General features: G+C 34.6%; 39 protein-coding genes. 24 read left to right on the top strand and 15 right to left on the bottom strand.

Annotation, left to right across the window (positions count from 1 at the left end):
- On the bottom strand, positions 1 to 616 hold a 616-nt coding region (locus tag Q1J40_RS08880; RefSeq protein WP_301099817.1), incomplete at its 3' end, for a hypothetical protein.
- Positions 617 to 727: 111 nt separating this feature from the next.
- Positions 728 to 3670, bottom strand: a complete 2943-nt coding sequence (gene rne / locus Q1J40_RS08875; RefSeq protein WP_301099816.1) for a ribonuclease E — start codon at positions 3668 to 3670, stop codon at positions 728 to 730.
- A gap of 813 nt (positions 3671 to 4483) precedes the next feature.
- On the opposite strand from rne, the gene yidC reads away from it, so the two are divergent.
- On the top strand, positions 4484 to 6133 hold the full coding sequence (gene yidC, locus Q1J40_RS08870) for a membrane protein insertase YidC (protein WP_301099814.1): 1650 nt from the start codon (positions 4484 to 4486) through the stop codon (positions 6131 to 6133).
- Between the two features lie 70 nt (positions 6134 to 6203).
- Positions 6204 to 6671 (top strand): YchJ family protein, encoded by a 468-nt coding sequence (locus Q1J40_RS08865; protein ID WP_301099811.1) that lies wholly within the window; start codon positions 6204 to 6206, stop codon positions 6669 to 6671.
- A gap of 37 nt (positions 6672 to 6708) precedes the next feature.
- Here the strand turns inward: Q1J40_RS08865 and mscL are convergent, their stop codons facing one another.
- Together mscL and hemG are read right to left on the bottom strand one after the other, a co-directional pair.
- Positions 6709 to 7107, bottom strand: a complete 399-nt coding sequence (gene mscL, locus Q1J40_RS08860) for a large-conductance mechanosensitive channel protein MscL (RefSeq protein WP_301099809.1) — start codon at positions 7105 to 7107, stop codon at positions 6709 to 6711.
- 90 nt (positions 7108 to 7197) lie between these two features.
- Positions 7198 to 7728 (bottom strand): menaquinone-dependent protoporphyrinogen IX dehydrogenase, encoded by a 531-nt coding sequence (gene hemG, locus Q1J40_RS08855; RefSeq protein WP_301099808.1) that lies wholly within the window; start codon positions 7726 to 7728, stop codon positions 7198 to 7200.
- 115 nt (positions 7729 to 7843) lie between these two features.
- On the opposite strand from hemG, the gene ubiE reads away from it, so the two are divergent.
- From ubiE to cysE, 9 genes are all read left to right on the top strand, one after another.
- Complete coding sequence (ubiE, locus tag Q1J40_RS08850; protein ID WP_301099807.1) at positions 7844 to 8617, top strand: bifunctional demethylmenaquinone methyltransferase/2-methoxy-6-polyprenyl-1,4-benzoquinol methylase UbiE; 774 nt, start codon at positions 7844 to 7846, stop codon at positions 8615 to 8617.
- Between the two features lie 25 nt (positions 8618 to 8642).
- On the top strand, positions 8643 to 9275 hold the full coding sequence (locus Q1J40_RS08845) for a ubiquinone biosynthesis accessory factor UbiJ (protein WP_301099806.1): 633 nt from the start codon (positions 8643 to 8645) through the stop codon (positions 9273 to 9275).
- A 151-nt stretch (positions 9276 to 9426) separates the two neighbouring features.
- Positions 9427 to 10008, top strand: a complete 582-nt coding sequence (locus tag Q1J40_RS08840) for a porin family protein (RefSeq protein ID WP_301099805.1) — start codon at positions 9427 to 9429, stop codon at positions 10006 to 10008.
- A 75-nt stretch (positions 10009 to 10083) separates the two neighbouring features.
- Positions 10084 to 11103 (top strand): YeiH family protein, encoded by a 1020-nt coding sequence (locus Q1J40_RS08835; protein WP_301099804.1) that lies wholly within the window; start codon positions 10084 to 10086, stop codon positions 11101 to 11103.
- A gap of 169 nt (positions 11104 to 11272) precedes the next feature.
- Entirely contained in the window at positions 11273 to 12571 is a 1299-nt protein-coding gene (tig, locus tag Q1J40_RS08830) for a trigger factor (protein ID WP_301099803.1), read from the top strand.
- A gap of 95 nt (positions 12572 to 12666) precedes the next feature.
- A complete protein-coding gene (locus tag Q1J40_RS08825) occupies positions 12667 to 13119 on the top strand; it encodes a rhodanese-like domain-containing protein (RefSeq protein WP_301099802.1) in 453 nt (150 codons plus the stop codon).
- A 13-nt stretch (positions 13120 to 13132) separates the two neighbouring features.
- Positions 13133 to 13648 carry a protein-export chaperone SecB gene (secB, locus tag Q1J40_RS08820; protein WP_301099801.1) on the top strand — a complete coding sequence of 172 codons (516 nt, stop codon included), beginning with the start codon at positions 13133 to 13135 and terminating at the stop codon, positions 13646 to 13648.
- Positions 13649 to 13713: 65 nt separating this feature from the next.
- Complete coding sequence (gene gpsA / locus Q1J40_RS08815; RefSeq protein ID WP_301099800.1) at positions 13714 to 14724, top strand: NAD(P)H-dependent glycerol-3-phosphate dehydrogenase; 1011 nt, start codon at positions 13714 to 13716, stop codon at positions 14722 to 14724.
- A gap of 1 nt (position 14725) precedes the next feature.
- Positions 14726 to 15523 carry a serine O-acetyltransferase gene (gene cysE / locus Q1J40_RS08810; protein ID WP_301099799.1) on the top strand — a complete coding sequence of 266 codons (798 nt, stop codon included), beginning with the start codon at positions 14726 to 14728 and terminating at the stop codon, positions 15521 to 15523.
- Positions 15524 to 15616: 93 nt separating this feature from the next.
- Here cysE and rpe read toward each other — a convergent pair whose 3' ends face one another.
- Complete coding sequence (rpe, locus tag Q1J40_RS08805) at positions 15617 to 16291, bottom strand: ribulose-phosphate 3-epimerase (RefSeq protein ID WP_301099797.1); 675 nt, start codon at positions 16289 to 16291, stop codon at positions 15617 to 15619.
- Between the two features lie 222 nt (positions 16292 to 16513).
- Between rpe and Q1J40_RS08800 the strand changes: the two genes are divergently transcribed.
- From Q1J40_RS08800 to Q1J40_RS08760, 9 genes are all read left to right on the top strand, one after another.
- A complete protein-coding gene (locus Q1J40_RS08800; RefSeq protein ID WP_301099795.1) occupies positions 16514 to 16780 on the top strand; it encodes a type B 50S ribosomal protein L31 in 267 nt (88 codons plus the stop codon).
- 18 nt (positions 16781 to 16798) lie between these two features.
- Positions 16799 to 16924: a type B 50S ribosomal protein L36 gene (gene ykgO, locus Q1J40_RS08795; RefSeq protein ID WP_301099793.1), complete on the top strand. Its 126-nt coding sequence runs from the start codon at positions 16799 to 16801 to the stop codon at positions 16922 to 16924.
- 167 nt (positions 16925 to 17091) lie between these two features.
- Complete coding sequence (gene napF, locus Q1J40_RS08790; protein WP_301099790.1) at positions 17092 to 17622, top strand: ferredoxin-type protein NapF; 531 nt, start codon at positions 17092 to 17094, stop codon at positions 17620 to 17622.
- Positions 17619 to 17906 (top strand): chaperone NapD, encoded by a 288-nt coding sequence (locus tag Q1J40_RS08785; RefSeq protein ID WP_301099788.1) that lies wholly within the window; start codon positions 17619 to 17621, stop codon positions 17904 to 17906. Before napF ends, Q1J40_RS08785 begins: the two co-directional genes overlap by 4 nt.
- Before the next feature lie 43 nt (positions 17907 to 17949).
- Complete coding sequence (gene napA, locus Q1J40_RS08780; RefSeq protein ID WP_301099787.1) at positions 17950 to 20433, top strand: nitrate reductase catalytic subunit NapA; 2484 nt, start codon at positions 17950 to 17952, stop codon at positions 20431 to 20433.
- Between the two features lie 87 nt (positions 20434 to 20520).
- The gene (gene napG, locus Q1J40_RS08775; RefSeq protein WP_301099786.1) at positions 20521 to 21279 is read left to right on the top strand and encodes a ferredoxin-type protein NapG; all 759 of its coding nucleotides are present in this window, start codon (positions 20521 to 20523) and stop codon (positions 21277 to 21279) included.
- Positions 21279 to 22157, top strand: a complete 879-nt coding sequence (napH, locus tag Q1J40_RS08770; protein ID WP_301099784.1) for a quinol dehydrogenase ferredoxin subunit NapH — start codon at positions 21279 to 21281, stop codon at positions 22155 to 22157. The genes napG and napH overlap by 1 nt, the downstream gene beginning before the upstream one ends.
- A gap of 31 nt (positions 22158 to 22188) precedes the next feature.
- Positions 22189 to 22614 (top strand): nitrate reductase cytochrome c-type subunit, encoded by a 426-nt coding sequence (locus Q1J40_RS08765; protein ID WP_301099782.1) that lies wholly within the window; start codon positions 22189 to 22191, stop codon positions 22612 to 22614.
- Positions 22614 to 23213 carry a NapC/NirT family cytochrome c gene (locus tag Q1J40_RS08760; protein ID WP_301099781.1) on the top strand — a complete coding sequence of 200 codons (600 nt, stop codon included), beginning with the start codon at positions 22614 to 22616 and terminating at the stop codon, positions 23211 to 23213. The genes Q1J40_RS08765 and Q1J40_RS08760 overlap by 1 nt, the downstream gene beginning before the upstream one ends.
- Positions 23214 to 23522: 309 nt before the next feature.
- Here Q1J40_RS08760 and znuA read toward each other — a convergent pair whose 3' ends face one another.
- Positions 23523 to 24536 carry a zinc ABC transporter substrate-binding protein ZnuA gene (gene znuA, locus Q1J40_RS08755; protein ID WP_301099780.1) on the bottom strand — a complete coding sequence of 338 codons (1014 nt, stop codon included), beginning with the start codon at positions 24534 to 24536 and terminating at the stop codon, positions 23523 to 23525.
- Positions 24537 to 24696: 160 nt separating this feature from the next.
- Here znuA and ubiD point away from each other — a divergent pair, with 160 nt between their 5' ends.
- Positions 24697 to 26190 (top strand): 4-hydroxy-3-polyprenylbenzoate decarboxylase, encoded by a 1494-nt coding sequence (gene ubiD, locus Q1J40_RS08750; protein WP_301099779.1) that lies wholly within the window; start codon positions 24697 to 24699, stop codon positions 26188 to 26190.
- 211 nt (positions 26191 to 26401) lie between these two features.
- A complete protein-coding gene (locus tag Q1J40_RS08745) occupies positions 26402 to 27451 on the top strand; it encodes an extracellular solute-binding protein (RefSeq protein ID WP_301099778.1) in 1050 nt (349 codons plus the stop codon).
- 283 nt (positions 27452 to 27734) lie between these two features.
- Here the strand turns inward: Q1J40_RS08745 and ptrA are convergent, their stop codons facing one another.
- The 8 genes from ptrA to Q1J40_RS08705 all read right to left on the bottom strand — a co-directional run bounded on the left by ptrA (position 27735) and on the right by Q1J40_RS08705 (position 38712).
- The gene (ptrA, locus tag Q1J40_RS08740) at positions 27735 to 30683 is read right to left on the bottom strand and encodes a pitrilysin (protein ID WP_502306668.1); all 2949 of its coding nucleotides are present in this window, start codon (positions 30681 to 30683) and stop codon (positions 27735 to 27737) included.
- On the bottom strand, positions 30680 to 34105 hold the full coding sequence (gene recC, locus Q1J40_RS08735) for an exodeoxyribonuclease V subunit gamma (protein ID WP_301099775.1): 3426 nt from the start codon (positions 34103 to 34105) through the stop codon (positions 30680 to 30682). Before recC ends, ptrA begins: the two co-directional genes overlap by 4 nt.
- 54 nt (positions 34106 to 34159) lie before the next feature.
- Positions 34160 to 34492: a DUF5374 domain-containing protein gene (locus Q1J40_RS08730; protein WP_301099774.1), complete on the bottom strand. Its 333-nt coding sequence runs from the start codon at positions 34490 to 34492 to the stop codon at positions 34160 to 34162.
- The gene (locus tag Q1J40_RS08725) at positions 34482 to 35135 is read right to left on the bottom strand and encodes a DUF2572 family protein (protein WP_301099773.1); all 654 of its coding nucleotides are present in this window, start codon (positions 35133 to 35135) and stop codon (positions 34482 to 34484) included. Before Q1J40_RS08725 ends, Q1J40_RS08730 begins: the two co-directional genes overlap by 11 nt.
- Before the next feature lies 1 nt (position 35136).
- The gene (locus Q1J40_RS08720) at positions 35137 to 35844 is read right to left on the bottom strand and encodes a hypothetical protein (protein WP_301099772.1); all 708 of its coding nucleotides are present in this window, start codon (positions 35842 to 35844) and stop codon (positions 35137 to 35139) included.
- Positions 35807 to 36319 carry a pilus assembly FimT family protein gene (locus tag Q1J40_RS08715; protein ID WP_301099771.1) on the bottom strand — a complete coding sequence of 171 codons (513 nt, stop codon included), beginning with the start codon at positions 36317 to 36319 and terminating at the stop codon, positions 35807 to 35809. The genes Q1J40_RS08720 and Q1J40_RS08715 overlap by 38 nt, the downstream gene beginning before the upstream one ends.
- Positions 36320 to 36437: 118 nt before the next feature.
- A complete protein-coding gene (gene fabA, locus Q1J40_RS08710) occupies positions 36438 to 36968 on the bottom strand; it encodes a bifunctional 3-hydroxydecanoyl-ACP dehydratase/trans-2-decenoyl-ACP isomerase (protein WP_301099770.1) in 531 nt (176 codons plus the stop codon).
- A 100-nt stretch (positions 36969 to 37068) separates the two neighbouring features.
- Positions 37069 to 38712 (bottom strand): AAA family ATPase, encoded by a 1644-nt coding sequence (locus Q1J40_RS08705; protein ID WP_301099769.1) that lies wholly within the window; start codon positions 38710 to 38712, stop codon positions 37069 to 37071.
- A gap of 161 nt (positions 38713 to 38873) precedes the next feature.
- Here Q1J40_RS08705 and matP point away from each other — a divergent pair, with 161 nt between their 5' ends.
- The gene (gene matP / locus Q1J40_RS08700) at positions 38874 to 39320 is read left to right on the top strand and encodes a macrodomain Ter protein MatP (protein WP_301099768.1); all 447 of its coding nucleotides are present in this window, start codon (positions 38874 to 38876) and stop codon (positions 39318 to 39320) included.
- Between the two features lie 70 nt (positions 39321 to 39390).
- Here the strand turns inward: matP and ompA are convergent, their stop codons facing one another.
- The gene (ompA, locus tag Q1J40_RS08695; protein ID WP_301099767.1) at positions 39391 to 40497 is read right to left on the bottom strand and encodes a porin OmpA; all 1107 of its coding nucleotides are present in this window, start codon (positions 40495 to 40497) and stop codon (positions 39391 to 39393) included.
- Positions 40498 to 41097: 600 nt separating this feature from the next.
- Between ompA and Q1J40_RS08690 the strand changes: the two genes are divergently transcribed.
- Positions 41098 to 42347 (top strand): FAD-binding oxidoreductase (locus Q1J40_RS08690; protein WP_301099818.1); only part of this gene is annotated, 1250 nt, incomplete at its 3' end.

Here is a 42347-nt window from a genome sequence, read left to right as displayed (position 1 = left end):
CTGTCATTGCTTTTTTAGCATCTTCAGCTTTATTAGCTGCTGCATCTTTAGCATCTGTCATTGCTTTTTTAGCATCTTCAGCTTTATTAGCTGCTGCATCTTTAGCATCTGTCATTGCTTTTTTAGCATCTTCAGCTTTATTAGCTGCTGCATCTTTAGCATCTGTCATCGCTTTTTTAGCATCTTCAGCTTTATTAGCTGCTGCATCTTTTATTTCTGATGCTTTATTAACCACTGCATCTTTAGCATCTGTCATCGCTTTTTTGGCATCTTCAGCTTTATTAGCTGCTACATCTTTCATTTCTGATGCTTTATTAACCACTGTATCTTTAGCATCGATTATAGCTTTTTTAGCATCTCCAGCTTTATCAGCTGCTGCATCTTTCATTTCTGATGCTTTGTCAGCAACTGCATTTTTAGCATCTACTACTGCTTCTTTTGCGTCTGTCATTTTATCTGCCACTGCATCTTTAGCATCTGTAGCAACTGCTTTTGCTTCTTCAACAGTTGCTGCTGCTGCATCTTTTACATCTGCCGCAGTCTCTTTAGCTTGATCACAAGCTGCTAAAGTAAGTGATGTACCTAACACTAACAAAGTTAATAGTGATTTTTTCATAAAGCTTCCTTAAATCTTTCTTTAAATAATCGGGGTAATTCCCACTTGGTAAATAATATGATGATAAAGTTCAATAAAATCATACTACAATAGAGCAAGTAATAAATATGATTAACTTGCGACTCTAGCATCAGAATAAACATGGCTTACCGCACTACTATGTCCACCAGATCCTTTACCGTGGAAATAATACTTAGAATTTTGCCATTGTACAATAGGGAAGGGTTCACTATTTTCATCTACTGACTTAGCTTGACTCATTTTTACAGAAATATGTTTTACTCGAGAAAATGTGCCTAATACTCCATCAAATTTATACTCACTTCGATAAGTACTAACCTTACTACTCTCCATTTCTTCATTATTTTCTGTATATAAATCTGAATACTTACCATATTTTTCTTTTACTAAATCACGATCAGAATGTTGCGTTATTACATAACCAAAAGGTTGAGTAGAAGTAATGATTTCTTCTTGATCCGATTCAACTTTAGTAGCTTGTTTCTGTTCTTGATCTACTATAGATTTACTTGAATGTTTTTCTTTTACTAGATCTCTTTCCGTTTCTTGAACAACAACAGAACCAAATGGCATAACCAAAGAAGATTCATCCTTTGTCGTTACAAAAGATTCATCATCTTTTTGTTGTTGTAAAATCTCATCAACAGATAAGAAACTTGCTTTTTCCTCAGACTTTGTTGGCTTTTCGTCAAATTGAATCCAAATCTTACCGCTTGCAAGCTCAGGAGATGCAACTGCTGAAGTTAGAGGCATCGGTGATTTTACAATATCTTTACGCTCTCTACGACGTTGGTTACCTGCACGAAGATGACGTGGTAAGCGACGACGAGAGTTTTCACGATTTTCGTTTTTCTCTTCGCTAATATTATCTACATTATCTGGAGTTACATCATTTTCAGCTAAAACAACTTCTTCTTTTATTGTTGACACATTTTGTTTCTCTAATGAAGATGGTTTTAATGCTTCTATTTGATTCTCAACAGTAGATGGAACTACTTTTTGCTCAATCGTTTGTTCTCCTGAAGATTCAACACGTACTTTCTTGCGAAGTTCTCGACGCTGACGACGCTCTGCAATCTTAGCCGCTTCTCGTTGTTTTTTCTCTACTGGTGCTTTAGAAACTTGTACGACTTCGTCAACAGCCTCTTTACGTTTCTTTTGTTCAGTTTGTTGAACAACTTTTGTTTCTTGTGTTGTTGGAGTTGCTTTGCGTTCTTGTTTTTCTGAACGATTTGGTCTCTCTCTACGTTGATGTTGTCGACGATCACGTTGAGATTTTGATTTAGAGCGAGTTTTCTTAACCGGTGCTTTCTCTTCTTCCTTCTCAAATAGTCCTTTGAGTTTTTTCCATAAAATACTAAATAATGAAGGTTTAGCTGGTGTTACAGGCATTGGCGCTGGCTGTAAGTTTAATTCTGTACTTTGTAACACAGACTCAACAGTAATTACAGGCTCATTACGTGTAACCAAAGTTTCATTCGCATGCCCACAAGTTAGTGTATGTTCTTCTTCTTGTGCTTGATAACGTTTAGCTAAGTTATAGCTTAAAATTGGTTGAACCTCATTGTCACGTAAACGATACACATTAAAATGTGGAGTATGCATGCCTTCTGTTGGTACAACAACTACTTGAACGTTATGACGTCTTTCAATATCACTAATTGCTTTACGTTTTTCATTCAATAGATATGAAGCGATCTCAACTGGAACAACCGTATGAACTTGAGCACTATTTTCTTTAATCGCCTCTTCTTCAAGAAGACGTAAAATAGAGAGTGCAATCGAATCATTATCACGGATTTTCCCTGTACCTTGACAACGAGGGCAAACATGTGATGATGCTTCACTTAATGAAGGACTTAAGCGTTGGCGAGACATTTCAAGCAATCCAAAACGTGAAATACGCCCAAATTGAATACGCGCTCTATCTTGACGAGTTGCTTCTCTCATTCGATTTTCAACTTCACGTTGATGACGAACAGGGGTCATATCAATAAAGTCAATGACGATTAATCCACCTAAATCACGTAAACGTAATTGGCGAGCAATTTCATCAGCTGCTTCTAAATTAGTATTAAGTGCTGTTTCTTCAATATCTCCACCACGAGTAGATTTTGATGAGTTAATATCAATTGCAGTAAGTGCTTCTGTAACATCAATAACAATTGAACCACCTGATGGTAGACGAACCTCACGTTGAAATGCAGATTCAATTTGAGATTCAATTTGGTAATGACTAAACAATGGCACTTCACCGTCATACAAACGTACTCGATTAATAAAGTCAGGACGAACTAAGCGAATATGATTGCGTGCTTTATCAAAAATCTTTTTATTATCAATAAGAATTTCACCAATATCACGGCGGAGATAGTCACGAATAGCACGGACAATTACATCGCTTTCTTGATGAATTAGGAATGGTGCAGGGCGAGATTCTGCCGCTTTTTTAATAGCTTCCCAATGGTGTAGTAAAACGGTTAAATCCCACTGTAATTCTTCTGGAGATTTACCAACCCCAGCAGTACGAACAATCAAACCAACATTGTCAGGTACAGTTAATGCATCTAAAGCTTCTTTTAACTCTAAACGCTCATCGCCTTCAATTCTTCTTGAAATACCGCCAGCTCGTGGATTATTTGGCATTAAAACTAAATAACTACCAGCCAAAGAAATAAAAGTCGTTAATGCAGCACCTTTATTTCCTCGTTCTTCTTTACCCACTTGAACAATAACTTCTTGTCCTTCTTGGATAATATCTTTAATACTTGGACGTCCTTGGAAAACATATCCCTCAGGGAAATATTCTCGAGAAATTTCTTTTAAAGGTAAGAATCCGTGACGTTCTGCACCGTAGTCAACAAATGCAGCTTCTAAGCTTGGTTCGACACGTGTAATTTTTCCTTTGTAAATATTTGCCTTTTTCTGTTCATGTCCAGGGCTTTCAATATCTAAGTCGAATAGGCGCTGCCCATCAACAAGTGCAACTCGTAATTCTTCTTTCTGAGTTGCATTAATTAACATTCTTTTCATTGTGTTTTCTCATTATTTTTTGTGTTAGTTTTTTGCAATCCTCTTCTCTATTCTATTTTTTGCTTCAATTCGCATGACGTCAATCTCACGACTGTCCATTTATCTTTATGAAAAAGAAAGAGTTTTGCCTTGCATTGAATTACGTCTTATGTCCGAAAATTAACAGCGTAACGAAAATTCGTGCTTGTTCTTGTTTACTCCAAGCGGTCATTTCTTATCTATTTTTTGCAAAATTTTAGTATTGCTATTTTCGATAAAAAATCGGGATATTATGGCATTTAAAAGGGAAAATAGAAAGGTAAAACTCACTTATCTAGTGGATAAAAATCACTAACTAAACTTATTTAAGTACTGCATCATTTGTTAAAAATACATTGTCTTTCTTCATTATGTATTTAGAGAATTGGACTCTTCATATTCAATAATTCTATCACATTAATTATATAAATTATTTTATGCATATCATTGTGATAGCTAAAAATAGTAACAATATTTAATTTGCCTAGTTACCTTTCCATGAAACAAAACCTAGACTATTCAGCTAACTTAGTATTTAAAACTATCGCTACTACAATTTTTCAACATTCAGCAAGAGGTAATTAAGATATCTGAAAATTTTGAATTTTTAAACAATTCGAAAACTAATATTTATAGTTATTACAATAAATAAATCATCCTCTATCTGCTCTACTTTTCATTAGAATGGTGATTTATATGAAAAAGTCGTTTGGATCGTTGAGTAACCTATATTAGAATATGCTCTTTTCTATATATTGGGGCTTCCCAATTTAACTTAACCACAGAGAATGTAAAATGAATTCAAACCGTAGTTTATTGCTTATGGGCTTACTCCTTGTTTCATTTTTGATTTTTACGCAATGGAAGCAGGATTTTGATCCTGAAATTCAAGCGCAAAAACAAATGCAAGCACAAGAGCAAGTACAGCAAACATCCACACAGGGAACAGATCTTCCTACTTCATCGAATAATGCAATATCAGGCATTAACCAACAAACCACATCTAGCGGTAAGACAATCACCGTTGAAAGTGATGTGTTACGTTTGACTATTGATACCTTAGGTGGGGATGTTGTTGAGTCTGACTTACTTAAATTTAATGCTGAACTTAACTCAAATACACCTTTTGAATTATTAGAAAATAACGGACAAATCCAATATATTGCACAAAGTGGCTTAGTTGGTAAAAATGGAATTGATACCCCAACAGGTCGTGCTGAATATACAGTATCTAGAGATAGTTTCAAATTAGCTGATGGGCAAGATGAGCTTTCTGTTCCATTGGTTTTCGAAAAAGATGGCGTAACTTATACCAAAACATTTACATTAAAACGTGGTAGTTACGATATTGCGGTAGATTATACTATCAATAATACAACTGCGGAAACATTAGAAGTTCAGCCATACGGTCAAATCAAGCACACATTAACCGAAAATTCTGGTAATTTTGCAATGCCAACTTATACTGGTGGTGCTTATTCATCTGCTGAAGTTAATTATAAAAAATATAGCTTTGATGAGATGCAAAAAAGCAATTTATCCATTGATACAAAAGCGGGTTGGATTGCTATTTTACAACACTATTTCGTTTCTGCATGGATTCCTGATCAAGATCAAGATAATAGTCTTTACACTCGTACAGCTAACGGAGCTGGTACTATAGGTTATCGTGGCCCTTTAACTCAAATTGCACCAAATAGTGAAATCACTATTACAAGTAGCCTATGGACCGGCCCTAAAGATCAGGTTGCAATGGGGCAAGCGGCAAATAATTTTGATTTAACCGTCGATTATGGATGGGCCTGGTTTATTGCTAAACCATTATTCTGGTTACTTACTCATATTCAAAAATTAGTTGTAAACTGGGGATTAGCAATTATTTGTGTAACAATTATTGTTAAGTCTATTTTATATCCATTAACAAAAGCACAATATACATCAATGGCTAAAATGCGTATGTTGCAACCTCGTATCCAAGAAATGCGTGAGCGTTTTGGGGATGATCGCCAACGTATGAGCCAAGAAATGATGAAGTTGTATAAAGAAGAGAAAGTAAATCCAATGGGTGGATGTTTACCAATTGTTCTACAAATGCCAATCTTCATCGCATTATATTGGACATTTATGGAAGCCGTTGAGTTACGTCATGCACCATTCTTTGGTTGGATTCAAGATTTATCAGCTCAAGACCCATACTACATTTTGCCGGTGTTAATGGGAGCATCAATGTTTTTACTACAAAAAATGTCACCAACACCAGTTGCGGATCCAACACAACAAAAAGTGATGACATTTATGCCAGTCGTTTTCACTATATTCTTCCTTTGGTTCCCATCAGGATTAGTACTTTACTGGTTAACTTCTAACTTAATCACAATTACGCAACAATGGTTGATTTATCGTGGTTTAGAGAAGAAAGGCTTACATTCACGAGTGAAAAAATAAACGTTATTCGATAGCAAAAGCCTGCGTTATTCACGCAGGCTTTTTTATATATTATTTTGATGGTTAAATTATGAAAGATACCCTTCTATGCCCTTGTCAATCAGGTAAGTTATATTCAGATTGCTGTGAACCATTTCATTTAAGGAAACTACACCCAACTACAGCAGAACAATTAATGCGTTCTCGCTATACGGCTTATACGCAATTAAATATTGATTATATCGTGGCAACAACAGTACCAAATCAGCAGTTATCTCTTGATAGGAAAATGATGATGAAATGGAGCAAAACAACTCAATGGAAAGGATTGGAAATTGTTCAACATAATCCTAAATTTAGTAAAAATCATGCTACCGTTGAATTTAAGGCGTTATTTAAAACTGACAATGGGCAAGATATACATCATGAATTATCACTTTTTGTAAAGATTAATGATTGTTGGTTCTTTGTAGATCCAAACGTCACCATTCCCAAAAAACAACTTTGTTTTTGTGGTTCTGGAAAGAAATTTAAGCAGTGCTGTGGTATATTAATTTAGTAAAAAAAGCATCTTAACAAGATGCTTTTAAACTCAATTATTTTTTTAATAAATCACGAATTTCAGTCAGTAATTTTTCTTCTGCTGATGGTTCAGGATCTTTTACAGGTTCTGGTTTAGGGGCTTTTTTCAGATTATTAATCATTTTAACCATAACAAAGATAGCCATAGCCACGATTAAGAAATCAAGCACATTTTGTAAGAACGCACCATATTTGAGCATAACTGCTTCAGTTTCACCTTGTGCTTCCTGCAGAACAATTGCCAAATCTTTAAAATCCATTCCACCGACTAATAAGCCAATAGGAGGCATAATGATATCATTAACTAATGATGATACAATTTTACCGAATGCACCACCAATAATGACACCAACAGCTAAATCAATAACATTCCCTTTTACAGCAAACTCGCGGAATTCTTTTAATATACTCATTTTATTACCTTAATTAATTACATTAAAAAAACCTACCGGCTAGGGTAGGAAGATAAATTATAAGTGAATTAAAAAAAATGAATAATATTTTTAACTTAATTTACGAATCTCTATCGCAAATTCAGAAACTTGTTGCCAGTTGGTGTATTCGTATTCCTTGCTTGTATCGATATCGCCACCAGTCATTTTCATAATAAAACGGATCATAATACGATCAAACCAACGATAGCGAGGATAATATAATGCTCCAGCAATCACTTCTACGAGATCAGGTTGCCATTTAATTTTAGCTAATAGCTTGCGAGTGTATACATTCGTTTCTGGGGTATTACGATTTGCTTTGCGAGCGGTTAGATTCACACTAAAAAATGCAGATTTTTTACTATTCAAAAGAGCATGATGTTGGTGGATAAATTTTTCCAAAAGAGGATTAAAATGCCCATAACGAATAGAGGCGCCAATCACAATGGTATCAAAAGATTGTAGTTTTTCTGTGGGTATATCGATGTGTTCTTTCAATGAAAGTACCTCCGAAGTATCTTCTGAGAAGTTCATAGCAAGATGTTCGGCGATCTTTTTGGTTTGTCCATCTCTTGTTAAGTAGAGAATTAATATTTTCATAATTTTGATTCCATAAATTATTTATCCTCATCTTACCAGATTTTGCAAAATATTGAGGAAATCTAACCGCTTTTTTGATATTGTATTACCAATCTTCCTTTCAAATTTTTCGATTATGAACGAATTACAAAATACTCAAGAATCTCAACAAGAAACAACTCACTTTGGTTTTAAAACAGTAGCCAAAGAGGAAAAACAACAATTAGTTGCTAATGTTTTCCATAGTGTTGCAGATAAATATGATTTGATGAATGATTTACTCTCTTTCGGTATTCATCGTGTGTGGAAGCGTTTTACCATCGATTGCAGCGGTGTGCGTAAAGGGCAAAAAGTATTAGATTTAGCGGGTGGCACAGGCGATTTTACTGCAAAATTTTCTCGTATTGTAGGTGAAACAGGTGAAGTCGTATTAGCGGACATCAATAGTTCAATGCTCGAAGTTGGGCGTGATAAATTACGTAATCTTGGTATTGTGGGCAATGTAGATTATGTCCAAGCTAATGCTGAAGCATTACCTTTTGCTGATAATACGTTTGATTGTATCGTGATTAGCTTTGGTCTGCGTAATGTAACCGATAAAGATAAAGCACTTCGCTCAATGTATCGAGTCTTAAAGCCAGGTGGCCGTTTATTAGTGCTTGAATTTTCTAAGCCAATTATTGATCCGCTTAGCCAAGTTTATAATTTTTATTCGTTTAATATTCTTCCTAAAATCGGTGAAGTTGTTGTTAAAGATGGAGATAGTTACCGTTATTTAGCTGAGTCTATTCGTATGCATCCTAAACAAGATGAATTAAAATCAATGATGGAAGAGGCCGGTTTTGAAAGCGTTTCCTACTATAACTTAAGTGCAGGCATTGTTGCTTTACACCGCGGTTATAAATTTTAATGAAAGTTTTTAGGGGGAATTTCTGATGAATAAAGTATCAGGTTTATTTGCACAATTGATGCTCCCACAGATTGCAATGGGCGGATTGGAAACAACATTTAATGCGTTAATTGCACGTTCTCCACATACAATTTCTATTTTACGTAAGTTAGTTGGTAAGAATTTACATATTCATCTTAATCATCCTACTATACAATTTGTGATGATTTTCAGTGAAAAGCGAGTTGATTTTTTATCTAATTATGAAGGTGAAAACGATTGTACTGTCACATTAGAAGCGACAGCTTTACCCAAATTAGCAGACAAAGCTCAATTGACTAATTTATTGAATAATAAGAGTTTAGTGTTAGAGGGCGATATTCAAGTCTTACAACATTTTTCTAGCTTACTGGATGAATTAGAAAAAGATCCCGCAGAACTATTATCCCCATTCGTTGGCGATGTCGTTGCACAGGCTTCAACAGATTTTGTAAAACAAATTATCTCTAAAGTGAACAAACAATTTACTACGTTAAATCAAGATATCGTTGATAATTTAATGGTAGAGCGTCCAGTACTTGTTCATCGACTACAAGCTGTGTATTTTTATGATCAAGTTGAGGAATTAGAAAAACAAGCGGTTAGTTTAGAACAGAAATTTGCAAAATTAGGTATTTAATGAGAAGTAAAAGTAGAGTGATGATAATTAATATCTAAAAGTTAAACTATGACCTTAATAATATTATTTACTTTTACTAAGATCTAACTTGTATTAGTTGGATGTTATTAGTACACTCCATTTGAATTTTATCCATTTTAGGAGATTTACAATGAAAAAATTAGGTTTAACACTACTTGCAGGTTTGATTTCAACATCTGCATTTGCTGCACCAGTTGGTAGCACTTTTACTGGTTTTGGGGTTGGTTTAGATTTAACCACAACAAAATATAAAATGGATGATGAAAATACTAAAAGAGCTACTGGTATCGGTATTGTTGGAGATTATGGTTTCGATTTTGGTAATAACCTTGTTGGTTTAGTTGAAGGGAAGATCAAATTCAATAACTCTAATATAGTTAATGATCATGACGGTATTGACGATGACGTAAATACTGATGAAAAATGGCGAGCAAGTTTAAGCTATTTACAGGGGTACCGCGTATTGCCTGATTTACTTCCTTATGTAAAAGTAAGTTATCTCGTAACAAAAATTGAAGGCGACTTAAGAGAAGATAATTATTTCGAACATTCAGAACATACAGGAAGTGGTGTAGGAATTGGCTTAGGCGTTAAATATGCAGTTTCATCTAATTTTGAGGTTGGTGCTGAATATCTAAGAAGTCGTTCAAAATTCTATGATGAACACGTCAATGCTAATACATTTGGTGCAAATGCAACTTACCGTTTCTGATTAAATGTAGTTAATCTATACTCGAATTTAAGGCATAATAGATCATTCTATTATGCCTTCTTTTTTGAGATCTTTATGTTGACTAAAAATACTATATTGGGGCTAATTATCGTAGGTTTAATTACTACTATTTCTTTTGTTGCCTCAAACAGTTCACTTGCGATAAATTTACATTTAAGTGCTTTAACGATCGCGATTTTATTTGGGATGCTACTAGGAAATACAGTTTATCCTAAAATCGAATCCCAAACTATTCAAGGAATTAACCTTTCTAAAACTTTTCTGTTACGAGCAGGTATTGTGTTATACGGTTTTCGTATTACATTACAAGATATTAGCTCTGTCGGTATCAATGCTATTCTTACTGATGCGATTATGCTAACAGCAACCTTCTTCATTACTTGTTGGGTGGGGATTCGTTGGTTAAAAATAGACAAACAAATTGTACAGCTTACTGCTGCTGGATGTAGTATCTGTGGTGCAGCTGCAATTATGGCCACTTCCCCAGTATTAAAATCAGAATCTCATAAGGTTTCTGTGGCTATCGCTCTTATTGTGATATTTGGTACCATTAGTATGTTCTTATATCCAATAATGTACCCTTTCCTTAATCATTACCTTTCTGATCATCAATTTGGTATTTATATTGGCTCTTCTGTACATGAAGTTGCTCAAGTTTATGCAGCGGGAAGTAATATTAATTCTACTGTGGCAGATACATCGGTGATTACCAAGATGATTCGTGTAATGATGCTTGCACCTTTCCTTATTCTATTATCTTATTCATTACAAAAAACACAGAATCAAGAGAGCCATCAAACACAAAAAATTAATATTCCATGGTTTGCTGTATGGTTTATTGTGGTAGCTATTTTTAATTCGTTCTCATTATTACCACAAATGATTGTCGAATTTTTAGTGAATGTTGATACCATATTCTTAATGATGGCAATGGCAGGACTTGGTCTAACAACTCGTTTTAATGCAATAAAACAAGCTGGATTTAAACCATTTTTACTAGGTGGGATTATTTGTATTTGGCTCGTTGTAGGCGGTTTTTTTATTAACCTTAGCTTAGAAAATATTATAAGTTAATTGCAAAACTTATATATAAAGTTACCGCTTGTTATAAATTCAACAATAAATCGTTCTCAATATTATGCTTATCTCTCGACATATTATTGATAGAACGTTACAATTTCGGTCTATATTTTTTATCTGTATATTATATACCGAACTCTTTTAACTTATTTGAGGTTTAAGAATGTCTTTTTCTATTGAAACAACTCAAGGCTTAGAACGCCGCGCAACAATTACTGTATCTGCTGATAAAGTTGAAGGTACATACCGTGAACAATTAAAAGGTTATGCAAAAAATGCACGTATCGACGGTTTCCGTAAAGGTAAAGTGCCTCACAGCATTATTGAACAACGTTTTGGATTATCAGCTCGTCAAGATGCACTTTCAGAAGAAATGCAACGTGGTTTCTTTGATGTTGTTATTAGTGAAAAGTTAAACCTTGCTGGTCGCCCTACATTTACTCCAGAAAATTATCAACCAGGTCAAGATTTTAAATTTACTGCAGTATTTGAAGTATTCCCAGAAGTAGAATTAAAAGGGCTAGAAAATATTGAAGTAGAAAAACCAGTTGTTGAAATTACAGAAGCTGATTTAGATAAAATGGTCGATGTATTACGTAAACAACAAGCGACATGGTCTGAGTCACAAGAAGCTGCAAAAGCTGATGATCGTGTAACTATTGATTTTGTTGGTACAGTAGATGGTGAAGAGTTTGAAGGCGGTAAAGCGTCTGATTTCATCTTGTTAATGGGCCAAGGTCGTATGATCCCGGGTTTTGAAGATGGAATCACTGGTCACAAAGCAGGTGAACAATTTGATATTGATGTTACTTTCCCAGAAGATTACCAATCAGAAACTTTAAAAGGTAAAGCTGCAAAATTTGCGATTACCTTGAAGAAAGTTGAAAACATGGTATTACCTGAATTAACAGAAGATTTTGTTAAGAAATTTGGTGCAGGTAAAGATATTGCAACATTGCGTGCTGAAATTAAGAAAAATATGCAACGTGAATTAAAAAATGCAGTAACTGCACGCATTAAAAATCAAGTAATCAATGGATTAATTGCTGAAAATGATATTGAAGTTCCAACATCTGCAGTGACTGAAGAAGTTGAAGTGCTACGTCAACAAGCGATTCAACGTTTTGGTGGTAAACCTGAAATGGCAGCACAATTACCAGCAGAATTATTTGAAGGTGAAGCAAAACGTCGTGTTCAAGTAGGTTTATTACTTTCAGCAGTGATTTCATCTAATGAACTTAAAGTTGATGAAGATAGAGTAAAAGAAACTATTACTGAATTAGCTTCAGCATATGAACAACCGGAAGAAGTTGTTGCATACTACACTAAAAATCCTAAATTAACAGATAATATTCGTAACGTAGTATTAGAAGAACAAGCTGTTGATGCGGTATTAGCAAAAGCTAAAGTAACAGAAAAACCTTCATCTTTTGATGAAATTATGGCTACTCAACAAGCTTAATTTAGAGTAAAGAATAGGGTAAGTTTTGCTTACCCTGTGTTTTAACGTAAGGTATTTTTCTACCTATTTTGTTTCTGCTTTACTAGGATTATATTATGGAAGAGCTAGCGTTTATTCAACAAGTACAACAATTTGCTACAAATCATGTTGTGATGGTTGTTGCTTGGGTTGCTTTATTCATTGCAGTAATTTTTAATTTTTATAAAAGTGCAACGAATAAAATTAAAGTTGTTAATAATGTGCAGATTACTCAACTTATCAATAAAGAAGATGCTGTTGTCGTAGATGTTCGTTCTGAAGATGAATTCAAGACGGGTCATATTATTGAAAGTGTACATTTGTTTCCAAGCGATATTAAACAAAATAAAACCCACACTATCGATAAATATAAAGATGCTCCCCTTGTGGTTGTCGATGGAAATGGTATGACAGCTCAATCTATCGCAAATGTATTGGCTAAACAAGGTTTTAATAAAGTTTATGCCTTAAAAGAAGGCATTGCAGGCTGGCGTTCTGCAAATTTGCCATTAGTTAGAAAGCACAAATAATTAAGGATTTATTATGGCTGACGAAGAAAATAAAGTTGAAGTACCAGCGGAAGAGCAAGTTCCCTTTGAAATACAAATTCAACGTATTTATGTTAAAGATGTTTCATTTGAAGCACCAAACTTACCAACTATTTTTACTCAAGAATGGAAACCAAAATTAGGTTTTGAGTTGGATACTCAAACAATACAAGTAAATGATGATACCTATGAAGTCATTTTGCATATTAATGTTGAAACAACAATGGAAGACAGTAAAGATGTCGCATTTATTTGTGAAATAAAGCAAGCTGGCGTGTTTACTATTAAAGGATTAGATAACATGCAATTAGCTCACTGTTTAGCATCAAAATGCCCAGAGATATTATTCCCTTATGCTAGAGAGTTAATTTCAAGTTTAGTTAATCATGGCACTTTCCCTGCATTAAATCTTTCTCCAGTAAATTTTGATGCATTATTCTTTGATTATTTAGAACGTCAACAAAAGGCAGAAGCAGACAAAGAACAATCTTCATCATCTCTTGCAAACTAATATAGTGTAGTGTGAAATAGGTATGCAATTGCATACCTATTTTTTTCAATAGATAAGGAATAATAATGAAGAGTATTTATACCGCACCAATTTCTATTTTAGGTGCAGGTTCTTATGGAACCTCTTTAGCAATTGCGCTTTCTCGTAATGGATATAAAACTTATCTATGGGGGCATAATCCCCAGAAAATGACTATCTTAAAAGAGCAAAGAAAGAATCAAGAATTTCTTCCTGATATTAAATTTCCTGAATCCTTAGAAATTAAACACAAACTAAATGAAACAATAGATTGTGCAAGAGATCTGTTAATTGCCGTACCAAGCCATGTTTTTACCGAAGTACTACATAATATTAAACCTTATCTAACTTCAGAACATCGTATTATATGGGCAACAAAAGGGCTTGAACGAGATACTGGACGTTTACTTCAAGAAGTAGTATTGCAAATCTTAGGTGATAACTACCCACTTGCAGTACTTTCAGGCCCCACTTTTGCACAAGAATTAGCGAAAGGAATGCCAACGGCAATTTCGCTTGCTTCGGATAATCCCCAATTTGCAGATGAAATGCAACAAAGAATCCACTGTGATAAAGCTTTTCGTGTGTACTTAAATTCGGACATGATTGGTGTACAGCTAGGTGGAGCTATCAAAAATGTCATTGCTATAGGAGCAGGTATTTCTGATGGTATGGGTTTTGGTGCTAATGCTAGAACTGCATTGATTACTCGAGGATTAGCTGAAATTAGTCGTTTAGGTGTAACGATGGGAGCAAATCCAACAACATTTATGGGAATGGCAGGGCTTGGAGATCTTGTTTTAACTTGTACTGATAATCAATCCCGTAATCGTCGATTTGGTTTAATGTTAGGACAAGGAAAAACAGCAGAACAAGCAATGACAGAAATAGGACAAGTAGTTGAAGGATTTTATAATACTAAAGAAGCTTATTTATTAGCCCAACAGCAAGATGTAGAAATGCCTATTGTCGAACAGATCTATCAGATGTTGTTTTGTGGTAAGCAAGCAAGCGATGTTGTTAAAGACTTGTTGGGACGTGAACGAAAAGGAGAATAGCATGAGTGAACAAACCCCTTTAAATATTTGGGAACTGATCCGTAAAGAAGCTGAATTATTAGTAGAACATGAACCCATGCTTGCAAGTTTTTTTCATGCAACAATATTAAAACATCATAATTTAGGTGAAGCTTTGAGTTATATCCTAGCTAATAAATTAGCAAATCCTATTATGCCTGCGATTGCTTTGAAAGAAATTATTGAAGAAGCGTATAATACTGATGAGCAAATTATCCAAAGTGCCGCTTGTGACATTGAAGCTGTTCGAACTCGAGATCCTGCAGTAGATAAATGGAGTACACCACTACTCTATTTAAAAGGCTTTCACGCATTACAAAGTTATCGAGTCACTCATTATTTATGGAATCGTGGTAGACGGGATCTTGCAATTTATTTACAGAATGAAATTTCAGTTGCCTTTGATGTTGATATCCATCCTGCAGCTAAAATTGGTTGTGCCATTATGCTCGACCATGCAACAGGGATTGTTGTGGGAGAAACCTCAGTTATCGAGAATGATGTATCAATTCTTCAAGGTGTAACATTAGGTGGTACAGGGAAAGAAAATGGCGATCGTCATCCAAAAATTAGAGAAGGTGTTATGATCGGTTCTGGAGCAAAAATTTTAGGTAATATTGAAATAGGTCGTTATTCAAAAATTGGTGCAAATTCAGTTGTTTTGCATCCTGTTCCTGAATACGCAACAGCAGCAGGTATACCAGCTAAAATTATTGGTAAATCAGAAAATCAAAAACCTGCTTTTGAAATGAATCAATATTTTGATCATATAAATATATAGCAAATAAAGATTCCCTAATGTTAGCTAATTAGTCTAACTTTAGGGAATAGTTAAAATATTAGCCGATGTAACTGCTTATAAAAATATCTATTTTTATATAGAAGCAAGTTCAGCCCGCATTTGATCAATTACTATTTTATAATCAGGTTGCCCAAAAATAGCGGAACCTGCAACAAACATATCTGCCCCAGCCTTAGCAATTTCTGCAATATTGTTTACTTTAACTCCACCATCTACTTCTAAGCGAATGTTATACCCGCTTTCATCAATACGACGACGAGCCTCTTGTAATTTAGTTAATGTTGAAGGTAAAAATGATTGGCCACCAAAACCAGGGTTAACAGACATAAGTAAAACCACATCAATTTTATCCATCACATAATCAAGGTAACTTAATGGTGTAGCTGGATTAAACACCAATCCACACTTACATCCATGCTCTCGTATTAGTTGTAATGAGCGATCAATATGCTCAGTTGCTTCTGGATGAAAAGTGATGACGCTAGCGCCAGCTTTAGCGAAATCAGGAATAATTCGATCAACCGGTTTTACCATAAGATGTACATCAATGGGAGCTGTAATGCCATAATTCCGCAATGCCTGGCAGACCTCGGGACCAAAAGTGAGGTTAGGTACATAATGATTATCCATTACATCAAAATGAATAACATCAGCTCCATCTGAAATCACTTGCTGTACATCATCACCAAGTCTTGCAAGATCTGCAGAAAGAATAGAAGGTGCAATTAAAAAAGGTTGTTGAGCCATAATATTTTTCTCATCGTTAGGTATCTAATTACGTAAGATTACCACATTTTACTCATAACAATATCGATTAAAATAAGTCATTTTTTCTATTAGAGAGTTTTTTTGCTCAAAAACGAAACAAAGACCATAAAAAAAATATAGAAATTAAATTAATTATCAGGCAGAATATAATCCGCTTTTAATTTATGGTTATTGGAACGGAATTATTTAATCGGAGGACTTATGAAAAAGGGAATTCACCCTGAAAATTATCGTGAAATTTTATTCTATGACAGCAGTGTGCAACAGGGTTGGGTTATTCGTTCTTGTGCAAATACTACAAAAACTATGGTGTGGGAAGATGGTAAAGAATACCCCTTATTTCCATTAGATACCTCATCAGCTTCACATCCTGTATATACTGGTAAACGTCGTGAAACAAATAACGAAGGTCGTGCAAGTAAATTTAATGAACGCTTTAAGGGTATGTCTATTAAAGCTAAAAAATAATAGTAAGTAGAGGAAAAAATGAAAATTTTAAATTCGTTAAAAACAGCTAAAGCTCGTCATCCTGATTGCAAAATTGTACGTCGTAAAGGGAAATTATACGTAATCTGCAAATCAAATCCTCGTTTTAAAGCACGCCAACGTTAATTTCTAGATAAAATTTCAAAAAAATCAAGCGGTTAAAATTTACTATAGCCGCTTTTTTTTGATTTCTATCAAATACTGCCTAATTAAATTGACTTAGTACTATATATATTCCTTTATTGAATTGTTACAATAGTACATTAAATAACCTACTGTTTTACTAAACTATTTTGATAAATAAGCCAGAATACTCATTACCACGCCGAAATTTTTTACGTGGGCAATTTTTAAATTCATTAAAAACTGAAGATGTAAAAAAACAGGGGTATGCAGTTATTAGACCACCTTGGGCAAATCCTGATAAATTTTTAGATAAATGTACCGCTTGTGGTAATTGTATTACACATTGTGAAGCTCAAATTTTAGTGAGAGATCAAGATGGGTACCCTTATGTTGATTTTTCACAAGGGAAACAGGAGTGTTTATTTTGTAAAGCTTGTGTAACAAGCTGTAAAGTGAATTTATTTCGTTCAACTGATGAAATAGCATGGCAGCATAAGGTTGAAATTCAAACAAATTGTTTGGCAAACAAGCTGATTGAATGTCGTAGCTGTGAGGATAGTTGTGAGCAACGTGCTATCCGTTTTAAACGAGAAATCGGAAAAGTTGCAAAACCGTTATTAAATTTGGAGCTATGTAATGGCTGTGGGGCTTGTTTATCAAGTTGTCCAACTCAAGCGATTACCATTTTATATCTATGAGAAATGTATCAGATAAACTCAATCATTCAAAAATAGCAGGGAATTGGTATTTGTGTAGCTTGGTTGTACAAGCTAAACCAGCAAAATTGGACAGTGTGAAAAAAACATTGTTGTCGATGCCAAATACTGAAATTCATGGAGAGAAACCAGAAGAAGGAAAATTGATTGTCGTCATTGAATCAGACTTTCAACCTCTATTGGTAGAACAAATGGAAAGTATTAAAGATATTGATGGTGTTATTGTCGTTTCTTTAATTTATAGCCACCAAGACGAAGAACAGTAATTATTTTTATTTTTTTATTTACCTATTATTAGTGGGGAACATTATGAAACTAAGCCGCCGAGAGTTTATGAAGGCGAATGCGGTCGCTGCGGCTGCCGCTGCTGCAGGTATGAGCATTCCTATCAAAAATGCTTATGCTAATGAGAATACAATTAAATGGGATAAAGCACCGTGTCGATTTTGTGGAACAGGATGTAGTGTTCTTGTGGGTACACAAAATGGACGAGTTGTTGCCTCACAAGGTGATCCTGATGCAGAAGTTAATCGTGGATTAAACTGTATTAAAGGGTATTTCTTACCTAAAATAATGTATGGTAAAGACCGTTTGACTTCGCCAATGTTACGTATGAAAGATGGTAAATATGATAAGAATGGTGATTTTACACCAATTTCTTGGGATCAAGCTTTCACTATTATGGCTGAAAAGTTTAAGAAAGCGATTAAGGAACAAGGTCCAAATGGTGTTGGAATGTTCACTTCTGGACAATCAACTATCTTTGAAGGTATTGCTAAATCTAAATTATTTAAAGCAGGGTTACGTTCAAATAATATCGATCCAAATGCTCGCCATTGTATGGCATCAGCTGCAGTAGCATTATTGCGTACTTTCGGTATTGACGAGCCAATGGGTTGTTATAACGATATTGAAAATGCTGATACTTTTGTACTTTGGGGTTCAAATATGGCAGAAATGCATCCAATTTTATGGTCACGTATTTCTGATCGTCGTTTATCTAAACAAGATTCAAAAGTTGCAGTACTATCAACTTATGAACATCGCTCATTTGAATTAGCAGATTTAGGTATTTTGTTTAAGCCACAATCTGATCTTGCTATCTTAAATTACATCGCTAATTATCTTATTCAAAATAATGCAATCAACCATGATTTCATCCAGAAACATACAAACTTTAAACGTGGTGAAACAGATATTGGTTATGGTTTACGTGATAATCATCCACTAGAACAAGCGGCTCAGAACGCAAAATCTGCAGGTAAAATGTATGATAGTGATTTTGAAGAGTTTAAGAAATTAGTTGCACCTTATACATTAGAAAAAACACATGAAATCTCAGGTGTACCAGTTGATCAGCTTGAAGCATTAGCAAAAATGTATGCAGATCCAAAACTCAAAATCGTATCATTCTGGACAATGGGATTCAACCAACATACTCGTGGAGTGTGGGCGAATCATCTTATCTACAATATTCACTTACTAACTGGCAAAATTTCTCAACCGGGTTGTGGACCATTCTCTTTAACAGGACAACCTTCTGCTTGTGGTACTGCCCGTGAAGTAGGAACTTTTGCTCACCGTTTACCTGCTGACTTAGTGGTAACTAATCCAAAACATGTGGAAACGGCAGAAAAATTGTGGAAATTACCACATGGTGTGATTCAAACTAAAGTAGGACTTCATGCCGTAGCTCAAGACAGGGCATTAAAAGATGGAACCCTCAATGCTTATTGGATTATGTGTAATAACAATATGCAAGCAGGCCCAAATATTAACCAAGAACGTTTGCCAGGTTGGAGAGATGAACGTAACTTTATTGTTGTTTCTGATCCATATCCAACGGTTTCAGCTTTAACTGCTGATTTAATTCTACCAACTGCTATGTGGGTAGAAAAAGAAGGAGCTTACGGTAATGCAGAGCGTCGTACTCAGTTCTGGTATCAACAAGTTAAAGCACCTGGCGAAGCAAAATCAGATTTGTGGCAACTAGTTGAATTTTCTAAATATTTTACAACAGATGAAATGTGGCCAGCAGAAGTGTTAGCAGCGAATCCTGAATATAAAGGTAAAACTTTATACGATGTGTTATATCGCAATGGTCAAGTAGATCAATTCCAAGTACCAACAGATAAAACAGGCTATATTAATGATGAAGCTGAACATTTTGGTTTCTATATCCAAAAAGGTTTATTTGAAGAATATGCTTCATTTGGTCGTGGACACGGACATGATTTAGCTGATTTCGAATCCTATCATAAAGCCAGAGGTTTACGTTGGCCAGTTGTTGATAACAAAGAAACGTTATGGCGTTATCGTGAAGGATATGATCCTTACGTTAAAGCAGGTGAAGAAGTGGCTTTTTACGGTAAACCAGACAAAAAAGCAATTATTCTCGCAGTACCTTATGAAGCGCCAGCTGAATCACCTGATAAAGAATATGATTTATGGTTATCAACAGGTCGTGTGCTAGAACATTGGCATACAGGTTCAATGACTCGTCGTGTTCCAGAGCTGCATCGTTCATTCCCAAATAATTTGGTATGGATGCATCCAACTGATGCTAAAAAACGTGGTTTACGTCATGGTGATAAAGTCAAGGTATCAAGCCGTCGTGGAGAAATGATCTCTCACATTGATACTCGTGGGCGTAATAAAGTCCCAGAAGGTTTAATCTTTACGACTTTCTTTGATGCTGGACAGTTAACCAATAAATTAACGTTAGATGCGACCGATCCAATTTCTAAAGAAACAGATTTCAAGAAATGTGCAGTTAAGGTTGAGAAGGCTTAGTTCAGTTTCATGTAGCAAATTCTTTTGCTACATAACTAACAAGCGGTCAGATTCCCGAATAATTTTGTAATGTAAAAAGGAAAACGATTGAAGCTCGATCCAAACCGTCGCCAATTTTTGAAAAATGCAACAAGGACAGCGGGAGGAGTTTGTGGTATAGGGATTATTTTAGCCTTACAACAGCATCAAACGCTTGCACGACAAGGTGTTGCATTACGTCCACCTGGAGCATTAGTAGATGATAAAGAATTTACCTCTGCTTGTGTTCGGTGTGGGCAGTGTGTACAAGCTTGCCCTTACGATATGTTGTATTTGGCATCGTTACTTTCTCCAATGGAAGCAGGGACACCCTATTTTATTGCACGAGATAAACCTTGTGAAATGTGCCCCGATATCCCTTGTGTAAAAGCGTGCCCAAGTGGTGCTTTAGATCCTAATTTAACTAATATTGATAATGCAAGAATGGGACTTGCTGTTCTGCTTGATCACGAAACCTGTTTGAATTGGCAAGGACTAAGATGTGATGTTTGTTATCGTGTTTGCCCATTGATCGATAAGGCGATTACCCTTGAGTTGCAACATAATGAACTTTCTGGAAAACACGCTAAGTTTATTCCAACTGTTCATTCAGATGCTTGTACCGGTTGTGGCAAATGTGAAGAAGCCTGTGTACTGGAAGAAGCTGCAATTAAAGTGTTACCAGTGGACTTGGCAAAAGGTATGTTAGGTAAGCATTATCGTTTTGGTTGGCAAGAAAAAGAGAAAGAAGGGCATTCGTTACTCGATGAGTCAAACCCTGATGGTATTTTGACTTTGCCAACACGTTTACCTGAGGGGTTGCGATAATGGCTAACTCTCCTAAATATGCAGGTCTCGAAGCAAGAGAAAAATTAGGTTGGTGGCGAGCTTACCGATTCCTAATTTTGCGTAGATTTTGCCAATTAAGCATTATCTTAATGTTTCTATCTGGACCAATGTGGAATATTTGGATCTTAAAAGGAAATTACAGTTCAAGTTTATTGTTTGATCTTATTCCATTAAGTGATCCATTGATTACCGCAGAAAGCCTAGCAACAGGGTACTTACCTGAATGGAAAACATTATTGGGTGCGGGAATTATTGGGCTAACTTATGCGTTATTAGCGAGTAAAGCTTTTTGTGGTTGGGTTTGCCCAGTCAATATGATTACCGATTGTGCAGCCTGGCTTCGTCGTAAATTAGGCATCCGTCAGTCTGCAAAATTACCGCGTAATTTACGTTATGGTGTATTGTTGATGGTTCTCGTAGGAAGTGCAATATCTGGTACCTTATTGTGGGAATGGATCAATCCAGTTGCAGCTGTTGGACGTATTTTTGTTTTTGGAATGGGTGCAACCTTATGGTTAGTCCTTGCTATTTTCTTGTTTGACTTATTGATTGTTGAGCACGGATGGTGTGGACATTTATGCCCAATTGGTGCGACCTATGCAGTTATTGGATCCAAAAGTATTGTAAAAGTAGGTGTGGTTGATCGTAAGTTGTGTGATCGTTGTATGGATTGTTTCCATGTTTGTCCTGAGCCTCAAGTATTACGTTTACCTTTAAATGGAAAACCAGAAGATAGCCAGTTAGTGTTATCAAAAGATTGTATTAATTGCGGACGTTGTATTGATGTCTGTGCAGAAAATGTTTTTAGTTTTACAACAAGATTTAAGAAAGAAATTCCTGTTGTAAACAAATCATAATTTTTAAGTTAAAAATTGAGTGGAGTGAAAAATGAAAAAATATATCGCCCTATTATTGGTTGCGGTTTCAAGCGTCGTCTTTGCTAGTACGGAAGTACCTTCAAATCTTAAAGATAGTGTAGAAGCGGTAGCACCAGCTTTCCACAATATGCCGAAAGATAATGAAAGAATCGGTTTAAATTATGTAAACCAGCCTCCTATGGTTCCACATAGTGTTAGAGGGTATCAAGTCACCAAAAATACCAATCAATGTCTAAATTGTCACGGTGTTGAAAATTATCGTGTTACTGGTGCACCTCGTATTAGCCCAACACACTTTACCGATCGTGATGGCAATGTTTCAGCTGATATCGCTCCACGTCGTTATTTCTGCTTACAATGCCACGTTCCACAAGCAGATGTTGCTCCAATCATTGAAAATGAATTTGAACCAACGAAGTCATTCGGAGGTAAATAATGTTAGGGTTAATTAAAGGTTTTTGGACATGGTTTAAAAAACCAAGTCGCATAGGCATTGGTTTTCTTATCTTAATTTCAGCGATTGGAGGAATTCTATTCTGGAGTGGATTTAATGTAGCTTTAGAACAAACAAATACTGAAGAATTCTGTTCAAGCTGTCATATGAATGATGTAGTACCTGAATATCGAGCCTCTGTACATTTTTCTAATCGTAGTGGTGTGAAAGCGATTTGTTCAGATTGTCATGTTCCACATGAATTTTTACCAAAGTGGAAACGTAAATTGCAAGCCTCAACAGAAGTACTTGCTCACTTTACAGGGAAAGTCGACACCAAAGCAAAATTTGAAGAACATCGTTTAGAAATGGCTAAACGCGAATGGGAAAGAATGCAAGCTAACAATTCTCAAGAGTGCCGTAACTGTCATAATTTTGCCGATATGGACTTCACCCAACAAAAAGGTGTTGCAGCTAAAATGCACGCTATGGCTGAACAAGAAAACAAAACTTGTATAGATTGCCATAAAGGTATCGCTCACAATCTTCCTCATATGGAAGGGATTCCTTCAGGTTTCCAGCCTAAAAAACAAGAAGAATAGCTGAAACTATTAGTTAAATAAGCGGTTAGATCATGCAATTATTTTACATAATCTAGCCGTTTTCTATCTACAATAATGTGTCCATCGGCTTCATTTAATTAATAATCTATTTTCTAAGTTTAACTAAATACAACTCTTATAAATTATTTTATTAATCCCTAAAATCCGATTTATTTTCACATATTAGAACTTATTTAACGACTATTAATAAGAAATTCTACAATTCTGTAGTTATTCTGAAAGGCAATCATAGAAAAAAATAGTAAGTTATTATATAAAATTAGTAACCTACTATTTTTCATCCAAATCTTAGTTAGTCAAGCATTGACTAAATTCATCAGCCATTACTTGTAAAAATTGAGGGTAAGAATCTTTTCCTAATTCAACTTTTGCTCCAAGTGGATCTAATTGTCCAACTTTAGTTGCAGTACCTTTACTTAGTGTTTCGATTACTTTTGGTGTAAATTGTGGTTCAGCAAATAAGCATTGAGCTTTATTTGATGCAATATCAGCCTTAATTGCTGTTAGTGTTTTCACACCGGGAGCAACTGTTGGGTTGATTGTGAATGAACCTAATGAAGTTAAGCCATAAGCATCTTCAAAATAGCCATACGCATCGTGGAATGTATAGTATCCTTTACCAGACACACCTGAAAGTTGTTTCACAATTTCAGCATTTTTTGCAGTTAATTTTGTTTTGAATTCAGCTAAGTTAGCTTCAATTTTTGCTTTTTGATTAGGCATTTTTTCAATTAAACGATCAGCAATTGCTTGAGCGATATCTGTACTTGCTGATGGTGAAAGCCAAACGTGCCAGTTTTCATCGTGGTGGTGACCGTGAATATCATCGCCATCTACAAAATCATGATCGTGATCATGATGGTGATGTTCGTGGTGGTGATTGTGATGATCGTGGTCATGGTCATGATCGTGGTCATGATCGTGGTCATGATCGTGGTCATCATGATCGTGGTCATGGTGAGCTTTACTTGAACCTTCTACAAGTTCTTCAATAGCATGAACATCTTCTAAAGTTAAAACGTTCTCTTCTGGTAATTGTTCGATACTTTTTTCGAGGAATGCTTCCATTTCATCACCGACCCACACAACAAGATCAGCAGATTTTAATTTTTCTACATCAGAGGGTTTAAGACTATAGTCATGTGGGGATGCAGTTACAGGTAAAAGGACTTGTGTATTTGTAACGCCATCAGTAATTGCACTAGCGATAAAACCAAGTGGTTTGATTGATGTTAATACATCAGCATGAGATAAAGCTGTTGCACCGAGTAAAGCAACACTTAAGGCTGTTCTTTTAAACATTTTTATAGTCTCCTATGTTTGATTAGTGGCGTGATCTTAGCAGAATCACATTAAATTACTACAATTTTTTTATGGTTATTTTATTACAAAATTTTCACAATAAATAACCGCTTGTAATGATTAAGATTTGTTATACTGCTCTCAATTGAGGAGTCACAATATGAAATATAAGAATCTACGAGAATTTCTAGATTTGCTTGAGCAAAAGGGCGAATTAAAACGGATCACCCAAGAAATTGATCCCTATTTAGAGATGACAGAAATTTCTGACCGTACCTTACGCAAAGGTGGTCCTGCATTGTTATTTGAAAATCCTAAAGGATTTGATATACCAGTTTTATGTAATCTATTTGGTACGCCTGAGCGTGTAGCAATGGGAATGGGACAATCAGACACAAAAGCATTGCGTGAGTTAGGCAAATTATTAGCTTTTTTGAAAGAGCCTGAACCACCAAAAGGAGTTAAAGAATTAATCGGGCAAATTCCGCAATGGAAACAAGTGTTAAATATGTCAAGCAAGGTGCTAAGTAAAGCAGAGTGCCAACAAGTTGTTCTTTCTGGTGATGATGTCGATTTGTATAAATTGCCAATTATGCATTGCTGGGGAGGCGATGTTGCACCTCTCATTACTTGGGGATTAACTATTACCCAAGGACCCTATAAAAAACGCTTAAATTTAGGTATCTATCGCCAGCAATTAATTGGAAAAAATAAGTTGATTATGCGTTGGTTATCTCATCGTGGTGGTGCTTTAGATTTCCAAGAATGGAAAGAGGCTAATCCAGATAAACCTTTCCCTGTGTCCGTCGCATTAGGGGCAGATCCTGCCACAATTTTAGCTGCGGTAACACCGATTCCTGATACGTTATCTGAATACGCCTTTGCAGGCTTATTACGAGGGCATAAAACCGAAGTGGTTAAATCTATCAGTAATGATTTGGAAGTGCCTGCGAGTGCTGAAATTGTATTGGAAGGTTATATTGACCTCGAAGAAACCGCCTTAGAAGGCCCTTATGGCGATCATACAGGCTACTATAATGAACAAGAGTATTTCCCTGTATTCACCGTTACGCATATCACAATGCGAAAAGATGCTATCTATCATTCTACCTATACAGGACGTCCACCTGATGAACCAGCAGTGTTAGGTGAGGCTTTAAACGAAGTTTTTATCCCAATCTTACAAAAACAATTCCCTGAGATTGTTGATTTTTATCTTCCTCCTGAAGGGTGTTCCTATCGCTTGGCAGTAGTAACGATGAAAAAGCAATATGCTGGTCATGCTAAACGAGTAATGATGGGCGTGTGGTCTTTCTTACGCCAATTTATGTACACAAAGTATGTAATTGTATGTGATGATGATGTCAATGCGAGGGATTGGAAAGATGTTATTTGGGCAATTACCACACGTTGTGATCCAGCTCGTGATACGACTCTCATTGAAAATACACCGATCGATTATCTTGATTTTGCCTCGCCAATTGCAGGATTAGGTTCAAAAATGGGGATTGATGCTACAAACAAATGGCAAGGGGAAACACAACGAGAATGGGGAATCCCAATTCATCATGATCCTAAAGTAGTAGAACGTATTGATGCGATTTGGGATTCTCTAGGTATTGATGATGAAAAGTTATCTCAAACAGATTTGTAAATGCATCCGTCTAGGCATTTGCAAAACTTAGGAAAAACTGACTGCTTATTCGATTTTTGATAGAAAAAATCTTAAAAATCTTTATAATTCACCGCCCTTACTTATCAAAAAGTAAGGGTAATTTGCAATATAAGCAGTAAAAATTATTAAACAAAATTTATAAACATTATATTTTTCATCATATTATCTTTACTAAGAGAGGATCAGACCATTGATTAAATTCGGGCAAACATTTTTAAAAAAACTCACAGCAATTACCATCGCATTTTCAGCTATGTCAGCACAAGCAACAGAACAGCTATATGTATATAACTGGACCGAATACGTTCCTTCATCATTACTAGAACAATTTAGTGATGAAACAGGTATCGAAGTTATTTATTCAACTTTTGAAAGTAACGAAGAAATGTATTCCAAACTTAAGCTTGCTGATAATGCAGGCTACGATATCGTATTTCCTTCCAGTTATTATGTAGGGAAAATGGCAAAAGAAGGAATGTTAGCACCTATAGATAAAACTAAATTGAAAAATTTGAAGTATGTGAGTAAAGAATTAATGGGTAAATCATTCGACCCTGAAAATAAATATTCACTACCCTATGTTTATGGTTTAACGGGTATCGGAGTGAATGCAGACAATATTGATCCGAAATCACTCACGAGCTGGGGTGATTTTTGGAAGCCAGAATTTAAAGGTAAATTATTGCTAATGAATGATGCACGTGAAGTATTTCATATTGCATTATTATTAAATGGTAAATCACCAAACACAACAAACCCAGATGAAATCAAAGCCGCTTACGAACGTTTAACAACTTTAGTACCAAATGTTTTAGTTTTTAATTCAGACTCACCTGAAATGCCTTACTTACAAGGTGAAGTTGATGTCGGAATGCAATGGACTGGTTCGGCATATAGAGCAAAAGCAGAAAACCCAGCTTTACAATTTGTTTTCCCAAAAGAGGGAGCGGTTATTTGGATGGATAATTATGCAATTCCTAAAAATGCCAAAAATAAGGATGCTGCACATAAATTTATTGATTTCTTGTTGCGTCCTGAAAGTGCAAAAGAGGTGATTGAGAAAATGGGATTCTCTATGCCAAACGAAGGAGTAAAATCATTGCTTTCTCCTGAAATCGTACAAGATCCTTTAATTTTTCCACCAAAAGAAGAAATAGAAAAAGGTGTTTTACAAGGTGATGTGGGTGATGCCGTAGAAATCTATGAAAAATACTGGAATATGCTTAGAACAAGTAATTAAGAAAATTATTATCTAATGTTACTAAGGGCTGAAAATTCAGCCCTTAATTTTTATAATTTCACAATATATTTAATGCTCTTTTTCCCATTCTAACTTTTGATCATCAATATACTGCTTTTTCATCATCTGATTCTGTCCCTAAGCCTAAAGCGTACATTCGCACAATATCATAATAGATTTATTCATACATTGATCAAAAGATATATTAGCCAAACTACGTACAGCAAAATAACACCTAAACCCCTCTAATTTTGCAAAATTTTGAGGGGATCTTACCGCTTGTTTAATAGAACTTGATCTCAAACTCTTTTTGCAATGCTTCAATATCATTGACCTCATCAAACCCATCAAATTTTGCTGGTTGGTTGATTTTCTCATTTTTGCCAATGGCTTGGCTGGCAAAAACTAAACCAGTTTGATTGATCACTGCATCTTGATAAAAATCGATAATATTTTGTTTTGTCATCTTTTTCACTAATGCAATAACCCGATCTTTGCGATCAAACTTCTCGTTATCTCGTGCAAAATCTGAGGCAAGTTGGCTAAATTCTTGTGAAAGTGATTCAGGTTTAAATTGTAAAACTTCTAATAAACTACTGCGATATTTCTCAAACTCTTCATCTGACATTGCGTTAAGTTTTATAAGAGTATCACCAAAGAATCGTTGATTATGTTCCATTACATCAGCGGTTGAAACTGTTGGTGTCTGCACTAAAAATTGTAGCCCAGATGTTTTACCTATTTGAGTATTGGTAGCTTGTACCACATAGCCTAGCTGTTTATCTGTTCTTAAATCGTCAAAATACCAACGAGAGATAATATCTTTTAATAATAACGCTCGACTTAGTCCGTCTAATTCTTCATAGCCTTTTGGAAAATAAGCAATGCTTAGCGCATTATCTTCGTGAGGAATTGATTTGATGTAACTTAATTTACGTGTGCTTTGGTTAACATCGAGGTATCGACCCAGATCTAATTTTGAATGATCATTTTTTATGATTTCTTCGGCAGAATGGATAATCCCTTTTACTTGATCATCGGATAAATTTCCTACAGATAAAGCACTAACACCTGTCGTTTTAGTTAATAATCTTTCACGTAATTGTGCGATATCTTGCAATGTGATTGTTTCAAGCATTGCTCGTTGTTTATCGATATTGAAATAAGGGTAATTTGCAAAATTGCGTAATGATCTGACCGCTTGATTTAATGCACCTTGTGCATCTAATCCATCTAAAGCCTCTAAATAACGCTGTTTTGCTTGGCGTAAATTATTCTCTGTTAAATCAAATTGACTAAATTGTTGCAAGGCATCACTGACTAATTTTGCTAAATGTTGTGTGTAGCCACTGGCGCTGATATTGAGTCCATTTTCACTTGTGGAAACACTGGCACTCATTCCCGCCACCGACGCTTGGAAGTCTAATTTATTTTGTGATAAATCATTCATATAACCGAGTAAAACTGCACTAATACTTTGTTTTAAGTCATCAACTTCAGGTGAAATATTAAATGCCATAGACATAATTGCCTTTGGTTCATTAGCAAAATATTGGCTTGGCATTGCATAAATCACTTCGCCTTTATTACGCTCAATCGCTTTTGGAATATTGCGGGATTCCATATCTTTATTGACTGAAAAATCCGTTGCAAAATAAGGGTTCAATTCAGGCAGTTGCAAACTTGGATTGTGCGAAAAATCTAGCCATTGTTGTTTTTGTGCATCACTAATTTTACTTACTGCATAAGGGGCTTCAAAATAGCGAGTTTTCTTATCTGTTTTTGCCTTATCGTCGATTAGCATAATTCGTACGTTATCAACGGTCATAAGATTGAGTTTATCCTGAATGGCTTTAACATCCATATCCTCAGCTAAATAGGCTTGATCGATAATATCAGCGAGTGGATAACTCAACATTTGTGAGGTTAATTGTGCAACATATTGCCCACTTTTCTCAACTTGTAAATGTTCAAACGCTTGTTTTAAGCTTTCTTTGACCTCACCAAAATAACTTTGCTGAATACCATCTTTTTTGATTTTTTCAATTTGTTGAAAGACTAACGAAATAACTTTGTCTTTTTCCGCCAAACCTTTGTCTGTTAATTCAATATAGAAGGAAAAATCCCCACGATTTCGGCTCACATCAGCGGAAGAATCTGCTTGCACACCGCTATCGGAAAGCCCCTGTTTAATTAAATAATCAGACAGCGTACCTTCTGTATTATTTCCTAAAACATAAGCTAAATATTCACCTGTTTTATGTTTAAATTCCGCTTTATCTTCTGGCATATCAAAAGACATAATCAGCATTTTTTGTGGACGAACAGGTTTGTATTGCACCAAAATACTTTTATCTTGTTCCCTGAAAAATGGCATATCCATTTTAGGCTTTGGTAAATGTTTATTTTTTACTTTACCTAAATGCTCACTGGCTAACTGAGCGAGTTTTTCAATCGGCTGATTTGAATACAGTACTGCCTTCATCAGATTTGATGAGTAATTGTGTTGATAGAATGAAACCAGTTCATCTTGCAATTTACTACCTTCTTTATCGGATAGTGTTTCTTTATTACCGACAGCAAATTTAGTGATTGGGTGGTTAGGGTTGGCAGTGGCTAAATTCACATCGTGAATCAAAAATCCATCATTGGATTTTGCTCGAACCATTTCTGCATTGACCGCATTGATCTCTTTTTTTGCATTATTTTCCGACAACAAAGGTTCTGCAAAGGTATCGGCAAAGCGATCAACCGCTTCATCAAAAGCGTTATTATTCACTTCAAGATAGAAAATGGTACGATCAGATGCGGTGTAAGCATTGTTATAGCCACCATTTTTATTGAGAAAAATATCTAGACTATTGGTTTCTGGGAATTTTTTTGATCCCATTAAAATCATATGTTCTAGGTAGTGAGCTAACCCTTGTTGCTTGACAGGATCTTCCATCGAACCGATACCAATCCCCACTGACATTAAGGACTTATTGGCTTTTTCATCGGAAATCAGCAACACGTCCATCCCATTATCGAGTTTAATACCTTGATAAATGGCATTATCCGTCGGGCTTTTTTTAATTTCAGTTTGAATAACACTAAAACCTAAATTTTGCTTGATTGCTTGAGTTTCCGTTGTCTTTACTGAGCTTGTTTCTTCTGCATAAGCGAACGTAGAAGAAATTACACTCAATACGAGAGTGGCAGATAAAGAATAGCCAAAAAATTTATGCATTATTTATTGTCCTTTATTTTAGTTAGCATCAGTTCAAACCAATCTTGAGTGCGCTGATGAATGTCAGCATAATTAATATCACTGGATTGGAATAATACTCGCTGAATATAAATGTCCGTTGAAGATCGTAGTTTGTTTCGACAATCTTCAGCCGTTGAGGTTTCATTCTTTTTCGGGTTCGGTTTGATATAGTCAACACCTTCCGTTATAGCCCATCTCAATTGACTAAAACTCGCCAGATAATCAATAAGATAGGTCTGTAATTGTTCGACAGCTTCTGCTTGTGAGACCTCATTGAAAGATAAACAACCTGCCTGATCGCCCTCTCTGAAATAAAATTTGAAATCAATCTCTTGCTTGCCTGTGGCACAAAGCAATAAATAATAGACCCAAGCTTGAATGGTATCTTTATCTCTTAATCCACCCACTCGCCATTGTACAATTTCATTGCCAAATAAATTCGGAATATGCCCCACTAGACGATACTCCTTCTGCTCAATATTCATAGAAAAATCGATTTCTAATAATTGATTTTCTTGTCCAATATAATGGCTGAGAGAGTGTTTTAATTGGGTAATATTCGCCACCAATTTATTTTTAGCTAAATCAGCGAAATGACAAGCAGGTAGATTACCTTTGAGTTTCTCATTTTCAAAGAATTTTGCTACCTCATCTTCATTTACATTGATCAAATCGTCCAATAATAAATATTCCTCTAAATAGGACAATTCAAAATGTTCCGATTCTGGAATGACATCACCTTGCTCTTCAAATCTCACACCGAGATGATATTGGAAGAAAAATTTAATGGGTGATTGTAGGTAAGCAATCAAATCCCTAATTTCAATTTCATCAGGTAAATCATCCTTCTCCCTCGCTAATGTATTTAGGAAAAGAGCGGACTTTTTATCCTCTTTTTGATATTTTGCATCAATCCATTCTTTGTTATAAGACACATTGTTTTCAGTGAAGTTTTTCGGGCTAAACACCGTCATAGGATGCTCAAAAATTTTGAAAGCATCTCTATCTCGTAAATTCTGTTCAATAAACTCTTGCAATTGAGAAACTAAAATTGATGGTGGTTTTTTATCGCCACCAGTGAGCGATTGCCCAATATAGCTGATATAGAGAATTTGTTCTGTTGAAAGTAATGCTTCAAGGAATAAGTAACGATCATCATCTCTTTTTGCACGGTCACCTTTTTGAGGAGCATATTGCATCAAATCAAAACTATTCAATGTTTGCTGGCGAGGAAATTCACCTTCATTCATTCCCAATAAGCACACCACTTTAAATGGAATTGCTCGCATTGGTAACATTGTACAGAAATTCACTTTCCCCACTAAAAATTGAATATGGCTACGGGTTTCATTCAAGCTTTGTTCAAAAACTTGATATAAAACATCAATATCAATATCTTTGGTAAATCGTGTTTGTTTAATTTGATCGGTAATGGTTTCTACAGTTTGACTTAATAACAACAGTGATTCGGTATTTTCCACATCATCAGCATAAAAAGATTGTAATAAGTGATTGAGCTTGTCTTTCCAGCTATCAATAGATTGCGGACTTTGTAGCACTTCAACCCAAGCGGTCAGATCTTCAATAAATTTTGCAAGCGATCCAACAAGTTCTGCACCTAATCCATAGCTTTCATCAAATGGCAAAATAGATTGCCAAGCATTATGCTCTGATTTTAAACTAACACCGAGTAGTAAGCGATTAAGTCCATTTTCCCACGAATTATAATTTTCCCATTCTGGATGATCTTTCTCTAAACCTGCTCGGATCCCTACTCGAATAACCCAATCACGTAAGGTCGCAATATCTTCTTCGCTAAAGTTGAATTTTTCTCTTATGACTTGGATATCGAGAAAATCTAAAACTTCTTCTGCTGTGAATTTTCTATCTTTAATCGATAGTAGATTTAAAAAACTTTCAACAATTGGATTAATGTGACTGATTTTTTGATCAGAAATAGAAAATGGAATAAAACGAGGATCTGGCAGGTTTTTCTTACTATCAAATTTGTAATGAGAAAACACAGCGGTAATATAAGGTGCATAGCTATCAATATCGGGCGACATCACCACAATATCAGTCGGGGACAATTCTGGATTTTCTTCAAAAATTTGTAATAAACGATTGTGTAAGACTTCAACTTCTCGCATTTTACTGTGGCAAGAATGAATTTGAATTGAATGATCATTGTCTAACAATTCAAATTTAAGATCCTGTTCCGATTTGGTAATAGAGTGTTGCTTTCGATTTAAATTGTGTTCCAGTTCTGCAATAGATTGTTGCTTTCGATTTAAATTGTGTTCCAGTTTTGCAATAGATTGTTGCACCCGGTTTAATAAGTTAACTTGGTCTTTTTCTTTTGTTTCATCTGTTTCATCTGTTTCATCTGTTTCATCTGTTTCATCTGTTTCATCGTAGAAAAAATCATAGCCTTGAATATCTTGTTCAAGTAATAAGTTTAAAAACTCTTTGCCTTGCTTGCCCCAAGTCGTTAATAACGGATTGCCTTGATAATCTAATAAATCGAGTTTTTTTAATTCAGGCAAATGTGATTTTAGTGCCAATTTTTCCACGACACGATCTTCAATCACATCTCCCCAAAATTTATTGGTGGGCATGGTAAAAAAGAGATGTATTCGGCAATGCTCACTTAATTTTTCTAAGACTGCAAGTTGAGAGGGCGGTAATGAAGAAATCCCAAAAATGAAAATACGTTTAGGTAATTTATTTTTTTCTGCTTGAGTGAGATTATCGAGCTTTTCAAAATAGCGTTGTTGCAAGTAAGCACGATGCGAGGTTGAAAAAACAGCTTCATCTGTTTCTTGTTTGAGTTCGTCCACGACTGCATTCCACAGAATGCTTTGCCATTGAATATTGACCCAAATGTCTTCTTCATAGTTTTCTCTACTTGATGTACGCTGCTTGATTTCATTGAAGACCGATTCTAAGTCTCCTTCTTCCCAATGGATCAACCAGTGAGAACGATAAACTAAGTATTGGTCAAAGAGTGCAGCAATTTTTATCGCCAGTTGATAAAGTTTTAGTTGATCTTGTTGCTGTAAATATCGTTGAAGAGGTAGGAACTCTGGTTTATCAATAAATTCAGGGATTAATGCCATCAATCGCCAAACTAAAATACGAGGAGCAAAGATATTCTCTTTAGGTAAATCTGGAAACAATAAGCGGTACTGTTGCCAAAGGAAACTGGTAGGGTAAGGAAATTCAATATTTCCAGCAATACTCAATTCATTAGCAATTTGTAACTGTAACCATTGCGACATTCCAACACTTTGCACCAAAATTATCTCAGGTTCAAATGGATTGGGATTGGGATCATTCTTTAATATTTGAATTAAAATATCTTTTTGGTGAGTAAGTTTGTTTGAATAATAGACGTTAAGCATTGTAGCACCCTCTTGTAGTGAAATTATTTTATCCATTTCACTAGCAAGAATCTATTAATTAGTCTGAATTATTACCTCTCCCAAAGGAAAATTAACTTTGATTTTTTGAGGAGAGCAAATGATAGTAAAAGAAACATCATTTTGATTAATATTTTGCTCACACTCTCTGCCCGACATTAACCTACTGATTTGGTTTTCTGCAATTTGTAAGGCTTGCTGTTTTTGAAATACCAACATCGTTTTTTGGTTATATAACGACTCCCAGTGCATATAACCTAACGTTAAGATAACGAATACATTTATTGCGATAAGAATACTCAAGCTACTTTGTGCTGTTATTCTACTGTGTATTTTTAGTTTACTTTGTGTTTTTATTTTACTCTTCATTGGATAAAATATTTTTGGATTGAGATAAATAATACCAAGTAGATAATTTTTGTTCGATATTATCGACAACTTTCCTTTTATAACTTAAGTTACGCTCTTTTCTTGCATTATCATAAGAAGAATAAATTACTCCATATATTTTCTTGCCTGTAATATCAAAAAAGTACTCTGTAATAATGATGCCATAAAAATTCTTTGTAAGTTTTTCATCTATTTCATTTGTTGCAATAGCTATTTGTGGATTGGTTATTGAGCTATTAGGTAGTTCCGATAATGAAGAAAAATAATATATATGCTCTTGATAGGTTGTTAGATCTAACCACTCGTTGATATTATTTGTCTGAATATATTTACTTTTTGTGGGTTTAGGTTTAATAAATATACTTTTAAAAGTACAGTTAAATTCATATTTAATATAATCAAATTCAATATGATTTTTAGGTTGTTTAGATGAGCGACACATCACATCATAATCATCTGCTATTATCATTAATAAATTAATCTTATCATTTAGATAATGATGATAATCGGCTAATCTTTTTCTATCTTTGATTAAGAATGAATCATAGGATAAAAATATAAATAGCATAATTCCCATTATCATAAACAATGAAATAAACAGCACATTTGCTCTGTATTGCATATTATGGATTGATATGATTAAAAATATAGCTATATATTACCGCACTATATCTAATGTTTTTATATTTTTTAGACTGTATTGCAAGTTCTGTTTTCATTAATTTTCCTTCATCTACCCAATTAAAAGCTAATTTTTCTACAGCATAATCAGATAAAGCAGTCAATTTACGCCATTTTCCTTTATGACAGTTAGCAAGTAATTGCTTACATTTATCTTTTCTACAATTTTTCATAGAATCGTCTTCAAAAATGTAGATTGATTTTGCCTTTAATTTGAAACCAAAGATCTCTTTGCTGATATCCTTAGTTTTATTCTTTACTTTTGTTGTACAACTCCTCTTCTTATATCTATGCCCAATACAACCATCACCATCTAAATCATATAAAAATATTAGACAATCTGGTGAATTTAAGGAGTAAGGCTTACCATTGTCTGTAAATAGAGAATAATTACTCTTCTCTCTAAATAGCCCTTGATAGCCAATATGTTGTAAGTGTTGTTGAAAATAATCAAGTAATTGATGAGTTTGCTTTTGAATATTTAATAACTCATTCTTTTTTAAATATTGAATATAAATATTACTATAAAATTTTGATAAAGAAAAAATTAATAATGTACCAATAGCCAAAGAAATAAGTATTTCCACCATACTAAAAGCAGGTTTATCTATATTAACTACATTGACTACGCTTCTTTTTTTGAATAACATTAATTAACCCATTCTGATCAAATTGCAAAATTTTATCATTATTATTTTTTTGTATTCCTAAACATTTAGATTCTAATTTACCTGATTTTCCATCAATGCTAAGAAATGGTTTTGGATATATTCCATTACTTTTTAGTGCGATATTATCCGATATATTATGATAAATAAAATATTCAGATTGAATATTACAAGAGTTAATTGAAAAACAGTTACATTTATTAAACTTTCTATCTGTTTTCTGAATAGCAATAATACAAAAATCATGTTGATTTTGTTTAATACTCACTGAGTAATTTTGTTTGGTATATCTTGCTTTAGATTGAATCTGATAAAAGAAAGATCTTATATTTTCTATCTCACTAGATAAAATAATCTGATCTTGTAAACGATAAATAATGGGGGAAAGGAAATAAATAGAGATAAAAGTGATCGAGAGTACTGTCAATAGCTCAATCAGCGTAAAAGCACGATACATATATCTTCCCCGTTATTTATTGGGGAAAATATTAAACTGAACAGTATTTTTGTAAATATAAAACAAACAATTCTACGATACGTATCGCAAAATAAAATACACTTTTAGAAAACTGTACTTAGAATGCAGTCGTATCTTGAAATAATCCAACTTTCAGATCCGTAGCGGTATAAATAATACGACCATCTACTTCAACTTCGCCATCTGCAACACCCATTACAAGCTTGCGATTAATAACTCGCTTCATATTAATACGATAAATTACTTTTTTAGAAGTAGGTAGAATCTGACCCGTAAATTTAACTTCACCTACACCTAATGCACGTCCTTTACCTTTGCCACCAATCCAGCCAAGGAAAAAGCCAACAAGCTGCCACATAGCATCTAATCCTAAACATCCCGGCATTACTGGATCACCAATAAAATGACAACCAAAGAACGGTAAATCAGCATGAACATCTAATTCTGCTTCAATATAGCCTTTTTTAAATAATCCTTCTGTATCATTAATTTTGGTAATTCTATCTATCATTAACATTGATGGTGCTGGTAATTGAGGTCCTTCAGCGCCAAAAAGTTCTCCTCGGCCAGAGGCTAGAAGATCTTGATAATCATAACTTGATTTAATATTTGGTTTACAACTGTTCATGTTTTTTTCCTATAAAAATAGCTGAAATATGCTGTATCTAGCAATTTGTTTAGTACATATAATAACAGATTTTTTAAAAAGCGAACAGTTGTAAGCTGACTTATCGGATCAGTTTACTGTAAAATTTGCAAAACTTAGTAAGAAAAGAACCGCTTGTTTCTGATGTATTGGAATGTTCATCAAATTTTTCATGAATCAGGCTAAATATAGATGATTCCTTACTGTTTTCTGGTAGATCTTTATCATAGAAATGCTGTTGCAATAAAATCTCTACAGCCTCAAAAACATCTGAAACAGCCCAAATAAAAAATTGCTGGCTTTTTATTGCAGTTAATACTTCAGACTTTAAACTCAAGTGTTTAATACATACATCTGGGATAACAACCCCTTGTTTTCCTGTTAAACCTCGTACTTGGCAAATCTTGAAAAACCCTTCAATTTTTTGATTGACTCCTCCAACACTTAACACATTACCAAACTGATCGATAGCACCAGTGACTGCAATTGATTGAGGTAAAGGCAAGTCTGATAATGCACTAATTAACGCACAGAAAATGGCTAAGGATGAGCTATCCCCATCAATCTCTCCATAGGACTGCTCAAAGGCCAAAGATGCCGAAAAAGGGAGTTGAGTGGGTAATTCCAATAGGTGTGCTAAACAGGATTGAGCAAGTAAAATCCCTTTTGAATGAATATTACCACCAAGTTCTACTTTTCGCTCAATATCGTGAATTTCACCTTCACCATATTGCACATTACAGCTAATTCTTAATGGTTCCCCAAAAGCAAAAGGCACGCCTTCAAACTCAACTACAGATAGTCCATTGATTTGTCCAACAGCTTCGCCTTCTGTTTCGATACGTAGTTGATGATTCAAAATATCTTGAGTGGTAAATTCATTAAAAGAAGCAGCCTGCTCTTCTAAATACTCAAAATAAGGAGTAACTTCATCAAACTCTGTTTGATTATAAAAAAATTGAGCTAGTCCAACGAGATATTTATTCAGTAATGTGGGAGAAATCGAAACAAGCTCTTGGCTTTCACTTTCACGCATATAATAGCTTAAAAGTTGATTAAGCCCTTTTGATGAAAAGGACTTGCCAATTAAAGATTTTGTTACAGATTGAACATAATCACCCCACTGTTGAGTATTATCATGATTAAGTCGAAGATAAGTGTCTATTTCCGCATATTGAGCAAATTGATAAAGCGTTTCATCATAAGTTGCTAATGTTGCAATATCTTCTCGACTACCGACTAATACCAATTTAAACTGGGATTGAATCATTGATTGAGAGATCGGCAAAGCATTGGCTGAAATAGGTTCGTAAAAGCCAAATAATAACGCTTGTTTTAATTTATCCCATTGAGCAACATCTAATAATAATGTATGAATATCAAGAATAAGAACCCCTTCATTCGCTTGTTGTAGCGCTCCTTCAATGTTTTCTATCTTATTATCTTTTTCCAAGAAAACGCTATACCCAAATACACTATTACGATTAAAATCTGTTTTTAAAATTGTTTTACTGGTTGTTTGCGATAGTTTCGCTTGAATCTCTAATAAAAACTCAGGTAATGTTTCTGTTTTTAGTACCAATAAAGAACCATTATCATTCGAAATAAATTGCTCAATTGCCTGTTGAGCTTTTGATTGAAAATCAAAGAAAGTTACCGCTTTCTCTGTTAAAGAAAAAGGATAATCAAGAATTAAAGATTGCCACGCTAAAGGAGATATCTGCACAAAAAATCCTCAAAATAAAATTTTTCACATTATACCTATCTCACTGCGAATATTCATTAATGGATCAATTAATCTCATAAATTTCCATCAATAATAATCAAGTTCTATACCTTTAATAAAGATGCTCCTTCCGCTATACTGCTTAAGCTATAGGGGGATATATGCGATATCAAAAATTAGAAGTTCAAGAAGGTAATTGGAAATGGCAATATTTGTTGAAAAAATATAGAGAAGGCATAAATATCACAAAACATACAGAAACAAGCTTAATTGAATTAAAAGTTCAAATTCTCATTACGTTACAAAATTCGCCCGAAGAAATAGAACAATGGGTAAAAGAAGAAATGACCGCTGAACAACGAAAGAGAATGAGACAATCAATTCGTGCTAAACGAAAACGTTTTTTTAATGCTGAAGTACAGACAACGAAGAAAAAATCTATTGATTTAGAATATGCAAGTTGGCAACGCCTTTCAAAGATATCAAATAAAATGGGACTTACACTTTCAGATAGTATCCATTACTTAATTGATGAATTGGAACAAAAACAAATTTATTTATCACAAATCGATAATATGAAAAAAAATCTGAAATCACTTTTAAAATAAATATCTTATACAATAAAAAAATGCCCACATAATGTGGGCATTTTACTAAAAGTTAATCTTTAAAAAGTTATTACATTACAACTTCTTTAGAACCTTGAACTTGTAATTCAACACGGCGATCTGGTGCTAAACAAGCGATTAATGCTTTACGACCTTGAACTGCATCACAAGTATTACCAGTCACTGGGTTTGCTTCACCATAACCAACTGCAGTTACGTTTGCAGGGTTCACACCTCTAGATACCATGTAGTTAGCTACTGATTCAGCACGGTTTTGTGAAAGTTTTAAGTTAGCTGCATCTGAACCAATACGGTCTGTATAACCACTCACTTGAATTGCAGGAGATGCTAATCCTAAGTTATTGATTTCATTATTTGCTTGGTCTAATGCTGCTGCTGATTCAGGTCTTAAGCTTGCTTTACCAAAATCAAATAATACATCTGAACTGAATGCAAAGTTTTTAGTTACGATTTCAGGTTCAGCTACTGGTGCTGGACCTTGTGCAAAACGATATGATAAACCAGCACTTACAGAGTGAATATCTGGGCTATATTCTGAACGGAAATTGTTATAACCTTCTTTACGTGTAGCTTTATCTAAGTTACCTACACGGCTTAACCATTGATATTCAACACGAGCAGCTAATTCTGGAGTAATTGCATACTCAACACCACCACCTAAAACTAAAGATGTTTTAAAGTTGTGTGCTTTTTTACGGCTTGATTTAGCAATATTGTCTTGATAATAATAATCAGAACGAACTAATGCAGCACCAACACGGCCGTACACATCTAAACCATCAAGAACTGGATAGCTTGCTTTTAAGCTAATTTGAGTCCCATGTGCAGAATGTTTTGCAGCCATTTTATCTTTATTATCACCTGCAAAAGTCTTATTACCACGAGCACGACCAAAATAGTCATAACCGATTTCAGCCGCAAAGTTATCAGTAATTTGATAACCACCAAAAATACCATAAGTAACAGAGTTACGGTTAACACCTACTGGTTGCATGTCTTTTCTGAAATCTTTAGCTGAATCAAATTGACTTAAACCATCATGGAAAGATGCCCAACCTGCTTTAGCACCAACATAGAATGTATTTGCTTGTGGAGCTGCTTGTACTGAAGCAACAGCTAAACTAGAAACCGCTAATGCAATTAAAGATTTTTTCATTTTAATAATCCTCATATTATCGTCATTACGAGATAAAAATTATACAACACCTGATAAATAATTAACAAGTATTGAGGTTAAATAGCCTTCTAAACAAAAAATAAACCTAAGAAGGTCAATACTTCAAACCTATTCTACCAAAAAATAGTCTAATGCAAATGGAACTTTTGTAAAAAAGTGTAATACACTCCTTAAAAGACTATTTTTTAAGCAATTAATATAAATCATAACCTCATAAATGATTTATATCATGGAAAATAAGTAACAACTATTAATTATACTAGATAATCAAATTTGTATTATAATCCAATTGCTTCTAGCAACATATAAGGGTAAAAACACTAATTTCAAGTATGTTCCCACTTATTTACAATAATCTACCAAAAATAAAATTGTTTTACTAGCAAAAAATAAACAACCATCTTTGATATGAAAAGGTTTATAGTTTACACATTATATAATATTTCTGTAAAACTAAACCTAATTATACGCACAAACTAATTTTTTCACAATTTATACAGTAAATCTTTGTTATAGGCTTAAATCTCATCTGAAATCTTGCTAATATTTCAGCAAATTATTTTAATGATAAAAATAACTATGATCCCTCGCCTAGCCAATGTACCAAAACTTAATTCAACCGTTAAAGATTTTCTGGAAGCTTTAACGCAACAGCGCTTCTCTGGTGATATTGCATCTAATTATGCAGATCGCTTATCACTTGCAACAGATAACAGTGTTTACCAACAATTACCTCAAGCAATTTTATTTCCAAAATCAGTAGCTGATGTTGTCATTTTGACTAAACTGGCGCAAAAACCAGTGTTTCAATCTTTAACCTTTACACCTAGAGGTGGTGGAACAGGCACAAATGGACAATCACTCAATAATAATATTATTGTCGATTTATCCCGTCATATGAACCAAATTTTAGAACTCAACATAAAAGAACATTGGGTACGAGTGCAGGCAGGAGTGGTTAAAGATCAGCTAAATCAATACCTCAAACCGCACGGATTATTTTTCTCTCCAGAACTCTCTACCAGTAACCGAGCAACACTAGGAGGAATGATCAACACAGATGCCTCTGGGCAAGGTTCTCTACAATATGGAAAAACCTCTGATCACGTGTTGGCATTAAAATCCGTGCTAATCAATGGTGAAATACTAAAAACAGAAGCGGTAAGATCCAACAACTTTTCTGCAAATCTTGATTCACTTAATTTATCCAATAATGGTAAACATTTACACCGTAAGGTTTTTGAACGTTGTCAGCAACTACGTCCAACGGTTTTAAAAGAATTACCACAATTAAATCGCTTTTTGACGGGCTACGATTTAAAAAATGTCTTTAATGATGATGAAACGGAATTTAATCTCACTCGAATTTTAACGGGTTCTGAAGGTTCTCTAGCCTTTATTTGCGAAGCTAAATTGAATCTGTTATCGATTCCAAAATATCGCACATTAATTAATGTGAAATATAACTCCTTCGATGCAGCACTACGCTCCGCCCCTTTTATGTTAGAAGCGAAAGCCTTGTCGGTTGAAACAGTGGACTCAAAAGTACTCAATTTAGCTAAGCAAGATATTATCTGGCATTCAGTATCGGACCTTTTGACAGAAGATGAAAATAATCCAATTTTAGGCATCAATATTGTTGAATTTGCCTCAAACGACGCAGAGCAAAACGAGCATTTGATTAACAATCTTTGCCAAATATTGGATCAAAAAATTGTGGAAGGGACAAGCGGTTTGATTGGCTATCAACTTTGCAACGATCTCACCTCTATCGAAAAAATTTATGCTATGCGTAAAAAAGCAGTGGGATTATTAGGTAATGCAAAAGG

Source organism: Otariodibacter sp. (assembly GCF_029256985.1).
Lineage (GTDB): Bacteria > Pseudomonadota > Gammaproteobacteria > Enterobacterales > Pasteurellaceae > Otariodibacter.
Note: the sequence above shows the minus strand (reverse complement) of the source record. Positions and strands in the feature narration are given on the sequence as shown.

Excerpts from the sequence above, each read along its gene's own strand:
- rne (WP_301099816.1), bottom strand. The coding sequence starts at position 3,670 with ATGAAAAGAATGTTAATTAATGCAACTCAGAAAGAAGAATTACGAGTT.
- yidC (WP_301099814.1), top strand. The coding sequence starts at position 4,484 with ATGAATTCAAACCGTAGTTTATTGCTTATGGGCTTACTCCTTGTTTCA.
- Q1J40_RS08865 (WP_301099811.1), top strand. The coding sequence starts at position 6,204 with ATGAAAGATACCCTTCTATGCCCTTGTCAATCAGGTAAGTTATATTCA.
- mscL (WP_301099809.1), bottom strand. The coding sequence starts at position 7,107 with ATGAGTATATTAAAAGAATTCCGCGAGTTTGCTGTAAAAGGGAATGTT.
- hemG (WP_301099808.1), bottom strand. The coding sequence starts at position 7,728 with ATGAAAATATTAATTCTCTACTTAACAAGAGATGGACAAACCAAAAAG.
- ubiE (WP_301099807.1), top strand. The coding sequence starts at position 7,844 with ATGAACGAATTACAAAATACTCAAGAATCTCAACAAGAAACAACTCAC.
- Q1J40_RS08845 (WP_301099806.1), top strand. The coding sequence starts at position 8,643 with ATGAATAAAGTATCAGGTTTATTTGCACAATTGATGCTCCCACAGATT.
- Q1J40_RS08840 (WP_301099805.1), top strand. The coding sequence starts at position 9,427 with ATGAAAAAATTAGGTTTAACACTACTTGCAGGTTTGATTTCAACATCT.
- Q1J40_RS08835 (WP_301099804.1), top strand. The coding sequence starts at position 10,084 with ATGTTGACTAAAAATACTATATTGGGGCTAATTATCGTAGGTTTAATT.
- tig (WP_301099803.1), top strand. The coding sequence starts at position 11,273 with ATGTCTTTTTCTATTGAAACAACTCAAGGCTTAGAACGCCGCGCAACA.
- Q1J40_RS08825 (WP_301099802.1), top strand. The coding sequence starts at position 12,667 with ATGGAAGAGCTAGCGTTTATTCAACAAGTACAACAATTTGCTACAAAT.
- secB (WP_301099801.1), top strand. The coding sequence starts at position 13,133 with ATGGCTGACGAAGAAAATAAAGTTGAAGTACCAGCGGAAGAGCAAGTT.
- gpsA (WP_301099800.1), top strand. The coding sequence starts at position 13,714 with ATGAAGAGTATTTATACCGCACCAATTTCTATTTTAGGTGCAGGTTCT.
- cysE (WP_301099799.1), top strand. The coding sequence starts at position 14,726 with ATGAGTGAACAAACCCCTTTAAATATTTGGGAACTGATCCGTAAAGAA.
- rpe (WP_301099797.1), bottom strand. The coding sequence starts at position 16,291 with ATGGCTCAACAACCTTTTTTAATTGCACCTTCTATTCTTTCTGCAGAT.
- Q1J40_RS08800 (WP_301099795.1), top strand. The coding sequence starts at position 16,514 with ATGAAAAAGGGAATTCACCCTGAAAATTATCGTGAAATTTTATTCTAT.
- ykgO (WP_301099793.1), top strand. The coding sequence starts at position 16,799 with ATGAAAATTTTAAATTCGTTAAAAACAGCTAAAGCTCGTCATCCTGAT.
- Q1J40_RS08785 (WP_301099788.1), top strand. The coding sequence starts at position 17,619 with ATGAGAAATGTATCAGATAAACTCAATCATTCAAAAATAGCAGGGAAT.
- napA (WP_301099787.1), top strand. The coding sequence starts at position 17,950 with ATGAAACTAAGCCGCCGAGAGTTTATGAAGGCGAATGCGGTCGCTGCG.
- napH (WP_301099784.1), top strand. The coding sequence starts at position 21,279 with ATGGCTAACTCTCCTAAATATGCAGGTCTCGAAGCAAGAGAAAAATTA.
- Q1J40_RS08765 (WP_301099782.1), top strand. The coding sequence starts at position 22,189 with ATGAAAAAATATATCGCCCTATTATTGGTTGCGGTTTCAAGCGTCGTC.
- Q1J40_RS08760 (WP_301099781.1), top strand. The coding sequence starts at position 22,614 with ATGTTAGGGTTAATTAAAGGTTTTTGGACATGGTTTAAAAAACCAAGT.
- znuA (WP_301099780.1), bottom strand. The coding sequence starts at position 24,536 with ATGTTTAAAAGAACAGCCTTAAGTGTTGCTTTACTCGGTGCAACAGCT.
- ubiD (WP_301099779.1), top strand. The coding sequence starts at position 24,697 with ATGAAATATAAGAATCTACGAGAATTTCTAGATTTGCTTGAGCAAAAG.
- recC (WP_301099775.1), bottom strand. The coding sequence starts at position 34,105 with ATGCTTAACGTCTATTATTCAAACAAACTTACTCACCAAAAAGATATT.
- Q1J40_RS08730 (WP_301099774.1), bottom strand. The coding sequence starts at position 34,492 with ATGAAGAGTAAAATAAAAACACAAAGTAAACTAAAAATACACAGTAGA.
- Q1J40_RS08725 (WP_301099773.1), bottom strand. The coding sequence starts at position 35,135 with ATGCAATACAGAGCAAATGTGCTGTTTATTTCATTGTTTATGATAATG.
- Q1J40_RS08720 (WP_301099772.1), bottom strand. The coding sequence starts at position 35,844 with ATGTTATTCAAAAAAAGAAGCGTAGTCAATGTAGTTAATATAGATAAA.
- Q1J40_RS08715 (WP_301099771.1), bottom strand. The coding sequence starts at position 36,319 with ATGTATCGTGCTTTTACGCTGATTGAGCTATTGACAGTACTCTCGATC.
- fabA (WP_301099770.1), bottom strand. The coding sequence starts at position 36,968 with ATGAACAGTTGTAAACCAAATATTAAATCAAGTTATGATTATCAAGAT.
- matP (WP_301099768.1), top strand. The coding sequence starts at position 38,874 with ATGCGATATCAAAAATTAGAAGTTCAAGAAGGTAATTGGAAATGGCAA.
- ompA (WP_301099767.1), bottom strand. The coding sequence starts at position 40,497 with ATGAAAAAATCTTTAATTGCATTAGCGGTTTCTAGTTTAGCTGTTGCT.